Annotated in this window: 55 protein-coding genes and 1 riboswitch (2 of these 56 cut by a window edge); of the genes, 22 read left to right on the forward strand and 33 right to left on the reverse strand. The window is 38.3% G+C overall.

Annotated elements, in window-relative coordinates:
- From lnt to galT, 6 genes are all read right to left on the reverse strand, one after another.
- A protein-coding gene (lnt, locus tag DV424_RS03800) for an apolipoprotein N-acyltransferase (RefSeq protein ID WP_118859128.1) crosses the window boundary here: on the reverse strand, positions 1–13 show its 5' end (the start). Its footprint begins 1,526 nt before the window's first position; 13 of the gene's 1,539 nt are visible here — the first part of the coding sequence; it begins with the start codon at positions 11–13; its stop codon lies beyond the left edge, outside the window.
- A 122-nt stretch (positions 14–135) separates the two neighbouring features.
- Entirely contained in the window at positions 136–1,035 is a 900-nt protein-coding gene (gene corC, locus DV424_RS03805) for a CNNM family magnesium/cobalt transport protein CorC (protein WP_118859129.1), read from the reverse strand.
- Positions 1,036–1,180: 145 nt separating this feature from the next.
- Positions 1,181–3,454: a TonB-dependent receptor domain-containing protein gene (locus tag DV424_RS03810; RefSeq protein WP_118859130.1), complete on the reverse strand. Its 2,274-nt coding sequence runs from the start codon at positions 3,452–3,454 to the stop codon at positions 1,181–1,183.
- A 212-nt stretch (positions 3,455–3,666) separates the two neighbouring features.
- Entirely contained in the window at positions 3,667–4,701 is a 1,035-nt protein-coding gene (gene galM / locus DV424_RS03815; protein ID WP_118859131.1) for a galactose-1-epimerase, read from the reverse strand.
- A gap of 9 nt (positions 4,702–4,710) precedes the next feature.
- Positions 4,711–5,865, reverse strand: a complete 1,155-nt coding sequence (gene galK, locus DV424_RS03820; RefSeq protein ID WP_118859132.1) for a galactokinase — start codon at positions 5,863–5,865, stop codon at positions 4,711–4,713.
- Between the two features lie 143 nt (positions 5,866–6,008).
- Complete coding sequence (galT, locus tag DV424_RS03825) at positions 6,009–7,052, reverse strand: galactose-1-phosphate uridylyltransferase (protein WP_118859133.1); 1,044 nt, start codon at positions 7,050–7,052, stop codon at positions 6,009–6,011.
- 207 nt (positions 7,053–7,259) lie between these two features.
- Here galT and DV424_RS03830 point away from each other — a divergent pair, with 207 nt between their 5' ends.
- The 11 genes from DV424_RS03830 to mtgA all read left to right on the forward strand — a co-directional run bounded on the left by DV424_RS03830 (position 7,260) and on the right by mtgA (position 17,137).
- Positions 7,260–8,258 carry a substrate-binding domain-containing protein gene (locus DV424_RS03830; RefSeq protein ID WP_118859134.1) on the forward strand — a complete coding sequence of 333 codons (999 nt, stop codon included), beginning with the start codon at positions 7,260–7,262 and terminating at the stop codon, positions 8,256–8,258.
- 161 nt (positions 8,259–8,419) lie between these two features.
- Entirely contained in the window at positions 8,420–9,415 is a 996-nt protein-coding gene (mglB, locus tag DV424_RS03835) for a galactose/glucose ABC transporter substrate-binding protein MglB (protein ID WP_118859135.1), read from the forward strand.
- A 65-nt stretch (positions 9,416–9,480) separates the two neighbouring features.
- A complete protein-coding gene (gene mglA / locus DV424_RS03840; protein ID WP_110431728.1) occupies positions 9,481–11,001 on the forward strand; it encodes a galactose/methyl galactoside ABC transporter ATP-binding protein MglA in 1,521 nt (506 codons plus the stop codon).
- A gap of 16 nt (positions 11,002–11,017) precedes the next feature.
- Positions 11,018–12,028, forward strand: coding sequence for a galactose/methyl galactoside ABC transporter permease MglC (gene mglC / locus DV424_RS03845; RefSeq protein ID WP_118859136.1), 1,011 nt, complete (start codon positions 11,018–11,020; stop codon positions 12,026–12,028).
- A gap of 145 nt (positions 12,029–12,173) precedes the next feature.
- Complete coding sequence (locus DV424_RS03850; protein ID WP_118859137.1) at positions 12,174–12,908, forward strand: hypothetical protein; 735 nt, start codon at positions 12,174–12,176, stop codon at positions 12,906–12,908.
- 5 nt (positions 12,909–12,913) lie between these two features.
- Positions 12,914–13,471: a septation protein A gene (locus tag DV424_RS03855; RefSeq protein ID WP_005636812.1), complete on the forward strand. Its 558-nt coding sequence runs from the start codon at positions 12,914–12,916 to the stop codon at positions 13,469–13,471.
- Positions 13,471–13,947 (forward strand): acyl-CoA thioester hydrolase YciA, encoded by a 477-nt coding sequence (gene yciA, locus DV424_RS03860; protein WP_118859138.1) that lies wholly within the window; start codon positions 13,471–13,473, stop codon positions 13,945–13,947. The genes DV424_RS03855 and yciA overlap by 1 nt, the downstream gene beginning before the upstream one ends.
- Before the next feature lie 16 nt (positions 13,948–13,963).
- Positions 13,964–14,260: a YciI family protein gene (locus DV424_RS03865; protein WP_118859139.1), complete on the forward strand. Its 297-nt coding sequence runs from the start codon at positions 13,964–13,966 to the stop codon at positions 14,258–14,260.
- Between the two features lie 25 nt (positions 14,261–14,285).
- Positions 14,286–16,067, forward strand: coding sequence for a transglycosylase SLT domain-containing protein (locus tag DV424_RS03870; protein WP_118859140.1), 1,782 nt, complete (start codon positions 14,286–14,288; stop codon positions 16,065–16,067).
- A 37-nt stretch (positions 16,068–16,104) separates the two neighbouring features.
- Positions 16,105–16,410 carry a trp operon repressor gene (trpR, locus tag DV424_RS03875; RefSeq protein WP_005629736.1) on the forward strand — a complete coding sequence of 102 codons (306 nt, stop codon included), beginning with the start codon at positions 16,105–16,107 and terminating at the stop codon, positions 16,408–16,410.
- The gene (mtgA, locus tag DV424_RS03880; RefSeq protein ID WP_118859141.1) at positions 16,397–17,137 is read left to right on the forward strand and encodes a monofunctional biosynthetic peptidoglycan transglycosylase; all 741 of its coding nucleotides are present in this window, start codon (positions 16,397–16,399) and stop codon (positions 17,135–17,137) included. The genes trpR and mtgA overlap by 14 nt, the downstream gene beginning before the upstream one ends.
- Positions 17,138–17,244: 107 nt before the next feature.
- Here mtgA and frdD read toward each other — a convergent pair whose 3' ends face one another.
- Genes frdD through frdA form a run of 4 tightly spaced genes read right to left on the reverse strand, consistent with a single transcriptional unit; the run spans position 17,245 to position 20,585 of the window.
- Positions 17,245–17,589: a fumarate reductase subunit FrdD gene (gene frdD / locus DV424_RS03885; protein WP_005631316.1), complete on the reverse strand. Its 345-nt coding sequence runs from the start codon at positions 17,587–17,589 to the stop codon at positions 17,245–17,247.
- Between the two features lie 12 nt (positions 17,590–17,601).
- Positions 17,602–18,012: a fumarate reductase subunit FrdC gene (gene frdC, locus DV424_RS03890; protein ID WP_118859142.1), complete on the reverse strand. Its 411-nt coding sequence runs from the start codon at positions 18,010–18,012 to the stop codon at positions 17,602–17,604.
- A gap of 10 nt (positions 18,013–18,022) precedes the next feature.
- Positions 18,023–18,793, reverse strand: coding sequence for a succinate dehydrogenase/fumarate reductase iron-sulfur subunit (locus tag DV424_RS03895; RefSeq protein WP_005645965.1), 771 nt, complete (start codon positions 18,791–18,793; stop codon positions 18,023–18,025).
- Positions 18,786–20,585 (reverse strand): fumarate reductase (quinol) flavoprotein subunit, encoded by a 1,800-nt coding sequence (frdA, locus tag DV424_RS03900; RefSeq protein WP_118859143.1) that lies wholly within the window; start codon positions 20,583–20,585, stop codon positions 18,786–18,788. Before frdA ends, DV424_RS03895 begins: the two co-directional genes overlap by 8 nt.
- Positions 20,586–20,800: 215 nt before the next feature.
- Here frdA and epmA point away from each other — a divergent pair, with 215 nt between their 5' ends.
- Positions 20,801–21,772, forward strand: a complete 972-nt coding sequence (gene epmA / locus DV424_RS03905) for an elongation factor P--(R)-beta-lysine ligase (RefSeq protein WP_118859144.1) — start codon at positions 20,801–20,803, stop codon at positions 21,770–21,772.
- Positions 21,773–21,811: 39 nt separating this feature from the next.
- On the opposite strand, the gene cpxA is transcribed toward epmA, so the two are convergent.
- From cpxA to yejK, 4 genes are all read right to left on the reverse strand, one after another.
- Positions 21,812–23,215, reverse strand: a complete 1,404-nt coding sequence (gene cpxA / locus DV424_RS03910; RefSeq protein WP_118859145.1) for an envelope stress sensor histidine kinase CpxA — start codon at positions 23,213–23,215, stop codon at positions 21,812–21,814.
- Positions 23,216–23,219: 4 nt separating this feature from the next.
- Entirely contained in the window at positions 23,220–23,903 is a 684-nt protein-coding gene (locus DV424_RS03915) for a response regulator (RefSeq protein WP_118805191.1), read from the reverse strand.
- A 53-nt stretch (positions 23,904–23,956) separates the two neighbouring features.
- Positions 23,957–24,370 carry an outer membrane protein assembly factor BamE gene (gene bamE, locus DV424_RS03920; protein ID WP_005631300.1) on the reverse strand — a complete coding sequence of 138 codons (414 nt, stop codon included), beginning with the start codon at positions 24,368–24,370 and terminating at the stop codon, positions 23,957–23,959.
- Positions 24,371–24,435: 65 nt separating this feature from the next.
- Positions 24,436–25,452: a nucleoid-associated protein YejK gene (gene yejK, locus DV424_RS03925; protein ID WP_118859146.1), complete on the reverse strand. Its 1,017-nt coding sequence runs from the start codon at positions 25,450–25,452 to the stop codon at positions 24,436–24,438.
- Between the two features lie 128 nt (positions 25,453–25,580).
- Here yejK and DV424_RS03930 point away from each other — a divergent pair, with 128 nt between their 5' ends.
- From DV424_RS03930 to acrB, 6 genes are all read left to right on the forward strand, one after another.
- On the forward strand, positions 25,581–25,799 hold the full coding sequence (locus DV424_RS03930) for a YejL family protein (protein ID WP_005625990.1): 219 nt from the start codon (positions 25,581–25,583) through the stop codon (positions 25,797–25,799).
- Between the two features lies 1 nt (position 25,800).
- Positions 25,801–27,558 carry a DUF3413 domain-containing protein gene (locus tag DV424_RS03935; protein WP_118859147.1) on the forward strand — a complete coding sequence of 586 codons (1,758 nt, stop codon included), beginning with the start codon at positions 25,801–25,803 and terminating at the stop codon, positions 27,556–27,558.
- Positions 27,559–27,755: 197 nt separating this feature from the next.
- Positions 27,756–28,748, forward strand: a complete 993-nt coding sequence (locus tag DV424_RS03940; protein ID WP_005631292.1) for an amidohydrolase family protein — start codon at positions 27,756–27,758, stop codon at positions 28,746–28,748.
- 196 nt (positions 28,749–28,944) lie between these two features.
- Positions 28,945–29,508, forward strand: coding sequence for an efflux transporter AcrAB transcriptional repressor AcrR (gene acrR / locus DV424_RS03945; RefSeq protein ID WP_118859148.1), 564 nt, complete (start codon positions 28,945–28,947; stop codon positions 29,506–29,508).
- A gap of 31 nt (positions 29,509–29,539) precedes the next feature.
- Positions 29,540–30,736: a multidrug efflux RND transporter periplasmic adaptor subunit AcrA gene (gene acrA / locus DV424_RS03950; RefSeq protein WP_192880639.1), complete on the forward strand. Its 1,197-nt coding sequence runs from the start codon at positions 29,540–29,542 to the stop codon at positions 30,734–30,736.
- Between the two features lie 17 nt (positions 30,737–30,753).
- Positions 30,754–33,834, forward strand: a complete 3,081-nt coding sequence (gene acrB / locus DV424_RS03955; RefSeq protein ID WP_118859149.1) for a multidrug efflux RND transporter permease subunit AcrB — start codon at positions 30,754–30,756, stop codon at positions 33,832–33,834.
- 67 nt (positions 33,835–33,901) lie between these two features.
- Here acrB and adk read toward each other — a convergent pair whose 3' ends face one another.
- The 15 genes from adk to DV424_RS04025 all read right to left on the reverse strand — a co-directional run bounded on the left by adk (position 33,902) and on the right by DV424_RS04025 (position 48,458).
- Positions 33,902–34,546 carry an adenylate kinase gene (adk, locus tag DV424_RS03960; RefSeq protein WP_005631284.1) on the reverse strand — a complete coding sequence of 215 codons (645 nt, stop codon included), beginning with the start codon at positions 34,544–34,546 and terminating at the stop codon, positions 33,902–33,904.
- Between the two features lie 83 nt (positions 34,547–34,629).
- Positions 34,630–35,907: an MFS transporter gene (locus DV424_RS03965; protein ID WP_118859150.1), complete on the reverse strand. Its 1,278-nt coding sequence runs from the start codon at positions 35,905–35,907 to the stop codon at positions 34,630–34,632.
- A 143-nt stretch (positions 35,908–36,050) separates the two neighbouring features.
- Entirely contained in the window at positions 36,051–37,067 is a 1,017-nt protein-coding gene (galE, locus tag DV424_RS03970) for a UDP-glucose 4-epimerase GalE (protein ID WP_114892544.1), read from the reverse strand.
- A 43-nt stretch (positions 37,068–37,110) separates the two neighbouring features.
- Positions 37,111–38,358 (reverse strand): ATP-dependent RNA helicase RhlB, encoded by a 1,248-nt coding sequence (gene rhlB / locus DV424_RS03975; RefSeq protein WP_192880640.1) that lies wholly within the window; start codon positions 38,356–38,358, stop codon positions 37,111–37,113.
- Positions 38,359–38,474: 116 nt separating this feature from the next.
- The gene (gene yacG, locus DV424_RS03980) at positions 38,475–38,681 is read right to left on the reverse strand and encodes a DNA gyrase inhibitor YacG (RefSeq protein ID WP_118859152.1); all 207 of its coding nucleotides are present in this window, start codon (positions 38,679–38,681) and stop codon (positions 38,475–38,477) included.
- Complete coding sequence (gene coaE, locus DV424_RS03985) at positions 38,674–39,294, reverse strand: dephospho-CoA kinase (protein WP_118859153.1); 621 nt, start codon at positions 39,292–39,294, stop codon at positions 38,674–38,676. Before coaE ends, yacG begins: the two co-directional genes overlap by 8 nt.
- Before the next feature lie 109 nt (positions 39,295–39,403).
- Entirely contained in the window at positions 39,404–39,700 is a 297-nt protein-coding gene (locus DV424_RS03990; protein ID WP_118859154.1) for a DUF1294 domain-containing protein, read from the reverse strand.
- Positions 39,697–40,962, reverse strand: a complete 1,266-nt coding sequence (gene glyA, locus DV424_RS03995) for a serine hydroxymethyltransferase (RefSeq protein WP_118859155.1) — start codon at positions 40,960–40,962, stop codon at positions 39,697–39,699. Before glyA ends, DV424_RS03990 begins: the two co-directional genes overlap by 4 nt.
- Positions 40,963–41,077: 115 nt before the next feature.
- Entirely contained in the window at positions 41,078–41,374 is a 297-nt protein-coding gene (locus DV424_RS08975; protein ID WP_239990460.1) for a hypothetical protein, read from the reverse strand.
- Between the two features lie 7 nt (positions 41,375–41,381).
- Positions 41,382–41,540 carry a hypothetical protein gene (locus DV424_RS08980; protein WP_239990461.1) on the reverse strand — a complete coding sequence of 53 codons (159 nt, stop codon included), beginning with the start codon at positions 41,538–41,540 and terminating at the stop codon, positions 41,382–41,384.
- Positions 41,541–41,704: 164 nt separating this feature from the next.
- Positions 41,705–42,928 (reverse strand): DUF711 family protein, encoded by a 1,224-nt coding sequence (locus DV424_RS04005; protein WP_065250269.1) that lies wholly within the window; start codon positions 42,926–42,928, stop codon positions 41,705–41,707.
- A 24-nt stretch (positions 42,929–42,952) separates the two neighbouring features.
- The gene (gene purD, locus DV424_RS04010) at positions 42,953–44,242 is read right to left on the reverse strand and encodes a phosphoribosylamine--glycine ligase (protein WP_065250268.1); all 1,290 of its coding nucleotides are present in this window, start codon (positions 44,240–44,242) and stop codon (positions 42,953–42,955) included.
- 181 nt (positions 44,243–44,423) lie between these two features.
- Positions 44,424–46,022, reverse strand: a complete 1,599-nt coding sequence (gene purH, locus DV424_RS04015; RefSeq protein WP_118859156.1) for a bifunctional phosphoribosylaminoimidazolecarboxamide formyltransferase/IMP cyclohydrolase — start codon at positions 46,020–46,022, stop codon at positions 44,424–44,426.
- 181 nt (positions 46,023–46,203) lie between these two features.
- Positions 46,204–46,608 (reverse strand): DoxX family protein, encoded by a 405-nt coding sequence (locus tag DV424_RS04020; protein ID WP_118801028.1) that lies wholly within the window; start codon positions 46,606–46,608, stop codon positions 46,204–46,206.
- A gap of 110 nt (positions 46,609–46,718) precedes the next feature.
- The gene (locus DV424_RS04025; protein WP_118801029.1) at positions 46,719–48,458 is read right to left on the reverse strand and encodes a protein-disulfide reductase DsbD; all 1,740 of its coding nucleotides are present in this window, start codon (positions 48,456–48,458) and stop codon (positions 46,719–46,721) included.
- A 190-nt stretch (positions 48,459–48,648) separates the two neighbouring features.
- Between DV424_RS04025 and arcA the strand changes: the two genes are divergently transcribed.
- The 3 genes from arcA to raiA all read left to right on the forward strand — a co-directional run bounded on the left by arcA (position 48,649) and on the right by raiA (position 51,709).
- The gene (gene arcA, locus DV424_RS04030; protein WP_065245785.1) at positions 48,649–49,359 is read left to right on the forward strand and encodes a two-component system response regulator ArcA; all 711 of its coding nucleotides are present in this window, start codon (positions 48,649–48,651) and stop codon (positions 49,357–49,359) included.
- 198 nt (positions 49,360–49,557) lie between these two features.
- A riboswitch (glycine riboswitch) is annotated at positions 49,558–49,668 on the forward strand.
- A 111-nt stretch (positions 49,669–49,779) separates the two neighbouring features.
- Entirely contained in the window at positions 49,780–51,150 is a 1,371-nt protein-coding gene (locus DV424_RS04035; RefSeq protein WP_118859157.1) for an alanine/glycine:cation symporter family protein, read from the forward strand.
- Between the two features lie 235 nt (positions 51,151–51,385).
- Positions 51,386–51,709: a ribosome-associated translation inhibitor RaiA gene (gene raiA / locus DV424_RS04040; RefSeq protein WP_009499739.1), complete on the forward strand. Its 324-nt coding sequence runs from the start codon at positions 51,386–51,388 to the stop codon at positions 51,707–51,709.
- Positions 51,710–51,777: 68 nt separating this feature from the next.
- On the opposite strand, the gene DV424_RS04045 is transcribed toward raiA, so the two are convergent.
- Genes DV424_RS04045 through DV424_RS04060 form a run of 4 tightly spaced genes read right to left on the reverse strand, consistent with a single transcriptional unit; the run spans position 51,778 to position 56,946 of the window.
- Positions 51,778–53,094, reverse strand: coding sequence for an MFS transporter (locus DV424_RS04045; protein WP_118859158.1), 1,317 nt, complete (start codon positions 53,092–53,094; stop codon positions 51,778–51,780).
- 55 nt (positions 53,095–53,149) lie between these two features.
- A complete protein-coding gene (menH, locus tag DV424_RS04050) occupies positions 53,150–53,893 on the reverse strand; it encodes a 2-succinyl-6-hydroxy-2,4-cyclohexadiene-1-carboxylate synthase (protein ID WP_118859159.1) in 744 nt (247 codons plus the stop codon).
- A 60-nt stretch (positions 53,894–53,953) separates the two neighbouring features.
- On the reverse strand, positions 53,954–55,660 hold the full coding sequence (gene menD / locus DV424_RS04055; protein ID WP_118859160.1) for a 2-succinyl-5-enolpyruvyl-6-hydroxy-3-cyclohexene-1-carboxylic-acid synthase: 1,707 nt from the start codon (positions 55,658–55,660) through the stop codon (positions 53,954–53,956).
- Between the two features lie 14 nt (positions 55,661–55,674).
- Positions 55,675–56,946: an isochorismate synthase gene (locus DV424_RS04060; RefSeq protein WP_192880641.1), complete on the reverse strand. Its 1,272-nt coding sequence runs from the start codon at positions 56,944–56,946 to the stop codon at positions 55,675–55,677.
- 156 nt (positions 56,947–57,102) lie between these two features.
- Here DV424_RS04060 and DV424_RS04070 point away from each other — a divergent pair, with 156 nt between their 5' ends.
- Positions 57,103–57,671: the start of a pyridoxal phosphate-dependent aminotransferase gene (locus DV424_RS04070; protein ID WP_118859162.1), read on the forward strand. Its footprint extends 646 nt past the window's final position; 569 of the gene's 1,215 nt are visible here — the first part of the coding sequence; the start codon lies at positions 57,103–57,105; its stop codon lies off the right edge, out of view.

Here is a 57,671-nt window from a genome sequence, read left to right on the forward strand (position 1 = left end):
AATATTTATTCATAAATTCAATTATATTTTGCACGCCCTCACGAGCGTCTTTTGTGTTGAAATTTGAAATTCCATTTCAAGTAAATAAAAAGCACGCGTTGGAAAACGCGCGCCATCATTGGGGATGATAAAATGCTATTCGGCTTTTTCTTCCACATCATCCATTTCAGCCAAATGTTCATCTGGCACTGTCACGCGAAGTTGAATTAATCGACGACTATCTGCAGAAGTCACTTTAAATTGAAGATTTTTCAAAATAATTTCTTCCCCACGTTTTGGTAAATAACCAAAAGTCTGCATAATCAGACCGCCAATGGTATCCACTTCTTCATCATCAAAATCCGTATTAAATTGCCCATTGAAATCATCAATATCGGTGAGTGCACGCACAGCATAAGTATGACGAGAAAGCTGACGAATATCCGCAATCTCTTCTTCATCAAATTCATCTTCAATATCGCCAACAATTTGTTCCAAAATATCTTCAATGGTAACAAGCCCTGACACTGCACCAAATTCATCCACCACAATGGCCATATGGAAACGCTCAGAGCGAAAATCTTTTAACATACGATCCACTCTTTTGCTTTCTGGCACAATCACGACGGGGCGCAATAATGAAGATAAATCAAACGCTTCGGCATCTTCACGTAAAAATTTTAATAAATCTTTTGCGTGCAAAATGCCCACGATATTATCGCGGTCATCGGCATCGGCAATCACAGGAAAACGAGAATGTGCGGATTCAATAATTGTGTTTAAACAAGTATTTAAATCTTGTTGATCTTCAATAAAAATAATTTGTGAACGAGGAATCATAATATCACGAACACGAAGTTCCGCAATTTCCATCACGCCTTCAATCATTTCACGCGTATTTTGATCAATTAAATCGTTTTGTTCTGAATCGCGAATCACTTCCACAAGTTCTTCACGATTTTTTAGTTCGCCTTGAAAAAAGCGACCGAATAAAGATTGGAAAAAAGGCTTTTTCGTATTTTCAGGTTGGTTTGAATTTTGCTGTTCGTCGTTCATATTGGTTTGTAGTTGATGTCTTATTGACGGCGAAAAAGTATCATATTTTGGAAAAAATCGCAAAAAGCGAAAAGGCGAAAATCAATAAAAATAACCGTACATTAGGTTTGAACCTAAAGTGCGGTTAATTTCATTAAGATTTTAGTTAGAACTCATAACGTACGCCAATATTGAAATTACGTCCTGGTGCGCTATAACGATCCGCATTGGCTGATGTAATAGCCATTGGAATGGTTGATGAAGGTCTTCCTTGATCTTGCGTTGCTTTACTTAGCAGGGCAAGATAAGAAATATCATTCCAATTCCAATATTTTTTATCAAACAGATTATTCACATTAGCTGTAAACATTAAGTTTTTGGTTGGTTTCCAGTAAGCGCCTAAATCAAATAAAGAATATCCACCTGTTGGGTTGTATAGATAAGCAGATGATTGTTCAATATCTTTGTCTGATTTACCTCGACTGTATGTCCATTGGATATTAGCCCCAAAAGATTCTCCTTCATAACCAAAACCTAATTTTGTTTTCATTGGCTGAATGCTATTTATTGCTGTTTTTATACCATTATTTTCGGCTTTACCACGTGAATAGGAAAGACCAGCAATAGTATAAAAATCATCATAAAAATTCCATTTCATATCGGCTGTGACACCATATACCTTAGCTTTATCAAGATTATCATATTGAATAAAGCTGGTGTAACCATTCGTTGGTTTGGCAACCCAATCAATAAAATTATGATATCGGTTGTAATAACCAGTCACTAAATAATTAATCTCTGATGTTTTACCTTTTACACCAACCTCAAAATTATCTGCCGTTTCTGATTTCAAATTAGGGTTACCTACTACTGCGACATTTACCGTTTGTGTACCACGCCCTGGAATAGGATAGATAACACTTTCAAAGAAATACGAGCTTAGCTGCTGTGTTGATGGCGTTCTAACACCACGGGAATATTGTAAATAAGGAATAAAATTATCGGACAATCGATATTCCAAGCTAATTTTTGGCGTAAATTGGGTCTCGGATTGCTTACGAGCGTGCAATTCAGCAACTCGATTATCATTAGATATTGGTTTTACTCGATAATGTACAAAACCCAATTGTGGTGTAATGGCAAAGTTACCAAACGCCATTTCATCTTCTAAATAACCAGTAAACTTATCCTGTTGCATCTCTGCCATTGGATACATATTGGTAATTTGACGATAAGCTGGTCTGACAAGATGAATATCATCACTCGCCTTATTATGCACATAAGATAAACCATAGCGTAACACTTGAGGAATATTTCCATCAATTACCGAAATTAAATTACTTACAAGACCATAGCTTTTATCACTAAATTTAGTATTTTCTTGACGATAGCTTCGCGTACCTAAACGATAACGATAGTTTTCAGTTTTGGCGTCTTGATAAAAAACTTGTGTTTTTGCATATTGCAACCAGCCTTTTTCACTATTGTATTCATGACTTAACGAAAAACGATCTCTAGTTACTTTATCCTGCGTATAGCCCGTGATCTGCGTTCCGGTACGCATATCAATGTTAGAATTATTGAAAGAAAGTAAATCTTTATTAATATTCTTATGTTGATGTTCAAAAATAAAACCTAACTTATTCTTATCGTCTAGTTGATAATAGTGCTTAGTTAATAAATAAGTATTTTTAGTATCCGTTGGATTTGGTGCTGTACGTGTTTCCCCCACACTATTATTTTTACCTTGGTTTTTAGTTTCATTCCCTTTTCGTTGAGTTAGCATTACCATGCCTTCATAATCTCCAGCTTTGACTGCGCCTCCAGCACTGCCATAAACTGAACGATCAACACTGTTATAACCAGTTCCTACAACGCCACCGAAATGACGACCTTTTAATAAATCTGAAGGTTCTATCGTTGTAAAATTAACACTACCAGAAAGGCTATTAGCTGAACCAGCATAACGAACATCCGCACTACGTAAAGCACTTACATCAATGTAATCAGTACGACCAAATTCTGAACCATAAGAAATAAAATGTTTCGCTTCTTGCGCTTCTGGTAAAGGAATATCATCTATTGTTGTAGTGACTCGGTTAGCTTGTAAGCCTCGAATGTTTACACCTTCTCCGCCAGAACGTGCAGCTTGCAATTGGCTGACATTAACATCCATTTTTCCTGCAAAAACATCTTTTACATCACGTGACTGTTTTAAGAAAATTTGTTGATGGCTTACCGATGTATTCACCAATGCATCGCTAATATTTGAATCGCTCACAACAATTTCATTCAACTTTTCTTGCGGTGAGTTATGAGAAAGTGCAGCCTGTTCTTGAGCAAAAATTATCGGAGATGTGCAAAAAAACGCTACTAATGTGGCAAGCTTTGTGGTTTGTGGTTTGTGGTTTGTGGTTTGTGGTTTGTGGTTTCTTATCATAAAATACACCCTTAATGCTATTAACAATCCTTATCAATTATATGTGTTTTTCTAAAGATTACAATACCAAATACAAATAAGGTGATGACTAGATAATGACTAACAAAACTCTCTTAACTAGTTGTTTAAAAATGGAAATTTGAGATTTTATCTAACCCTTTCTTTATGTCAGAGTGACAGGAGTCGCTTTATCTCCTGCCGATGTTACAAAATTAACTTGGAATGAATAAGAACTTAAACTCCGTCCATTGATAATATCGCTCGCCTGCTTTTTGAATCCCGCCGTAATTTTGCCATTCAGGATGATTTGGGGTGTCGGGTAAACATTGAGTTTCTAGTGCTACGCCAGAAAAATCGGCATATAATTCGCCATTTCTCGTTGGTGTACCTGCAAGATAATTACCCGTATAAACCTGCAATGCGGCTTGTGAGGTTCTTACTTCCAAACTTAAATCACCAGTTGGAGAAGTCAGTAACACACAAGGCTTTTGCCACGCTTTATTGACAATAAAGGAATGATCGTAACCTTTTGTTGCTTGCTGATCCCCTTGTAAAAAATCTTGTTTGATGGGTTTAGCAATACGGAAGTCAAAACTTGTATTCACTACGTGCTTTAATGGAGAATTAGGAATCCCCTCATTATCGACAGGCAGATAAAAATCGGCATTTAAACGTAATGTATGCTCACGCACGTCACTGCCTTGCTCTGCATTTTCTAAATTGAAATAAGCATGATTCGTTAGGTTCAATGCGGTATCCTTATCGCACATCCCTGCATATTCAATTTTTACGCTATTATCATCTGTTAGCGTATAGGTTACTGACACATCCACATTACCAGGAAAACCTTGATCACCATCCATTGAATGTAATGAAAAACACACAAAATTCTCACCGCACTTTTGGATTGTCCAACGACGTTTATCAAAGCCCTCTCCACCATGCAGCTGGTGTTTGCCCTGATTACTACTCAATTTAATAAGTTCACCATTCAATTCAAATTGTGCATTTGCAATACGATTTGCATAACGCCCTACGCTTGCACCAAGATAACTTTGCTGAGTGGGATAATCTTCCACTTTACATCCCAATAAAATCTCGCGTAATGTGCCATTTACTGGCACTTTACAAGAAAGCCAAGTTGCCCCCCAATCCATAAATTGAACACGCATTCCATTTTCATTTTGCAGAGTTATAAGCTGATAAGGTGCACCATCAGGCGCATTAAAAGTGGTTTGTTCTAACATCATTTTCTCTTAAATCACTCGAACACCTTGTGACGCAGTGCATACATAAAAAGTTTCTTTTAAACCTGTGGTTTTTTCGTAATTATCCGCAATGATTTTACGAACTGCATCAACTTTATCGTGCGGCGCAAGTGCAACAATACAGCCACCAAAACCGCCGCCCGTCATACGCGCACCGCCATTTTTGCCAATAACAAGTTGAGCCAATTCAACTAAATAATCAATTTGTGGCACGGTGATTTCAAAATCATCACGCATTGAATCGTGAGATGCTTCCATTAGTTTACCTAAACGAGTCAAATCATTGTTCTTTAATGCTTCTACAGCATCGAGCACTCGTTGATTTTCTGTTACGACATGACGAGCACGTTTTGCCACTAACGGGGAAAGTGCGGTCAATTCCGCTTCTCTTTTTTGGAATTGCTCAACTGAAACATCTCGTAATGCTTTCACTCCAAAAAATTTTGCCGCCTCTTCACATTGCTGACGACGAGTATTGTATTCGCCCGTTACTAAATCGTGCGGTACATTTGAATTCACAATAATAACGGCGATATCTTGTGGCACGGGTGTTGGAGTGGTTTCAAGACTACGACAATCAATCATCAATAAGTGATTTTCCTGCCCAAGTGCAGAAATTAACTGATCCATATTGCCGCAATTTGCGCCAACAAATTGGTTTTCCGCTTTTTGCCCATTCAATGCAATATCCGTGTGAGAAAGCGGTAAATCGCCAAGTTGTTGGCAGAATTTACCCACCGCAACCTCTAACGCAGCAGAAGAACTTAATCCTGAAGAAAGCGGTACATTTCCAGAAATCACTAAATTTGCACCTTGTTGAAAGTGTGGGTAACGTTCTTGGATAAATTTTACCACCCCACGCACGTAATTAGCCCATTTGTGTTCACTCTTAGGAATTTCAACATTGAGAGAAAACTCGTCAGTTTCATCAAGATCCGCCGCATAAACATTCCAAATATGATCATCTCGTTTTGTACCAGAAACGGCCGTACCAAAATTAATCGCACAAGGCATAACAAAGCCGTCGTTGTAGTCGGTATGTTCGCCGATGATATTTACGCGACCAGGGGCATAGACGGTAAGAGCTGGTTGTTTTTGGTGTTTTTGCGTAAAGAGTTGTTGGGCGTTTTTAATTGGATTCATATTAACTTCCTTTTGCTTAGAGTAGCCTACCCTAAGCTAGCTGAAATGCTACCCCTCTGGGGTAAATTATTTGTTCAATAATAAGTTTCCCAAAGGGAAACCACTTTTAGTAACCGTGGGTATACTTACCCACGCTAACAGGCTTATCTTTCTTTATAATGAACTTCACTCAAGGCACGCAGTCTTTCTGCAGCCTGTTCTGCTGTTAAATCGCGTTGGCTTTCGCCTAACATTTCATATCCCACCATAAATTTACGCACGGTTGCTGAACGTAAAAGAGGAGGATAAAAATGAGCGTGTAGCTGCCAATGTTCGTTATCTTCGCCATTAAAGGGTGCCGCATGAAATCCCATTGAATAGGGGAAAGAGGTTTCAAAGAGATTGTCGTATTTGGTCGTCAATTTTTTCAAAATAACCGCAAGATCTTTTGATTGTTCGTCACTTAATTCAGTTAAACGTTTTACGTGAGTTTTTGGTAAAAGCAATGTTTCAAATGGCCAAACAGCCCAATAAGGCACTAAAGCTACCCAATATTCAGTTTCAACGACAATACGTTCTTTTAACTCTAGTTCTCGTTTTACATAATCAACTAACATTACTGAACTATGTTTTAATAAATAATCACGTTGTGTGCGATCTTCACGAGCAACTTCATTTGGTAAGAAACTATTCGCCCAAATTTGACCATGTGGATGTGGGTTAGAACAGCCCATTGCTGCCCCTTTGTTTTCAAAAATTTGCACCCATTGGTATTTTGCACCAAGCTCACGAAGTTGTTCTTGCCATACTTTAATCACATCTTCAATCTCAAGTGCGGTCAATAATGGCAATGTTTTACTATGATCTGGAGAGAAGCAAATAACTCGACTTTCGCCACGAGCTTGAGAACTTCGGAAAAGAGGATCTGAGGATTTTTCAGGGGCTGGCGTATCTTCTAAAAGCGCGGAAAAATCATTTTTAAACACATAAGGTTTACGATAATTTGGATTTAATTCTCCTGTAATACGCTTATTGTTTGGACAAAGATAACAAGTTGGATCATAACTTGGTTTTTGTTCTTCATTGACCTTTTCCTGTTGCCCTTGCCACGGACGTTTTGCACGATGTGGCGAAACTAAAACCCATTGATCGATTAACGGATTGTAGCGACGATGTGGATGTTCTGTAGGTTCAAAAAGTGCGGTCATTTTGACTCCTGTTTTTTATCAATGTAAGCGATTACATTAATTTATACTAAATTATTGTAAATAAACCGTGATCTTTGTCACAAAATAAGAAAATAAGCAAAATTTTTTATGATTTAGTTCATAATTATAAAAGTAACCGCTTTCAATTTGTCTCAAATTATTTATGATCAAAGTATAAGATTTATAGATTATAACAAGGGAAAAGTTATGAGTACTATTCGAGATGTTGCTAAATTAGCCAATGTATCTGTCGCTACCGTATCCCGAGTATTAAATCACTCTCTTTCTGTCAGTGAAAATACGCGTCTGGTGGTGGAACAAGCTATTGCACAGTTAGCTTATCAACCTAATGCAAATGCTCAAGCCCTTGCTGTGCAAAACACGGATACAATTGGAGTGGTAGTAACCGATGTGACGGATGCCTTTTTTGCGATTTTAGTGAAAGCGGTGGACAAAGTAGCAGAAGCACATCAAAAAACGATTTTAATTGGCATTGGTTATCATCACGCAGAAAAAGAGCGAGAGGCGATCAATACCTTATTACGTAAGCGTTGCAGTTCTCTTGTTGTACATTCTAAAGCCTTATCTGATGATGAATTAAGCCATTATTTAAATACTGTGCAAGGAATGGTAATCATTAACCGTGTTATTAAAGGTTATGAACATCGTTGTGTCAGTTTAGATAACCAAAAAGGCACTTATTTAGCCACGGAAATGCTTATTCGTTATGGGCATCAACATATTGCATATATCGGTTCAAATCACGCCATTTTTGATGAAGTTGAAAGAAGAAATGGTTATCTTGCCGCATTAAAAGATCATAATTATCCCATCATTGAACAGGCGATAACACTCAATAGCCCAGACTTTGAAGGCGGCGAAAAAGCAATGATTGATTTACTTAGTTATAACAAAAATCTTACGGCTGTCGTTGCTTATAACGATTCAATGGCGGCGGGAGCAATTTCAGTTCTCAATGAAAACAATATCAACGTACCAAGCCAATTTTCAATTATTGGTTTTGATGATATGCCGATTGCCCGTTATTTGATCCCAAAACTAACCACAATTCGCTATCCTATTGATTTAATGGCAACTTATGCGGCTAAATTAGCATTAAGTCTGACTGACGAGAAAATAATTACACCTCCAGTGGTTCAATTTAACCCTACTTTAGTACGCCGTTTTTCGGTGGAATCGCGCTAATTTTGTGAAATGGATCACAAATTTATAACTTGCTATGTAATCGTTTTCATTTTTGTGAATTTGATCACAGATTAATCACGATAACTTAGCTATGATGAGCACAGTTGCCAATTTGTGCAACCTTATCTATCCACATCAACTTTCCAAATAGGAGTGTTATTATGAAAAAAACAGCTGTATTAAGTACCGTCGCTTTTGCTATTGCATTAGGTTCGGCTTCTGCAAGTTTTGCTGCGGATAACCGTATTGGGGTAACGATTTATAAATACGACGATAACTTTATGTCTTTAATGCGTAAAGAAATTGATAAAGAAGCTAAAGCAGTTGGTGGCATTAAACTCTTAATGAACGATTCTCAAAATGCACAATCTATTCAAAATGACCAAGTTGATGTATTACTTTCTAAGGGTGTGAAAGCACTTGCTATTAACTTGGTGGACCCAGCAGCTGCTCCAACTATTATTGGCAAAGCCAAATCAGATAACATTCCTGTCGTATTCTTTAATAAAGACCCAGGTGCAAAAGCTATCGGCTCTTATGAACAGGCTTATTATGTAGGTACTGATCCAAAAGAATCTGGCTTAATTCAAGGGGATTTAATTGCAAAACAATGGAAAGCGAATCCTGCTCTTGACTTAAATAAAGATGGCAAAATCCAATTTGTATTATTAAAAGGCGAACCTGGTCACCCAGATGCGGAAGCGCGTACAAAATATGTTGTAGAAGAACTTAATGCGAAAGGTATCCAAACTGAACAATTATTTATTGATACTGGTATGTGGGATGCTGCAATGGCGAAAGATAAAGTAGATGCTTGGTTATCTAGCTCTAAAGCGAACGACATTGAAGTCATTATTTCTAACAACGATGGCATGGCATTAGGTGCGTTAGAAGCAACAAAAGCGCACGGCAAAAAATTACCTATCTTTGGTGTGGATGCGTTACCAGAAGCATTACAATTGATTAATAAAGGCGAACTTGCAGGTACGGTGTTAAACGATGGTGTAAACCAAGGCAAAGCAGTTGTTCAATTATCTAACAACTTAGCACAAGGTAAAGCAGCAACTGAAGGCACAAAATGGGAATTAAAAGATCGTGTTGTACGTATTCCTTATGTTGGTGTGGATAAAGACAACTTAGGTGACTTCTTAAAATAATTTCTCATCAATTTTTGTTGTAATCTAAGGGGAAGTGGCTCTTCCCCTTTTTAAAGAGGTTGGATATGACAGCTCAAACTCAATGTCAAGACAGCCAAGTGCTGCTCACTATGACCAATGTCTGCAAGTCCTTTCCAGGTGTCAAAGCCTTAGATAACGCAAACTTAACGGTTCGTTCTCACTCTGTTCACGCTTTAATGGGGGAAAACGGCGCAGGCAAATCTACATTACTAAAATGCCTGTTCGGTATTTATGCCAAAGATGAAGGCGAAATTCTTTTCTTAGGCAAACCTGTCAATTTTAAAACATCGAAAGAAGCCCTTGAAAATGGTATTTCAATGGTTCACCAAGAACTCAACCTCGTACGCCAAACTAGCGTAATGGATAATTTGTGGCTTGGACGCTATCCACTTAAAGGACCTTTTGTTGATCACGCAAAAATGTACCGTGATACTAAAGCGATTTTTGATGAATTGGATATTGATGTAGATCCGAAAGAAAAAGTCGCCAAACTTTCAGTTTCTCAAATGCAGATGATCGAAATTGCGAAGGCGTTCTCGTATAACGCTAAAATCGTAATCATGGATGAACCAACATCCTCGCTTTCTGAAAAAGAAGTTGAGCATCTGTTTAAAATTATCGACAAATTAAAACAACGCGGTTGCGGCATTATTTATATTTCTCACAAAATGGATGAAATCTTCAAGATCTGTGATGAAATTACTATTTTACGCGACGGTAAATGGATCAACACGGTAAACGTGAAAGAATCCACAATGGAACAAATTGTTGGAATGATGGTAGGGCGTGAATTAACACAGCGTTTCCCTGAAAAAACCAACGTGCCAAAAGAAGTTATTTTGCAGGTGGAAAATCTTACCGCTAAAAATCAACCATCCATTCAAGACGTATCTTTTGAATTACGCAAAGGTGAAATTCTCGGTATTGCAGGACTTGTGGGGGCTAAACGTACCGATATCGTTGAAGCTATTTTTGGCGTACGTGAATTAATCGAAGGAACGATTAAGTTACACGGAAAAACTGTGAAAAATCATACCGCACTTGAAGCGATTAATAATGGCTTTGCATTGGTTACTGAAGAGCGTCGTTCAACGGGGATTTATTCTAATTTAAGTATTGAGTTTAATTCATTGATTTCAAATATGAAATCTTATCTCACTCCGTGGAAATTACTTAGCACGAAGAAGATGAAAAGTGATACCCAGTGGGTAATTGATTCAATGAATGTTAAAACACCATCACACAGAACTACAATTGGTTCTCTTTCTGGTGGTAACCAACAAAAAGTCATTATTGGTCGTTGGCTTTTAACTCAACCTGAAATTTTGATGCTAGATGAGCCGACTCGTGGTATCGATATTGGGGCAAAATTTGAAATTTACCAACTTATTCAAGAACTCGCTAAAAAAGATAAAGGCATTATTATGATTTCATCAGAAATGCCAGAATTACTGGGTGTGACTGATCGCATTTTAGTAATGAGTAACGGTAAATTAGCAGGTATCGTTGAAAGCGCAAAAACATCGCAAGAAGAAATTTTGCAACTCGCGGCAAAATATTTATAAACATAAGGAATGAATTATGAGTGCCTTAGAAAAAAACAAATCCTTTGATCTCTTAAAACAAAATGCGATTTATTTTGTGTTATTGATTTTGCTCGGCATCATCATTGCACAAGATCCGACATTCTTAAATTTAGTCAATTTCAGTAACATCTTAACCCAATCTTCTGTACGTTTAATTATTGCTTTAGGGGTTGCGGGTTTATTGATTACACAAGGGACAGACTTATCTGCCGGTCGTCAAGTTGGCTTGGCTGCAGTTATCTCTGCAACAATGTTGCAATCAATGGATAATATCAATCGCGTGTTCCCTGAAATTGGACAAATCCCAATTCCAGTGGTTATTCTCGCAGTATGTGCTGTGGGTGCGCTAATTGGTTTGATTAATGGATTAGTTATTGCTTATTTAAATGTGACGCCATTTATTGCGACAATGGGTACAATGATTATCGTATATGGTTTCAACTCACTTTATTATGATGCAGTAGGTGGTTCTCCAATCGCAGGTTTTAGCGAAAATTTCTCAACATTTGCACAGGGATTTTTGCGTATTGGTGGTTTTAAACTTTCTTATATCACTATTTATGCAGCTATTGCATCGTTCTTAGTTTGGGTAATGTGGAATAAAACACGCTTCGGTAAAAATGTCTTTGCTATTGGGGGTAACCCAGAAGCAGCTAAAGTATCTGGTGTAAACGTTGCACGTAACTTAGTTGCAATCTATATGATTGCAGGTATGTTCTATGCCTTTGGTGGTATGCTTGAAGCAGGTCGTATCGGTTCTGCAACTAACAACTTAGGTTTTATGTATGAATTAGATGCTATCGCAGCTTGCGTGGTGGGCGGCGTATCTTTCGCTGGTGGTGTAGGTACAGTAATTGGTGTAATCACAGGTGTTATCATCTTTACAGTTATCAACTACGGTTTAACTTATATCGGTGTAAACCCTTACTGGCAATATATCATTAAAGGTAGCATTATCATTCTAGCGGTAGCCATTGACTCGTTAAAATATGCGAAGAAAAAATAAAGCTGACGCAATCTTAATAAAATGAATGAAAAGTGGGCAAATTTGTCCACTTTTGTTTTATCTATTCAATTCTGAATTAAGGATATTTATGCAATAATCGGCAAACCTTGTATAATTGCGCCACCATTTTCATAGAGGGAAAAAAATGCTAATTAACTTTACACAAGTATTGCAAGACAGTTGGAATTTCTTCCGTAATCAGAAAAAAATTATGCTGCAATTTGTCGCAATTTTATTTATCGTGCAAAGTGCCAGCGCACTTTTGAGTTTCCCTATTAATGATGAAAATAAAAGTGATGTATTAAATCTCGCAAATGCAAATATCTCGAGTTTTGTTTTTTCTGTTGCTATTACTCAGATTTTAACGAGTTTTATCGCCGCTTGGGGATTAACCTCAATCCACAAAATTAGCCTACAAAATTACCGCACTTTAGGGCAAACTTTCTCGCTTACCTTGCGTCGTTTTGCAGGTGTAATTCTGTTGGATCTACTAATGGTTGCACCAATGTTACTTGGTCTTGGAGAAGCCTTTACTGCATTACTCACAAAAAAATCGCCCTCTATCATGTCACTTATCTCGATGATTGTTGGCGTTTGGTTCTTCGTCCGTTTAAATTTGACGGCAGTACATTATCTTTCTACTCAAGATACACTTTCACAAACTATCCGAAAAATTTGGATGCGAGGAAATACTCGAAAAGGCGTATTGTTTATTTACACCCTACTGGTTTATTTTCTCGTGCCAGTGCTTGTTTTCCAATTAAGCGCATTTTCCAATAATGCTGTATTTGATATGGTAATAGGCATTTTCACCGCATTACTTAATATTTTTATGCTAGTAGTGACTTATCGTTTCTACAGCTTATTTATGAAGGATTAATCAATATGAAACAACTCCTTGACTTCATTCCTTTAATTTTATTTTTTGTCACTTACAAACTCGGTGGTGTACGTGAAGCAGCCATCGTATTAGTAGTGGCAACAATTTTGCAGATTGTGATTTTAAAATGGAAATATGGAACGGTTGAAAAACAACAAAAAATCATGGCAAGTGCGGTCGTTTTTTTTGGACTTTTAACCGCTTACTTTAATGAAATCCGCTATTTGCAATGGAAAGTGACAATTATCAATGCCTTGTTTGCCATTGTTTTACTTGTCGCACAATTTCAATTTAAAACTCCATTAATCAAAAAATTACTTGGCAAAGAGCTACAACTGCCCGAAAAGGCTTGGAATACACTTAACCTCGGCTGGGCAGTATTCTTTATTATTTGTATGTTGGTGAATATTTATATCAGCCATAATATGTCGGAAGAAGCTTGGGTTGATTTCAAATCTTTCGGAATTATTGGTATGACGGTGATTGCAACGATTATTTCAGGTGCTTATATCTATCGCTATTTACCTAAAGATGATTCAAATTCAAAAGATGGAGAAAAATAATGTCTTCCAATTTTACTGATAAAAATGGCCGCCATTCCAAAGGGATTCTATTACTACGAACCTTAGCAATGCCTTCTGATACCAATGCTAACGGAGATATTTTCGGCGGTTGGATCATGTCTCAAATGGATATAGGGGGGGCAATTTTAGCAAAAGAAATCGCACATGGGCGTGTAGTTACCGTTGCGGTTGAAAGCATGAATTTCATCAAACCAATCTCTGTGGGCGATGTGGTCTGTTGCTATGGCCAATGTCTAAAAGTAGGACGTTCTTCCATTAAAATCAAAGTAGAAGTATGGGTAAAAAAAGTGGCGAGTGAGCCAATTGGCGAACGTTATTGTGTCACCGATGCGGTATTTACTTTTGTTGCAGTTGATAATAATGGTCGCTCTCGCACGATTCCCCGTGAAAACAACCAAGAGTTAGAAAAAGCATTAGCCTCAATTTCAGAACTAGAAGCAGAACAAGCCTTGTAAATAAAAGGAAATCATTATGTACTATGTTATTTTTGCCCAAGATATTCCCAATACGTTAGAAAAACGTCTTGCCGTACGCGAGCAGCACTTAGCTCGTTTAAAACAACTTCAAGCAGAAAACCGTTTACTTACGGCAGGTCCCAATCCAGCTATCGACGATGAAAATCCTGGAGAGGCAGGTTTTACAGGTTCAACCGTTATTGCACAATTCGCAAATTTACAAGCTGCAAAAGACTGGGCGGCACAAGATCCTTATGTAGAAGCTGGCGTATATGGTGATGTTATTGTAAAACCATTTAAAAAAGTATTTTAGCCCTCCTCAATTCTAATAAGCTAACATGAAAAAAGTCACTTTAATTTCTCTCTGCATTTTGACCGCACTTTCTGCTTTCGCCGATACACCTAACACGGCAACAGCATCAATCAATCTTGAGCAAGAAAAACAAAACTGGGCGTCAGCACAGCATCAAGACTACTTAAAACGTTTAAAACAACGTGAAACCTTTTTACAGGTTGAAGGTTTGTTAAAAAGTGCGGTAAAAAATCAGCAATTTTCTGAAACGACTCAAAACATCACAAAAACCTTAATAGATTCATTGCAAGATTACCCTTTGCAATACGATTTGCTAGCACGCTTTTGGGAAACGAAAGTCGCCTTTTTGAAAAGTGATGACATTCAGGGCAAACAACAAGCAATAAATGAACTCAATATGTTGGTGCAACAAAATTACCCTTTTGTAACGCCAGCATTTCAAGCCTTATTACAAAAACTATCCACTTCAAACGAACAACAAACCTCAGCAACATCAGATAATGCTAAAGAAAATAACACGAATCAAAAAGAACAAAATCAAGTAGAAAATCCTAAACAGCTTGCTGAGATTATAAAGAACAGTAATTCTAGCACGTTAGATAAAAGTGTATTAATCGATGCTTTTCCTCGTTATCTAAAAACACTATCGGAACAAATAGAGAATCCAAATTTTGAGCTCTATCAGCAATGGGCTGAAACTTGGCAACTCTCAGAAGATGAAATCAAACAGTGGAAAATAGCCTTTTTAAATCGTTTTTTTGATAATGAAAACGCTGATTTTCAAAAATGGCGTGATGAACAAATCCAACAATTAAAAACTGATAACCTAACTGAACGCCGTTTACGAATGGCAATTTGGCAGAAAACAGACCTTTCTCCGTGGCTTAATTCACTTACTACTGAAGGAAAAGCAAAACAAGAATGGCGTTATTGGGAAGCTAAACAAGATATATCAAAAAATATAGAAAAACTAACCGCACTTTCAAAAGAGCGGGGATTCTATCCAATGTTAGCTGCTGCACAATTAAAGCAAGCATATAAAATTGATTTTCCAGTAACACCAAGTTTTACCGTGGCAGAACAACTTCCTTTCGCGCAAGTTTTCGCCATGATTCGAGAGCTGAGAGAACTTGGACGAAATGGTTTAGCAAAACAACGCTGGCAAATTTTACTTGATAATGTTGATTTCACAACTCAGCTAAAACTTTCTGAATATGCCAAAAATCAGCAATGGTTTGAATTAGCTGTTGATGCTTCTATTGTTGCAAAAGCGTGGGATTACCTGTCCCTTCGTCTGCCAAATGCTTATCCTGAATACTTCAATGCAGCATTACAGAATTTAAATATCAGCAAAACTTTTGCTATGGCAATAGCCCGTCAAGAAAGTGCTTGGAATCCAATGGCACAATCTTCTGCAAATGCGAGGGGCTTAATGCAACTTTTACCAAGCACGGCAAAATTGACCGCAGAGAATAATCAACTACCTTATCAAAGCGAACAAGATTTATTCAAACCATTGAATAATATTTTGCTAGGTACCGCACATCTTAATGAACTCAATGGAAAATATCCTAACAATCGAATATTAATTGCAGCCGCTTACAATGCAGGGGCAAATAGAGTAGAAAAATGGTTAAGCCGCGCTAATGGAAAATTAGCATTAGACGAATTTGTTGCCTCCATTCCTTTTTACGAAACTCGTGGTTATGTGCAAAATGTAGTCACTTATGACTTTTACTATCAAATTTTACAAAATAAAGAAAACCCACAAATCTTTAGCCAAGAAGAATTGAATCGGCTATACTAAACGCACTAGTTTAATAGTGTGGAATGGGAGCGTAATTATGTATATCAGCCGCAATTTAGAACAATGGAATGCCTTTCTTCAAATGCTAAAAATTGCTTTTGAAGAAAACAAAGCACAGGAGTTTCTAACCTTATTATTAACGGCAGACGAACGAGATGCTGTAGGATTGCGCTTGCAGATCGTCTCTCAGCTGATTGATAAAAATATGCCTCAGCGTGAAATTCAACAAAATCTTAATACAAGTGCCGCCACAATCACTCGAGGTTCCAATATGATTAAAACGATGGATCCTGATTTTATGCAATGGATGAAACAACATCTTGATCTCATTGAAAAAAACTAAGCGAATTTTTACCGCACTTTCTCACTTATTTAGTCCTAAATGGTGGAAAAAAAACTGGCAGCGAGTTGTCTTTTGTTTTTTTTTCGCCGTTTTTGCTTTGTTGCTGATTTTTCGCTTTGTACCTATTCCATTTTCCGCTTATATGGTACAACAAAAAATCGCTAATCTTTTACAAGGTGATTTTCGATATCAAATCCAATATAACTGGGTCAGCCTAGAAAATATCTCTCCAAACATTCAATTAGCTGTGATTTCATCAGAAGATCAGCGTTTTCCTGAACATTTAGGCTTTGATTTTGAGGCTATCCAACGAGCAATTCGGTATAACGAAAAATCTAACAAAGGAATCCGAGGGGCATCAACTATTTCCCAGCAAACTGCTAAAAACTTAATGCTTTGGCACGGACAAAATTGGCTACGAAAAGGTTTAGAAGTTCCAGCGACTATGTTGCTTGAGCTGACTTGGTCGAAAAAACGTATTTTAGAAGTGTATTTAAATATTGCGGAATTTGGAAACGGCATTTTTGGTGTGGAAGCGGCAAGTCGCTATTACTTTAAAAAATCAGCTAAAAATTTATCTCAAAATGAAGCCGCACTTTTAGCTGCTGTGTTGCCCAATCCAATTATTTATAAAGTAAATAAGCCAAGCTTATTAGTTCGTAAAAAACAAGCTTGGATTTTGAGACAAATGGGAAATTTAGGTGCTGAATACTTGAGCCATTTATAAAAAATCTAATCGAATTTCTAAAGTAAAACAAACATAAAAAATGTTTACTTGATACATAAAATAAAAAAACGAGTCTAAGACTCGTTTTTTTATTTATAGCATTTTTATTACAGATTTATTACCGCAAATAACACCCAAACAGTATAAATTGTGGCTAAACCATAAAAGATAAATCCACCAGCTGGCACATGCACTTTAAGATCGTGCATACCGTGGTGAATACGGTGTAAACCACACCACATTGGGAAAATAGTAAGCACTAAAATAACTAATTTACCAATCCAAGAATAAGCAAAAGTAATTAAATTATGCGCATCGACTAAACCAAATGGTAATAACAAACCGATAATTAAAATAACAACAGGGAAGAAAATTGCACTCACTGTGCCGCCTGCACCGAACATTAACCATACTGGCGGTTCGCCGGAGCGTTTTGGATTTTGATCAACCATTTTTTCTCTCCCTTAAATATAAACTAAAACTAAAGCAATCAGGCTAACTAATGCGGTTACCACCCAAAGTGCATTTCTTACAACGCGGTGTGGTAAGCGTTCATTTTTCACAATGATATTCATCACTTTCGGTGTCATTAAGAAATATGTCACCGTATGATAAAGCGTTGCGATAAGCGTAATAATATTTAAGAACACCACAATTGGGTTTCTTAAAAACTCAATAAAGCTCAAGATGCCTAAGCCTGGCATTGGATTGCTTGCAAGGCAAAGAACGCCATAAAGCAATACAATACAAAACCATACAGCAAAGATTGAAGTCGCTTCACGTAGCATATAAGCTTTGTAGAAGTCCAATTTTTGCCACCAAGTCGCTGTCATTGGACGAACATATTTTTTACGTTTACTCACTGTTACTGACATTCCTTCCCCCTTAGCTTTTTGGTTTTAGCATAGAGATAACATAATCTTTGGCACTTTCCACTTTGCCTTGGTTAATTGCAGAAGCAGGATCCACATGTTTTGGACAAACTTCTGAGCAATAGCCAACGAAAGTACAACTCCAAACCCCGTTTTTACCATTTAATAATGACATACGTTTTGCTTTACCATGGTCACGGTTATCAAGATTATAACGATGAGCCATAGTGATAGCTGCAGGGCCTAAGAATTCAGGATTTAAACCAAATTGAGGGCAAGCGGCATAGCACAAACCACAGTTAATACACATAGAGAATTGACGATATTTCTCAAGCTGTGCAGGCGTTTGTTTAGTACGGCTTACTTGCAATTCTTTCGATGGATGTGGTTTACCATCTAATGCTGGTGCTTCGTTACCAATAATATAAGGTTTAATTGCCTCTAAACTTTCAATAAAGTGGCTTAAATCAACCACTAAGTCACGTTCAATTGGGAAGTTTGCTAACGGCTCAATACGCATATGGCCGCTGTAATCACGTAAGAACGTTTTACAAGCCAATTTTGGTTTATTATTTACCATCATCCCACAAGAGCCACAAATCGCCATACGGCAAGACCAACGATAAGAAAGAGATGGTTCAAGTTTATCCTTAATATAACCTAACGCATCAAGCAATGAAGTTTGATTATCATAAGGTACTTGATAAGTACTTAAATGCGGCTCTTGATCGATTTCAGGATTGTAGCGTAATACTTCAACATTCATTACTGGTGAATTAGCCATTTGCTTGCTCCTTAGCTTTCGCAGCTGCTTCTTGAGCTTCTGCTTCCGCACCGTAAACACGTTTTGCAGGTTGAGATTTAGTAATTTTCACCGGACTGTATTCAATGCGCGGTGCACCATTCTCATTGTAGAAAGCAAGTGTGTGTTTTAAATAATTTACATCATCACGTTCAGTGTAGTCTAAGCGTTGGTGAGCACCACGAGATTCTTTACGTTCAATCGCTGAATTTGCAATAGATTGTGCAACATCTAGGATATACCCCAACTCAACTGTGTAAAGTACATCTGTATTGAACACACTTGAGTTATCTGCAACACGAATACGTTTATAACGTTCTTTTAATTCTGCAATTTTATCTACTGCTTTTTGCATACTTGCTTGGTCACGGTAAATACCACAACCTTCTTCCATTACAGAACCCATTTCATCGCGGATCTCAGACCAAGATTCATTACCTTCTTGTTTATGAAGGGCTTCTAAGCGAGCAACAACATCTTTTGCTTGAGCATCAACCGCACTTTGGTTTGCAGATTGAGCCTCAACTGCACGTTGCGCCGCATATTCCCCTGCGACACGACCTAATACAACAAGTTCAGCTAAAGAGTTAGAGCCTAAGCGGTTTGCGCCATGTAAACCTGAAGATGCACATTCACCTACAGCAAATAAACCTTTGATACGAGTTTCGCTATTGAAATCGACTTCAATACCGCCCATGGTGTAGTGAACAACTGGACGAACAGGGATTGGCTCATTCACTGGATTTACACCTTCATAAGCACTTGCTAATTCACAAATGAATGGCAGACGCTCATGTAAATATTTTTCACCAAGATGACGTAAATCTAAATGCACCACATCTACGCCTTTCGCAGTTTTTAAGGTATTACCTTTTTTCCATTCTTGCCAGAATGCTTGAGAAACTTTATCGCGAGGACCAAGTTCCATATATTTATTTTGCGGTTTGCCAATTGGTGTTTCTGGTCCTAGACCGTAATCTTGAAGATAGCGATAGCCATCTTTATTCACTAAGATACCACCTTCACCACGACAACCTTCAGTCATTAAGATGCCGGTATTCGGTAAACCTGTTGGGTGATATTGAACAAACTCCATATCACGAAGTGGTACACCATGACGATACGCCATAGATAAGCCGTCACCTGTTACAATACCGCCGTTGGTATTAAATTTAAATGCACGACAACCACCACCAGTTGCAATCACAACCGCATTTGCATTAATTTGAACAAGCGAACCTTCCATCATGTTCATTGCAACCATACCACGAGCATGGCCATCATCAACAAGAATATCTAATACGAAGTGTTCATCAAAACGTTGGATTTGTGGATATTGAATAGAAGTTTGAAAAAGCGTGTGTAATAAGTGGAAACCTGTTTTATCGGCAGCGAACCAAGTGCGCTCAATTTTCATTCCACCGAAACGACGTACGTTTACATCGCCATCTGCTTTACGGCTCCAAGGGCATCCCCAACGTTCTAATTGAGTCATTTCCACTGGTGAATGTTGTACGAAATATTCCACAACATCCTGTTCGCAAAGCCAGTCACCACCCGCAACGGTATCTTGGAAGTGTTTATCGTAAGAATCTTCCTCTTTGATAACTGCCGCTGCGCCACCTTCTGCTGCCACAGTATGGCTACGCATTGGGTACACTTTTGAAACTAATGCAATTTTTAAGTTAGGATTTGCTTCTGCTGCTGCAATCGCTGCACGTAAACCGCCGCCACCAGCACCAACAATTGCAATATCGACATTAACTGTTTGCACGATATCCTCCAATAAATGTAGAAAGTAAAAAAAAGAAATTACCCTAAAAGGGTAGTGTTTCGCAGGCATTGTGCCATTTTTTGTTACAAATTAATAACGTTTTTTATGTCTAAAGATGGAAAAGATCGGATTTTGTGATCTATCTCAAAAAAGCTTAGATTGAGTTGAGAAGGGCTCTCGTTTACAATGATGCAAATTTAAAAATGGGAATAAAAATGACCGCACTTACTCATTGGCAACCTTCTGCCGATATAAAAAATCTTCTTAAACGGGCAAAAATTATTGCTGAAATTCGTCAATTTTTTACAGAGCGAGGCTTACTTGAAGTTGAGACGCCTGTTCTAAGTGAATTTGGTGTTACTGATTTACACCTTTCCACATTCAGCACAGAATTTCTCGCGCCTTTCGGTGAACAATCCAAAACACTTTGGCTTTCTACAAGCCCTGAATATCACATGAAACGCTTGCTCGCTGCAGGCAGTGGACCGATATTCCAAATCAGCAAAGTGTTCCGTAATGAAGAAGCGGGTAATCGCCACAATCCAGAATTTACCATGTTAGAATGGTATCGACCGCACTTTAGTATGCATCGTTTAATTAATGAAGTGGATGATTTACTCCAACAAATTTTAGATTGCCCACCTGTAGAAAGTTTAAGCTATCAGTTTGTTTTCCAAGAATATGTAGGCTTAGATCCCTTATCAGCAGAACGTTCAGAATTAATCGAAGCGGCGCGTAAACATAACTTTATGGCTGAAGATGATGAAGAGCGCGATACTTTATTGCAGTTCTTATTTAGTGAAGTCGTTGAACCTCAAATAGGAAAAGATCGACCTGTTGCCGTGTATCATTTCCCTTCAACGCAAGCTGCCCTAGCACAAGTTAGTCCAGAAGATCAGCGGGTTGCAGAACGCTTTGAGTTCTATTACAAAGGGTTAGAACTGGCAAATGGTTTCCATGAATTGACAGATGCACGAGAACAAAGACATCGTTTTGAATTAGATAATCAGCAAAGAAAGAAACATGGATTGCCAATTCGAGATATTGACGAACGTTTTCTGGCTGCATTAGAAGCTGGCTTACCAAACTCTTCTGGCGTGGCACTGGGAGTCGATCGCCTAATTATGGTTGCCCTAGGTTGTGAGAAAATTAATGAAGTAATTTCTTTTGCCGTAGATAATGCCTAGACGAAAAGTGCGGTAAAAAATCTACCGCACTTTTGATTTTTAGTGACTGATCCATAATGGCAATCGTATAGTAACAGCAAGTCCGCCTAGTGGGCTTTTTTCCGCCCAGACCTTTCCTTGATGCTCCTGAATAACATTAGACACAATCGCCAATCCTAGTCCTGTGCCGCCAGTCGTTCTAGTTCGCGTCTCATCTACTCTATAAAATGGTTTGAAGATTTTTTCAAATTCATCTGGATGGACTCCAGATCCGTTGTCATCTATACGGATCCTGAGAAATTCTTCTTCTTCTTCTTCTTGGATAAAAATATGAAGTTCGATCTTATCCTTGGTGTATTTAAGTGCATTTGTCACGATATTTTCAACCGCACTTTCTAGTAATCTAAAATTGCCGTTAAGTTGTAATTCATTTTTGGGTAAACGAATATTTGTGAGAAACGTTATACCACGTTGCTCAGCCTCAAATTTTGCATCATTGATAATATCAGTCCAAAGCGTATTAGCATAAAATATATCACGTTCCATTTGACTATTCATTTTCTGGCGTGAAAGTAGAAGTAGCTCACTAATCATTTTATCCATTCGCCCTATTTCTCTTTCAATGCATTTTACGCTCTCTGTTTCACCACATTCATGACGAACAAGCGCTGTAGCCAACCGTAAACGAGTGAGTGGCGTTTTTAATTCATGTGAAATCGATGAAAGTAGTGTTTGTTGATTAGAGATTAAATGATCAATAGAAGATGCCATTCGATTAAAACTTTGACCGACTTGGCGTAGCTCTAATGGACCATTAGCCACTAAGCTCTTATCAATTTTGAAATTGCCTAATGCCACTGAATTCGCCGCTTCTTGCAAGCGAGAAATAGGCTTAGTCAGCATTCTTGTGAACCACCAAAGCAATGGGCTGGTGATTAAAAGAATAAGCAAAATCAATGTAATCGGTCTATCAAAAATGTAATTAAACATCTCTCGTTGCGGATTAACGTAAGATATAAAGTACAAGGCATAAGAATTTGTCTCATCTCCCAAATACACTTGAAATGGACCTGAAATCTGAACTTCATTGAAATTTTTACGTTTGGGTTCTGAAAAATCACCTGATACATCCGCAAATCTTCGGATATAAGGCACTTCCTCTGGTAGTTCCCCTAGAATATCTTTAGTTTGTAAATCAATAAGAATGGGTCTGGAGGGTTGAAATTTATCTGTATGTAAAACGGGAATTTCCGCAATAAGCCCTTTTAATTGACCGTTGCGGATAATATCGATAATTTTTTTTTGATAGGTAACAACATCTGCTTCTTTTAAAGGCGAATAGACTCTGAGATCGAGAGTAGGCACAGCGATCACAAGACTCATCATGGCAAAAAAAGCAAACCAGAATATAGCAAATGTTCTGATCGCAAGTTGATTTAAACTGAAAAGACTGCGCAATTTCATAAAACTAGGTCACTAAAAGATATCCTTTTCCACGTAAGGTTTTAAACCAAGGCAGTTTACTTTTTCGTTCTGGTAATTTGCGTCTCAAATTAGAGATGTGCATATCAAGAGAACGATCAAATGGAGTGAGCGGTTTTTCCATTACTTCTAAACTTAATTCTTCTCGACTTACCATATTTCCCTTAGATTTAAGCAATAAACAAAGAATCTTAAACTCATAATCCGTTAAATTTAGATTTTCTTCATTATAGGTTGCAATTCCGTGAGAAAAGTTGAGAGTAATTCCGTCAAAAGAAAGGATTTCTACATTTGCGGTATTATTTGAAGGAGATGCACTACGACGCAAAATCGCCTTAATTCTTGCAATAAGCTCACGATCGTTAAAAGGCTTGGGTAAATAATCATCCGCTCCCAATTCTAAGCCTAATACACGATCAATATCTTCGCCTCTCGCAGTCAGCATCATTATTGGCACGTTAGAGACTTTACGAATTTCTTTTAGTGTTTCGATACCATTTAACTTTGGCATCATTACATCAAGCAAAACCAACTCGTGGCTTTCATCAAGTTTTTGTAATGCCTCTAATCCATTATTTGCTGTTTGAACGTCAAACCCTTCTAACGCTAAAAGGGACGAAAGTAATTCCGTCAGTTCAACATCGTCATCAACGAGCAAGAGTTTTGACATTGGAGATTCCTTTTACCAATTATTCTTATTGTAGTGCGGTGAAAATAAAAAGATTATTTCCAGAATTTCCACCAACTTGATTTTGGTTTCTCACCTGTTTCAATAATAGTGTTATTTTCGCCTTGTTGTGAAACTTCTGGCAAAGGTTTATCAAGATTGGTTTCTGTCACAATCCCACGTTGATCAAATTTTACTGTGAAAGTGTGTTGAACAGGTGTTTCATAAGCACGTTGTTGTAAGAATACGTAGTACCAAGTGTAGTTATTATAAGGATCGATTAATACTGGCGTGCCCAACAAATATTGTACTTGTTGAGCAGTCATGCCTTCTTTAACTTGAGCAACTGTAGTCGCCTCTAAATAGTTGCCTTGCGGTACATCAATTCGATATACAACTTTTTCAACAGTGGAACAAGAAGCGAGGCTTAATGCTAAAAATGTTGCGCCTAAAAGTGTTTTAACTTGCATTTTCTTTACCTTAATTTGTGCAAAAGTTCTGTCAAATAATATCCAAAATTGGGTGTATTTCCAAATTAATTCTCTGATTTTAAAGCCTTTTGTAATTGATCTTTTAAATTTGGCGGTAAACCTTTGATGGTTAGGGTATCTGTCATAGGATCCCATTGAATACGTGTATTCAATAATTCCGCATCAAAACTTAGGGTAACGCCCTTTCCTGACCCAGAGAATTTTGTTAGCGATTTCAATGTTGAACGTACTGGTGGAATACTCTCTTCCAAACCATAATTCTGTTCTTCCGTAAAGACGACAAAAGGCTGTTCGTTTAGAGTGGGTAATGAATCAGAAAGTTCCCTTAATTCAATATTGTTACCGTTTGAAAGCTGACCTTTACAATATTCAAACACTTGTTTTTTTACTGCTTGAGTTTGCTCTTTGTTGAGTTCGCCTTGATCGCAGTAATCACTCACCGCTTGCAATAAACATTGATTTTGAACCTGTGGATTTAATCCTTCTTCAGCACCTAAAAAATCCATGAAAAAATCACTAATTTTTCGACCAACACGACCTTTTATGAAAGTTAAATAACGATTAGAGTTTGCATTCACCTGCAAATCCGTCAAATTCACTCTTGCCGCAATATCAAACTGAGTAATATCAAGATATTCTGTACGGCGAATATCTAAATGCTCATCGACTAACATACTATGACGACTATCAAGCAATGCAATAAACAAGTAATCTGTCGCCAAGAAATTATATTGGCATAAAATCAAGGTGCCGCTTTCTGCAAAGTTATATTTACCTAATTCATCTGCAAGCAATTTTGTTGAATATTGACTAAAACCCAAAAACTCAATTTCTTGCTCTAATAAACGATTTAAATGTTGTGCAAAGATAGACTTTTCCTGAAACACGCCAAAAGCCTTAGCTTTATTTTGATAGCCTTGATGCAATTGCAACATCATTTGTTCTACTTCTGGTGTAATGGACAGCAACTCGTCGCGTAATACGCTTTCCATTTTTATACTGTCGCCATCCATATTTTTGACTAACTGATGCAAAACAATTTGATTAACGGTAATACTCATTTTTGTCACCTTTGGAAAATTTGCCGCAAATTATAACCGCACTTTTTAAGCAAGAAAAAAGAAATTATTTAGGTTCTACCAAATAATCGGGTATCATAAGCCAAATTTTTTGTTTTATTTTTAACATTATGGCTCAACATTCTAAATATTCTGATGCACAGCTAAGTGCGATTGTAAACGATATGATCGCAGTGCTAGAAAAGCATAAAGCCCCTGTAGATCTTTCGTTAATCGCCCTTGGTAATATGGCGAGTAATTTATTAACCACTAGCGTGCCGCAAACTCAACGTGAGGCATTAGCTCAAGCATTTTCGAATTCCTTAATTAATGCGGTAAAAACACGTTAATATGAAATGGATTAAAAAAGGCACTTTCAGCGGCAAGCAATACCGTGATGACGTTTCACGAAAAATTTCGTGGGGTCATTGGTTTGCCTTTTTTAATATTATTGTTGCAATTCTTATTGGCACTCGTTATGCCTTTATCATTGACTGGCCAGATACTCTCGCAGGAAAACTTTATTTCTTTGTGAGTTTGCTCGGGCATTTCAGTTTCAACGTTTTTGCGTTGTACTTACTCGTTGTCTTTCCAATGAGTTTTATTGTTAAAAATCACCGCACTTTTCGCGGATTAACCGTGATTTTTTCCACAATTTGTACAACCTTATTATTATTTGATACCGCCGTTTTCAATCGTTTTAATCTGCATTTATCTTCTATTGTATGGAATTTGCTGGTCAATCCAGAAAATGGCGAAATGTCACGCGATTGGCAAATTTTCTTTGCACCAATGCCAATAATTTTACTGGTACAAATGTTATTTTCTCGCTGGAGTTGGGAAAAATTACGCAGTCTTGAACGCCAAAAATGGCTAAAAGGCACCGGTATATTCTTAACCACAACGTTCATTGCGACGCATTTAATTTATGCTTGGGCAGATGCTTATTTATATCGCCCAATTACGATGCAACGCTCTAATTTTCCTCTTTCTTATCCAATGACAGCCCGTTCTTTTTTAGAAAAACACGGTTTCATTGATGGCGAGCAGTACGCACAAACATTAAAACAAGAGGGGCGTTTAGAGGCCTTAAAGATTGATTATCCTAAAAAAACGCTCACTTTTACACCAATTGACAGTAAACCAAACATTTTGATGATCACTGTTTCTGGATTACGTTACGATGCCATTTCTCAAGGCAAAATGTCCAAGTTAGCTGAATTTGCAACGAGCGCAACAGAATTTACGAATCATTACAGTACTGGTAATAGTAATAATGCAGGATTAGTAGGATTATTTTATGGCTTAAATGCAAATTACACCGATAGCATTTTAAGCAATCATACCCAATCTGTTTTAATCGAAAAATTACGTGCTGAAAATTATCAACTAGGTTTATTTTCTGCTACGAATTTCAAAGATAGCGTCTTCCGCCAGGCATTATTTCGTGAAATAAAACTTTCATCGAATAAAACCAACAAACCAAATAATGAAAGTGCGGTAAAAAATCTCAATGATTTTATTAAAGCACAAAAAATAGACTCACCTTGGTTTGCTTATTTGGATTTAGCCTTGGAGGCTAAAAAACCATCAGATTATGACCGCACTTTGCAGGATATTGATTCTCTTTTAGAAAAAACGTTAGAAAATACACCGCTTGAAAACACATTAGTGATTATCACTGCTGAACACGGTTTAACTTTCAATGAAATGAATGAAAAAGAGCGAGAAAACTACTTTGGGCGCGATGAGGTTCAAGTGCCATTGCTTGTATATTGGAAAGATTTACCGGTAGGCAAACAAAATGGATTAAGTAACCATGCTGATATTTTCTCTGCGTTAATGCAGACAGTATTCCGTGTAGAAAATCCGTTGATGGATTATAGTCAAGGACGCAATCTCTTTGATCTTAAGGGTGATGACTGGGTACTTGCCTCTAATTTCCACTGGAATGTGGTGATTCAACCTGATGGAATACAATATCACATTGATCGCAAAGGGAATTACAAAAAATTCGATAAAGATTATATCGAGCAATCTTCAGACAGACCGCCACTTGGAATCTTTTTAGAAGCCTTCCAATTACAAAATTTCTTCTTTGCAAAATAATTTATAAGGGCATAAAAGAATAGATTTTTTGCCCTTAAGCCTTTATACTCACGACTCAGTTTAAGACTGAAAAATGTTATTAATGAAAATCCGTGAGTTTTTCATAACATTATCATAATGCTTCTCGCCGTACTTACAGCACCTTTCAATTAATATACATTCTCGTCTTTTTATCCTTTCTTTTTTACGGAGTTTGTATGAAAAGCCACGTTCGTAGTTTTAAAACCTATATTCGCGATGAAATTATCAAAAAAGGCGGATGGGTAAATGCCCATGCACATGCTGACCGCGCTTTTACGATGACGCCAGAGAAAATTGGGATTTATCATAGTAGTAATTTGCAACAAAAATGGGATTTGGTTGATGAAGTAAAACGCACTTCCAGTGTTGATGATTATTACGCACGTTTTTGCCAATCTATTGAATTAATGATATCCCAGGGGGTTACCGCATTTGGTACCTTTGTCGATATAGACCCAATTTGTGAAGATCGTGCAATTATTGCCGCACACAAAGCCCGCGAAGTGTATAAACATGACATTATTTTGAAATTTGCCAATCAAACTTTAAAAGGGGTAATCGAACCCACTGCGCGTAAATGGTTTGATATTGGTGCAGAAATGGTAGATATGATTGGCGGGTTACCATATCGTGATGAATTGGATTATGGTCGCGGCCTAGAAGCGATGGATATCTTGTTAGATAAGGCCAAATCTCTTGGAATTATGTGCCATGTACATGTAGACCAATTCAATAACCCAAGTGAAAAAGAAACTGAGCAACTTTGCGACAAAACCATTGAACACGGAATGGAGGGGCGAGTTGTGGGTATCCACGGTATTTCCATTGGCTCACATTCAAAAGAATATCGCTACAAACTTTACGAAAAAATGCGTAAAGCCAAAATGATGATGATCGCCTGTCCGATGGCATGGATTGACAGTAATCGCAAAGAAGATCTTATGCCATTCCATAATGCGCTCACGCCAGCAGATGAAATGATCCCCGAAGGTATCACTGTTGCCCTAGGCACAGATAATATTTGCGATTATATGGTGCCATTATGTGAGGGGGATTTATGGCAAGAATTAAGCCTATTGGCTGCAGGTTGCCGTTTCCCACACTTAGATGAAATGGTCAATATCGCAAGTATTAACGGTCGTAAAGTGTTAGGACTAGAGCCAATTTAGCTTTTTATTCCTAACAATCAAAAGTGCGGTCAAAATGGGCAACATTTAAAAGTTGATTCAAAAATCTAGCTTTTAAATGTTGCCCATTTTCGTTGTGCTTTTGTGTTTTTTAACTTGCCAAAAAACGAAAAATCACTAAAATGAACGCTCATTCATTTTTGAGCAATTATTGCTCCTTATTTTACTCAAGGATCTTATGCGACAAGCTAAAACAGACTTAGCTGAACAGATTTTTTCAGCGACAGATCGTTTAATGGCAAAAGAAGGGTTGAATCAACTTTCTATGCACAAACTTGCGAAAGAAGCAAATGTAGCTGCAGGAACGATTTACCTTTATTTCAAAAACAAAGATGAGTTGCTTGAACAATTTGCACACAGAGTGTTTTCAATATTTATGGCAACACTTGAAAAAGATTTTGATGAAACTAAGCCTTTTTTCGAACAGTATCGACAAATGTGGAAAAACATTTGGTATTTCTTACAAGAAAATCCCACTATCTTATCCAATTTAAAACAATATGAATCTTTGCCTAATTTCACGGAGATTTGTAAAAACGTTAAAAATAGTCGTTGGGATTTATTTTGTCATCAAGCACAAAAAGCTGGCTTATTAGCGGAATTATCTGAAGATATTCTCTTTTTATTAAGTTTGAAAACGGCGATAAATTTAGCCTCTGATGCAAAATTTATCGATTTCGATCTTAAGCCTGAAATTTTAGAATCTGTGATTGAACGCTCTTGGCGTGCGATTCAGAAATAATTGTTATTATTTTTATAACGGAGCTTTAAACATGAGTCAAACTCAACATCAAAGACCAAAACGCTCACATATTTTCTTTATGAAAATAATTTTAGTGGTATTTGTCTTAATTTTTGCCGGTGTCATCGGTTTTAATATGATAAAAGGCGTAATGATAAGCCGAGCCATTGCAGGAATGCTAGAACCTTCAAGCCCAGTGACTGCACTTGAAGTTCAACCGCGTGAATGGACGCCAGTTATTAACACAACAGGTCTTGTGCGTCCAAATCAAGGCGCGATGCTCAGCACACAAAATGCAGGTACGATTTCTCAAGTGCTCGTGCAAAATGGCCAACAAGTGAAAAAAGGCGATTTACTCATTGAACTCGACAGTTCAGTAGAACATGCTAGCCTTCAAGCCGCACAGGCACAACTCCCAGCCCTTCGTCAAACTTATCAACGTTATGCTAATTTATTGAAAAGCAATGCTGTTTCACGACAAGAAATGGATAACGCAAAAGCGGCTTATGACGCTCAACTAGCCAATATCGAATCTTTAAAAGCAACAATTGAGCGCCGTAAAATCGTTGCGCCATTTGATGGCAAAGCAGGTATTGTAAAAGTAAACGTTGGGCAATATGTAAATGTTGGAACAGAAATTGTGCGTGTAGAAGATACTAGCTCAATGAAAGTGGATTTTGCTCTTTCACAAAATGATTTAGATAAATTACATATCGGTCAACGCGTCACAGCGACAACAGATGCTCGCTTGGGCGAAACATTTTCAGCTCGAATCACAGCTATTGAACCAGCCATTAATTCATCAACTGGTTTAGTTGATGTTCAAGCTACATTTGATCCTGAAGATGGGCGTAAATTGCTTTCAGGTATGTTCTCACGTTTACACATAGCGCTTCCAACTGAAACAAATCAAGTTGTCGTTCCACAAGTAGCTATTAGCTACAACATGTATGGTGAAATTGCTTACTTACTCACACCATTATCTGATGAAGACAAAGAGAAAATGGCAGAGAATAAAAAATTAGATCGTTTATATCGAGCAAAACAAATCACTGTATTCACTAAAGATCGCCAAGGCATTTATTCTCAATTACAAGGTAATGAAGTAAAACCTGGAGATAAAATTATCACTGGTGGTCAACAAGGTATCGGCAATGGCAGTCTTGTAGAATGGATTGAAAAAGACATTGTAGGTGCAACAGAGCCAGTAAATAAAACTAACCTTTAATTAACTAGGAAATACGAATGAAATTTACCGATATATTTATTCGTCGTCCTGTTTTAGCGATTTCAATTAGCTTGCTTATTATTATTTTAGGTTTGCAAGCTATTTCGAAATTGACAGTGCGTGAATACCCTAAAATGACCACCACGGTAATTACGGTAACAACCGCCTACCCTGGTGCTGATGCAAATCTAATTCAGGCATTTGTTACTTCTACATTAGAAGAATCTATCGCCCAAGCGGATAACATTGACTATATGTCATCTAGTAGTGCACCAAATGCATCGACTATTACAGTCAAAATGAAACTGAATACCGATCCTGCTGGAGCACTAGCTGATGTATTGGCAAAAGTAAATGCAGTGCGTTCTGAATTACCAAGTGGAATTGAAGCACCAAGCGTCGCCTCTTCCACTGGTGGGACGGGGATTATGTATATAAGTTTCCGCTCCAACAAACTCGACTCAAGTCAAGTAACTGACTACATTAATCGTGTGGTCAAACCTCAATTCTTTACGATTGAAGGCGTGGCTGGAGTACAAGTATTTGGTGCAGCTGAATATGCATTACGTATTTGGCTAGATCCTCAAAAAATGGCGTCACAAAATCTTTCTGCACCAACGGTGATGTCTGCCCTTTCTGCAAATAATGTACAAACTGCGGCGGGTAATGATAACGGCTACTATGTCACTTACCGCAACAAAGTTGAAACAACGACAAAATCCGTTGAGCAATTAGGTAACTTAATTATTGCTTCTCGTGGCGATGATTTAGTACGTCTACGCGATATTGCGACCATTGAATTGAACAAAGAAAGCGATAATTCTCGTGCAACTGCAAATGGTGCGGATTCTGTCGTATTAGGCATCAATCCAACTTCATCGGCTAACCCATTAACAGTGGCAGAAAAAATCCGACCGCTCTTTGAAAGTATTAAGAAGCAACTACCGGATAGCATGGAAACTGACATTCTTTATGACAGTACTATTGCGATTAATAGTTCAATCCATGAAGTAATTAAAACTATTGTGGAAGCAACTGTTATTGTATTAGTGGTTATTTTGATGTTTATCGGATCGCTTCGCGCAATTTTAATTCCAGTTCTCACCATTCCGATTTCGTTGATCGGTGTTTTAATGATGCTACAAAGTTTAGATTTTTCTATTAACTTAATGACATTATTAGCACTTATTCTCGCTATCGGCTTAGTCGTTGATGATGCGATTGTCGTGTTAGAAAACGTGGATCGCCATATTAAAGAAGGGGAAACACCATTCCGTGCAGCAATTATTGGTACTCGTGAAATTGCCGTGCCTGTAATTTCTATGACTATCGCATTGATCGCGGTTTACTCACCAATGGCTTTAATGGGTGGCATTACTGGCACATTATTTAAAGAGTTTGCTTTAACCCTTGCTGGTGCAGTATTTATTTCTGGTATTGTGGCATTAACGTTATCGCCAATGATGAGTAGTAAGTTACTCAAATCCAATGCTAAACCAACATGGATGGAAGAACGCGTAGAACATACCTTAGGTAAAGTAAATCGTATTTACGAATACATGCTTGATCTCGTTATGCTCAATCGTAAATCAATACTGGCTTTTGCGGTCGTGATTTTCTCAACGCTCCCATTTTTGTTTAATTCACTTTCTAATGAATTAACACCAAATGAAGATAAAGGTGCATTTATTGCCATTGGTAATGCGCCATCTAGTGTGAATGTGGATTACATTCAAAATGCAATGCAACCGTACATGAAAAATGTAATGGAAACACCTGAAGTCTCTTTTGGTATGAGCATTGCAGGCGCGCCAAATTCTAATGGCTCGTTAAATATCATCACATTGAAAGACTGGAAAGAACGTTCACGCAAGCAATCTGCCGTAATGAACGAAATCAATGCAAAAGCGAAATCAATTCCAGAAGTATCCGTATCTGCATTTAACTTTCCTGAAATTGATACAGGGGAACAAGGCCCTCCAATCGCTATTGTGTTAAAAACTGCTCAAGATTATAAATCGTTGGCAAATACTGCAGAGAAATTCCTAAGTGCGATGAAAGACTCGGGTAAATTTATTTATACGGATTTAGATTTGACCTATGACACGGCGCAAATGACAATTTCAGTAGATAAAGAGAAAGCAGGTACTTACGGTATCACGATGCAACAAATTAGTAATACTTTAGGGAGTTTCTTATCTGGAGCAACAATTACACGAGTCGATGTGGATGGACGTGCTTATAAAGTCATTTCGCAAGTCAAACGTGATGACCGTTTATCGCCCGAAGCATTCAAAAACTATTACTTAACAGCAAGTAATGGGCAATCCGTGCCATTAAGCAGTTTAATCACAATGAAGCTAGAAACACAGCCAACTTCATTATCACGCTTTAGCCAATTAAACTCAGCACAGATCAGCGCAGTACCAATGCCAGGTTCATCAACGGGTGATGCAGTTTCATGGCTACAACAACATGCAACAGACAATTTACCGCAAGGCTATACGTTTGACTTTAAATCTGAAGCACGTCAATTAGTACAAGAAGGTAACGCATTAGCCGTCACTTTTGCATTGGCTGTTATCATCATATTCTTGGTACTTGCCATTCAGTTTGAATCTATACGTGACCCAATGGTAATTATGATTTCCGTACCATTAGCCGTAAGTGGTGCATTAGTGAGCTTAAATATTTTATCCTTCTTTGGCATCGCGGGAACAACATTAAATATCTACTCTCAAGTTGGGTTAATTACTCTCGTGGGATTAATTACCAAACACGGTATCTTAATGTGTGAAGTGGCAAAAGAAGAGCAGCTAAACCATGGTAAAACTCGAATTGAGGCAATCACTCATGCAGCCAAAGTACGTTTACGCCCAATCCTAATGACAACGGCGGCAATGGTAGCAGGCTTAATTCCATTACTCTATGCAACAGGTGCGGGAGCGGTATCTCGCTTTAGTATGGGGATAGTGATTGTAGCGGGATTATCCATTGGTACTATTTTCACCTTGTTCGTATTGCCTGTGGTATATAGCTATGTCGCAACCGAACACAAACCATTACCAGTTTTTGATGAAAATAAAACAACCCACTAATTAAAACATAGAAAAAACAAACCGCACTTAGGTCACCCAAAGTGCGGTTTATTTTTTTAGATTATTTTTAGCCTAAGATTTTATCTAACTCTTGGCTAACTTCTTCTACTTTTTGTGTACCATCTAAACGGAAATATTGAGTATTGCCCGCTTTTGCTTCTGCTTGGTAATAATCAATTAATGGGCTGGTTTGTTTATGATATACGGCTAAACGATCTAACACAGTTTCTGGTTTATCATCTGCACGAATAATTAAATCTTCACCTGTTACATCATCTTTACCTTCCACTTTTGGTGGATTATAAACGATGTGGTAAGAACGGCCAGATGCTTGGTGTACACGACGACCACTCATACGTTCAACAATCACTTCATCTGGCACATCGAATTCTAAAACAAAGTCAATTTTAACGCCTGAATCTTTTAGAGCATCCGCTTGTGGAATAGTACGAGGGAAACCATCTAACAAGAAACCATTTGCACAGTCTGGTTGTGCAATACGATCTTTTACAAGTGCAACGGTTAATTCATCTGGTACTAATTTACCTTCATCCATTAATGCTTTAGCTTGTTTGCCAAGTTCAGTCCCCGCTTTGATTGCAGCACGGAACATATCGCCAGTTGAAATTTGCGGGATACCAAATTTGTTCATAATAAATTGTGCTTGAGTGCCTTTACCTGCACCCGGCGCACCTAAAAGAATAATTTTCATAAAAATCTCCATTAATAAAAAACGTGATTAAGATACTGATAAAGCATAGTGCGGTCAAATTTTTTATAATTTTTACCGTACTTTTATACATATCTGGTCTTATGATTTTCTTGCTTCCAAGGTGCTACCCAAAATAAACAAAGCATGCCGGGAATCGCTAAAAATAAACAAAACCAAAAATACTGATAATACCCCACTGCTCCCACTACATAACCAGAAAGCATACCTAAAACTTTACTAGGCAAAGCTGAAAGGCTTGTAAAAAGTGCAAGTTGCGTTGCAGTATAAAGAGGATTACTCTCACGCGCCATAAAAGCCACAAAAGCCGCGGTACCAAGTCCAACGCCAATATATTCTGCGGCAATCACAACACCTAGTTTCCATAACTCAGCTGATGTAATAACATCAAAATGTCCGAAAGCAGACAACCAAATAAACCCACTAATTGTTACCATTTGTACAAGCCCAAATAGCCACAATGCACGGTTAATACCCAGTTTTATCATTATCACACCACCAGCAAGCCCAGATAAAATGCTTGACCAAAGTGCGGTACTTTTTACAACAATAGCAATATCCTCTTTGCTAAATCCCATGTCATAAATAAATTTGGTTTGTAGCGTTGTGGCAAAAGAATCCCCGAACTTATACAAAAACAAAAACAGTAAAAAACCGATAGCCTGAATAACGCCCTTACGCTGGAAAAATTCTTGTAATGGAATCCAAAATGCTTGATAGAACGGCTGATTAGTTTGCTGCATGTCTATTTTTGGTTCTTTTGCTAAAAATAGTGTCATGAAGATGCCCGCTAACATACAAAGTGCGGTCCATAAAAAGACTGTTTCCCAAGGATAAATCGCCGCCAAATAGAGCGATAATCCACCAGGAATTAATCCTGCAATTCGATAAGCATTAATATGAATAGTGTTTCCCAAACCTAATTCATGATCAGTCAAAATTTCACGGCGATACGCATCTAACACGATATCTTGTGTGGCTGAAAAAAAGGCGATAAGCAACGCAATATTTGCCACCACGCTCAGTTGTGTGAGCGGATCAAACAGGCTAATGATGTAAAGTAAAATCAATAATGCCACTTGTGAAAGTAACATCCAGCTACGACGACGCCCTAAAAAACTCAGGAAATAACGATCCAATAATGGTGCCCACAAAAATTTCAATCCATAAGGCAACATCACACCCGTTACTGCACCAATAAGCTCAATTGAGAGATGTTTATCTGTCAGCCAAACAGGCAACATTTGCAATAACACAAATAATGGCAAACCAGAATTAAAACCTGTGAATACGCAAATCAACATCTTGCGTGTAAAAATTTGGGAAGAAAGGGAATTTGACATAAAGTGCGGTTAATTTTGGTTGTATTTTAGAAACTTCGCCTTTCAATTAAAGGATAAGTGTAAAAATTAGGGGGATTTTTAATCATATCCCCCAATGTTGAGCATTCTTCTTCCTAAAAAAGAAAAACAAATATTAGAGAATATTAATCTCTATACCCTTTTGGATTATTTTTCTGCCAGTTCCACGTATCTTGCATCATTTTTTCAAGACCGCGTTCTGCCACCCAACCAAGCTCTTTTGCAGCTAAACTAGGATCAGAATAGCATGTCGCAATATCACCAGGGCGGCGTTCTACAAGTTTATATGCAATGGTAATGTCGTTGGCTTTTTCAAAGGCTTTTACCATGTCTAATACAGAATAACCATGGCCTGTACCTAGGTTATAAATATGTAAACCAGCGTCATTTTCATGACGTTGAAGCGCTTTTAAATGCCCCACAGCTAAATCCACTACATGAATATAATCACGCACACCTGTTCCATCATGAGTGTCGTAATCACTACCAAATACAGAAAGTTGTGCTAATTTACCGATAGCAACTTGGCTAATATAAGGTAATAAATTATTTGGAATACCATTTGGATCTTCACCAATTAAGCCACTTTCATGCGCCCCAACTGGATTAAAATAACGCAAGATGGTCATGCTAAATTTTGGTTCCGCTTTTGCTGTATCGCGTAAAATCTGCTCAACCATATATTTAGATGTACCATAAGGATTAGTTGTACCACCGACTTCACAATCTTCTGTAATTGGAATAATTTTTGGATCACCATAAACCGTTGCAGATGAGCTAAATACAAAGTTCCAAACACCTGCTTTTTTCATTTCTTGAATTAATACAAGGGTGCCAGCCACATTGTTCATATAATATTCTGTTGGTTTTTGAACACTTTCCCCTACAGCTTTCAATCCAGCAAAGTGAATAACAGAGCTAATCTCATTTTCTGCAAAAATTTTTTGTAACAAAGCACGATCTAAAATATCACCTTCATAAAACTTTGCTTCTTTGCCCGTAATTTGTTTTACGCGCTCAAGGGATTTTGGCGATGAATTGCAAAGATTATCTAATACCACCACCTCTTTGCCAGCATTTAATAATTCTACAACTGTGTGAGAACCGATATAACCGGCGCCACCTGTCACTAAAATGGCCATAATGATTTCCTTATTAATTATTGAGACTAAAAAAATTATATCACTATTTTGTGTGATAAGAACGATGTCTTGTATGCCCTTGCGGTGGTACTGCACGTTTTAAACGATACGGTTTCGGCAGTTCAAGCAAGGCTTCTGTTTCATATTGGCTCACTGGGATAGAATGACCAATATATTCTTCAATAGCGGGTAAATTCATCGCATATTCTTCGCAAGCAAAACTAATCGAAACGCCACTTTCCCCTGCTCGTCCAGTACGGCCGATTCGGTGCACATAATCTTCCCGATCATCGGGTAAATCATAATTGAAAACATGCGTCACATCAGAAATATGCAAGCCACGAGCAGCCACATCTGTTGCCACTAAAATATCCAAATCACCGTCGGTAAATTGTTTTAATAACGATAAACGTTTTTTCTGTGCTACATCGCCAGTCAGTAAACCAACACGATGCCCATCAGCAGCCAAATAACCCCAAATTTCTTCACAACGATGTTTCGTATTCGCAAATACAATACAGCGCTCAGGCCATTCATCTTCCATTAAGGTTAAGAGAAGTGCCATTTTATCCTGATTAGATGGATAAAAAAGTTCTTCTTTGATTCGATGCCCTGTTTTTTGTTCCGGTTCAATTTCAATATATTCAGGGTCATTCATATCTTCAAATGCTAATTCACGCACTTTATAAGAAAGTGTCGCTGAAAATAACATCGTTAAACGAGACTGCGGAGCGGGACATTTACGCAATAAATAACGAATATCACGGATAAACCCAAGATCGAACATTCGATCCGCTTCATCTAGCACGACAACTTGGATTTCATCTAAACAAATTACGCCTTGTTTCACATAATCAATGACTCGCCCCGTCGTACCAATCAAAATATCGACGCCACGCTCAATCGCTTGTAGTTGTTTATCATAACCATCGCCTCCATAGGCAAGTGCGGTCTTTAATCCACTCGCTTTTGCAAGAAATTCTGCGTCATTACTAATCTGCACCGCTAATTCTCGAGTAGGCGCTAAAATCAAAGCTCTTGGGTGAGGATATTTCAGATTAGGATCTTGGAGAGTTAAAAGATGGTGAAAAGTAGCCGTTAAAAAAGCCATTGTCTTGCCTGTACCAGTTTGAGCTTGTCCTGCGACATCTCGTCCATTTAAACTGATAGGCAAGGATAAAGCCTGAATTGGGGTACAAAAATCAAAGCCTTTTTTTGCCAAAGCATCTCGTACAATCGGGTGTAGAGGAAGATCAGAGAATCTTTGTTGGCTTAAATAATCTTGTTGCATAAAAATCACATCTTAGAATAATAAAATTACGTTTAGCATAGCATGCTTAGGGAAAATCCTCAAAAAAGGACCGCACTTATAAAAATTAACCGATAGGGTTTCCTATCGGTTAATCTCTATTTAATGCTCCATTCGTCACTCACATTTGGATCCATTGCAAAATCAGCAGTATCACTTGGAATCGCTTTTTCTTCAGCCGCCCATTCACCAAGATCGATTAACTGGCAACGTTTGCTACAAAAAGGGCGAAAAGTACTTTCATTTGTCCAAGACACCGATTTTTGGCAAATCGGACAAGGTACTTCAATCATTTCGTCAGACATTTTTATGTTCCGCTTGTTGTAAATAAAACTGGTGCAATTCTAGCACCTTTTGTTGCAAGTGCGGTAAGTTTTGGGCCAGTTCAGCATCATTGTTAATCACATCATCCGCCCATTTTAAACGCTCTTGTTGAGAAACTTGAGAATTCATAATTCGTTGAATTTGTTCAAAATTATTGTTATCTCGTTGCGATGAACGATCAAGTTGAGTTTGCGGACTCACATCCACCACCAAAATACGATCACAAAGTGCGGTTAATTTATTTTCGATTAATAAAGGGACGACAAATAATGTGTAAGGCGCAGTTTGTTCAGCTAATTGTTTTTTCATTCGTTCACGAATAGCGGGATGTAAAAGATTATTTAACCACAATTTATCTTCATCATGACTAAACACTCGCTCTCGTAAAGCCGCGCGATTAAGCTCGCCTTGTTTCGTTAAAATTTGAGCACCAAAATGTTCAACAATTTTAGACAATAAAGGGGAATCTTTCGCGACGACTTCTCTAGCAACCACATCTGCATCCACTAGAGGTACGCCAAGATTGGCAAATAAATTAGCAATCGTTGTTTTACCACTACCAATGCCACCAGTTAAGCCAACAATATAAGTCATATGATTTCCCATAAAAAAATTTCCAATATTATACAAAATAACGCTAGTAAAAATCAGTTCTCCAAGCACAATGTTTCGAGAGGCATAACAAATTAGTTTGTCTACATTATCATGCTTTTACATATTGAAAAATAAAAGAAAAATATAACCATGGAAAAATAACAACCCAAAGAAATGCGCTAATGACAACAATAAATTTAAAACTAAAATGCAGCGTTTTATGACGAAAATGTTTCATAGCTAAATGTATTCCCATAAAGCCACCTAAAAGGCTTAGAAGAAAAAACGTTTTTTCAGGAATTCTCCACTCGTTATGCACGGCCCGAATTTTATCTCTCCACATAAAAAAATAAGCGGCGATATTGATCGCCGCTAACCATATAATCAACGAAAGAAAATAAATCATTTCGGATAAACTGGAAGACGTTTACAAATTGCTAATACTTTTTCTTTAGTTTCAGCAATCACTTGTTCTTCATTTTCTTTGCCTAAAGCATCTAAAACATCACACATCCAGCCAGCTAATTCACGCACATCATTTTCATTGAAACCACGGCGAGTCACAGATGGTGTACCTACACGGATACCTGAAGTAACAAATGGTTTTTGCGGATCGTTTGGTACAGCATTTTTATTCACTGTAATATTTGCTTTACCTAATGCTGCATCAGCTGCTTTACCAGTTAATCCTTGTTTGATGAAACTTACTAAGAACAAGTGGTTTTCAGTACCATTTGACACAACGTCATAACCACGTTGTTTAAATACTTCAACCATTGCTTTTGCATTTCTCAACACATTTGCTTGGTATTCTTTATATTGAGGCTCTAATGCTTCTTTAAAGCAAACTGCTTTTGCCGCAATAATATGAACTAATGGACCACCTTGGTTTGCAGGGAATACAGATGATTGTAATTTTTTGTAGATTTCTTCATCACCACAAGATGAAAGAATTAAACCACCACGCGGACCGCCCAATGTTTTATGGGTTGTTGTTGTCACAACATGTGCATGAGGCAGTGGATTTGGATATAAACCCGCTGCAATTAATCCCGCTACATGCGCCATATCCACAAATAAATACGCACCGACTTCATCTGCGATTTCACGCATTTTCGCCCAATCCACAATTTGTGAATAAGCCGAGAAACCCGCAACGATAAGTTTTGGTTTACATTCTAATGCTTTTTGACGAACATCTTCATACTCAATTAAGCCATCCGCAGTGATTCCATAAAGCACAGAGTTATAAATCTTGCCGGAGAAACTGACTTTTGCGCCGTGAGTTAAGTGCCCACCGTGAGCCAAATCCATACCTAAAATAGTATCGCCCGCATTAATCAATGCACCATACACCGCAGCATTCGCTTGTGAACCAGAGTGCGGTTGAACATTCACGTAATCTGCACCAAATAATTCTTTCGCGCGGTCAATTGCTAACTGTTCCACAATGTCTGCATACTCACAACCACCATAATAGCGTTTGCCGGGATAGCCTTCCGCATATTTATTGGTGAATTGAGAACCTTGCGCTTGCATTACGCGCGGGCTGGCATAGTTTTCAGAAGCGATTAATTCAATATGTTCTTCTTGACGACGATTCTCATCTTGAATGGCTTGCCATAAAACCGGATCGTAATCAGCGATGTTCATGCTCTTTTTAAACATTGTGTTTTCCTCTTTGTTTGAATTATTTGTGTATAGTTTATCTGTTTCCAAGTAAAAACTTAATCAAAAATTTCGATCATATTTTTCATTATTACAATGAAAAACATTCATTTATCTAAATCAGGCTTTTTTCTTTCACTAATGTCTCAATTAGTTTAACTTCTTTTGTTTTCTCGCCAGCACCAAGTTTACGGCATTGGCTGGTTTCTTTCGTATAAGTATTAAAATTGGTCATCCTTGTTGGGCTTTTCATTTTAATCTTCATATCCAAATGATTACCACAGCTATTACAAGGTGAAACAAATTCCTTATCTAATTCTTTAAATTCTGGAGATTGTTCAATAATTTTTGCGACTAGTGGTGAATGGGCGGTTTTAAATAGACGAACGGTAAAATCATAACTTACCATCACTTGCCTGCTATTTGGCTTTGGCTTGCAATAAATAGCGCATCCAACCTTCTTTTGTATCAATCTGAGAGATACCACGCATCAGCACGGTTTGATCCGCTCGATAAGTGACATAATCAAAATGCTCAACTGGCAAAGGCTCCTTGGCGGCTGGTTTCATATGACGCATCCAATCGCCTACCAACGCTTTTTTCTGTTCGGTTTGCTAATGTGCCGTTGCATATCCCGATAGCAATACGGCGACAAGACTACCCAATATTAATTTTCTCATGAGATATTTCTTTTACTAACAGTAGAGATAACATTCATCAATACAAAGTAGGGAAAATTTTTTTAATCCGGAATATGTAAAAGGCGGCAGTTACATAAATCATCACTCTCAAATTCGGATATTTCACCTGCAATCTTATTCGGAATGGGGAATAAACGCACAGTTAGAGGTTTATTTAAGCGAAATGCCATCGTTCCCGTATCACGCATAATAGCTGCGATGCTTTCAGCCTTAGCATTTCCCGCCACAGGAACCGTATCTAAACCGATACCACATACGGCGCTATAAGTTAGTAAAGCGCGAATATCAAAATAGTGTTTTTGTGTCCCTTCGGCTAAACCTAAATCTTCTGTCACCGCCAACATTAATCCAGAAAATCCAACCAATGGTACACGCTGGATTGATTTAAAGATTTTTGTCAGTAAAGCAGAAACCTCTACTGAACCAGCCGCACCAAAATAGGGCAATCCCATTAATTCATACACTTTTGTCATGGATGAACAATTTTTAGATGGTGCCGCCGAACTATCAATGCCTGCAAATTCAAATTCACCTGATAATTTGACCGCACTTAACATCTCTAATACTTGATCTACATGATATTGCAACGCTTGCGACATCGCTTGATAACAATCCGCATAAAATTGATTATGAGGTGATTTGGGTACAGATTTTAATACTTCGACTAATAAATCAGGCGTTTCTAAACCAATGACAAAACTATTTGGTAAATGACTTAGATGATAACCGGCGGGGAAATAAGGAATAAATGGCTTGCAGTTAAAATTCACAGTAAAATTAAAGTTACCTTCGCCACGTGGTGTGATATTTGCAATCCGTTGTACCGCATAAACAGATTGCTCAATAAGTTCATTATCTAACACGCCATTTTCATCTAATGGCACATTAACACAGGCATTACACAAGTCACCATAAGCTGCGATTAACTCTGGCAATAACGCTATTTCCTCTTTATTTCTCGCCGCGCCTATTGCAAATCGAAGACGAATTCCACTTTCATTAAATTTATTCAGTAACTCCGTTAAATACTGCAAATCTGCTTTTGCCGTCTGCAAATTGGTTAAATCCAAATATTCACCAAAGGGATTGGTAATCACTCGAATCGATTGCAAGGTATAACCTGCTTTCTGCACAGCTGGCAATAACAAATCCACATCACGTTTGACTGAATAAAGGGCGTCTTCCCATTGCGTTTTATTTTTATGTAACGTTAGAAAAAAACTTATGGTACGAAAACGACATAATTCTTTATTTTTATAATCCATTCGATCCCTTAACATTAAATGTAGTTATTTTTTCTGCTCACGAGCCACAGCGCGATAGCCGATATCACGGCGATAAAAACGACCGTTCCATTGAATTTGTTCAGCCAGTTTCAGCGCTTTCTGTTGTGCCTCAAATACGCTTTCTCCTAATGCCGTAGCACAAAGCACGCGGCCGCCGTTGGTGACTAACTTGCCCGCTTTCGCTTCTACGCCCGCCAAAAAAACTTTCTCATTTTCGACCGCACTTTGAGGCAAACCGCTGATTTCATCGCCTTTGCGATAATCGCCCGGATAGCCTTCTGCTGCCAATATGATACCTAAAGAAGCTTTCGGATTCCATTGGGATTTCACTTCGTCTAATTTGCCATCACAGGCTTTAAGACAAAGCTCCACCAAATCCGATTCCAAACGTAACATAATCGGTTGGGTTTCCGGATCACCAAAACGGCAGTTAAATTCGATCACTTTCGGCTGGCCATTCGGCATGATCATCAAACCAGCATACAAGAAACCGGTGTAAATATTGCCCTCTGCCGCCATGCCGTTGACCGTTGGATAGATCACTTCACGCATTACCCGCGCATGAATTTCAGGTGTCACCACAGGCGCAGGAGAATAAGCCCCCATACCGCCGGTGTTTAAGCCCGTGTCTTTCTCACCCACACGCTTGTGGTCTTGACTGGTCGCCATAGGTTCGACATTTTTGCCGTCCACCATGACGATAAAGCTCGCCTCTTCGCCATCTAAAAATTCTTCAATGACCACTCGACTACCGGCTTCACCAAAGGCATTGCCGGAAAGCATATCGCGCACTGCGTCTTCCGCTTCTTGCAATGTCATCGCCACAATCACGCCTTTGCCAGCCGCCAAGCCATCCGCTTTAACGACAATTGGCGCGCCTTTTTCACGCAAGTAAGCCAATGCCGGTTCGACTTCGATGAAATTTTGATATTCTGCGGTTGGGATTTTATGACGGGATAAGAAATCTTTAGTAAAGGCTTTGGAACCTTCCAATTGCGCAGCCGCTTGCGTTGGTCCGAAAATGTTTAAACCCGCAGCACGAAAAGCGTCCACCACCCCAATCACAAGTGGCGCTTCAGGCCCCACGATCGTTAAATCAATGTGGTTATCTTGGGCAAATTTAACCAATGAAGGAATATCCGTTGCACTGATATTAACGTTTTCGACCTTTTGTTCTAATGCCGTTCCGGCATTGCCCGGTGCAACAAAAATTTTATCCGCTAATGGAGATTGCGCCGCTTTCCAAGCGAGGGCGTGTTCACGACCGCCGTTTCCGATGATGAGGATGTTCATAATGCTCCTTGTATCTTTTTGAATTTAATCCCCTCTTTAGCAAAGAGGGGTAGGGGAGATTTGGCAGAAGTTATTTCAACCTCATAGTACATTTAGCATCGTTTAAATCTCCCCCTCACCCCCTCTTTACGAAAGAGGGGGGAATAAGTAAGTCGCTCATTAAGCGAAGTTGCTGCATAAATTAATGTCTAAAATGCCGCATTCCGGTCAATACCATCACCATATTATGCTCATCTGCCGCATCAATCACTTCCTGATCGCGCATTGAACCGCCCGGATGAATCACACATTGAATCCCCACTTTCGCTGCCGCATCAATGCCATCACGGAATGGGAAGAACGCATCAGATGCCATTACACAACCGTCCACTTCCAAGCCTTCATCTTGCGCTTTAATACCGGCGATTTTAGCCGAATACACGCGGCTCATTTGGCCTGCGCCAATACCAATAGTTTGGTTATCTTTGGCATAAACAATGGCATTCGATTTCACAAATTTCGCCACTTTCCAGCAGAATAATAAATCTTTCAGTTCTTGTTCAGTCGGTTGACGTTTGCTGACCACTTTTAAGTCATCCAAGCCCACCATGCCTAAATCCGCATCTTGCACCAACAAGCCACCGTTCACACGTTTGAAATCTAAACGTTGGGTACGTGCTTGCCATTCTCCACATTCAAGCAAACGGACATTTTTCTTACGTTTCACCACTTCAACGGCTTCCGCAGACACTTTCGGTGCGATAATCACTTCCACAAATTGACGTTCTACAATTTCATTTGCCGTTTTTTCGTCTAATTCACGGTTAAACGCAATGATGCCGCCAAAAGCTGAGGTTGGGTCTGTTTGATAGGCGCGGTTGTAGGCCTCTAAAATGTCTTTGCCTAAAGCCACACCACACGGATTGGCGTGTTTAACAATCACGCATGCCGGCTCATCAAATTCTTTTACACATTCAAGGGCTGCGTCGGTGTCGGCAATATTGTTATAAGACAAAGCTTTACCTTGCAGTTGGTTTGCTGTTGCTACACTCGCTTCTTTTACATTGAGATCCACATAAAACGCGGCATTTTGATGGGCATTTTCGCCATAACGCATGGTTTGTTTACGCACGAAATTCAAATTTAAAGTCCGTGGAAATTGGCCGCACTTCGCCTCCGCATCTTCTTCAGCAGCAAGATGATAAGGTTTCACCAACTGACCGAAATAGTTGGCAATCATGGAATCATATTGCGCAGTATGTTCAAATGCTTTAATTGCAAGGTCAAAACGAGTTTCAAGCGTTAGGCTGTTTTGATGTTTATCCATCTCTGCAAGAATTGCGTTGAAATCATGATTATTCACTACGATCGCCACATCTTTATGGTTTTTCGCAGCAGAGCGCACCATGGTTGGTCCACCGATATCGATATTTTCTACCGCATCAGCCAAGGTACAATCTGGTTTAGCCACAGTGGTTGCAAATGGATATAAATTCACCACCACCATATCAATGCCTTCAATGCCGTGTTGTTGCATAATGGCATCATCTGTACCACGACGGCCAAGAATACCGCCATGCACTTTGGGGTGTAAGGTTTTTACTCGACCGTCCATCATTTCTGGGAATCCCGTATAATCAGACACTTCAGTCACCGGCAAACCATACTGTTCTAACAATTTTGCCGTACCGCCTGTGGAAAGTAGTTTTACACCACGCTGTACTAAGCCTTGAGCAAATTCTACGATACCGGTTTTATCAGAAACACTCAGTAAAGCCTGACGAATTGGACGATCTGTCATTACATTTTCCTTCATTAAATGTTTAAAAATAAGCGGAGTGAATTATAGCGCAATCGTTTGCGCAAATATAGAAAAGATTAAATAAAATGTAATCAGAATAAAGTGCGGTAAATTTCAAGCATAAAAAAGCCCACATAAATGTGGGCAAATAAAAGGATTAAATTATGAAACTACAACTAAACTACTTTTTAAAAAACTTGTTATCTAAAGCACAAGCACCAGCGCCAGAAAATACAAAATATAAGAAGAGTACAGAGTAAAGTAACGCAAGCTCACCGCCATTTGCAATTGGGAATAGTAAATTCCCTTTGCCAGCCACATGCATAAAGAAATACGCAAAAGCCATTTGGCCAGATAAAATAAACGCAGCTGGACGCGTAAATAATCCTAAAATTAATAAGATTGAGCCGACAATTTCAATCACTCCACCTACAATCATCATTGAATCACCTACCGGGCCATTTCCACCCGTCATGGAAATTGGAAACTCCCAAAATTTTGCTGTGCCATGTAAGATAAACATGTAAGCAGCAGTGATGCGTAATAGAGCTAATACATGAGGGCGATATTTTTCAAGATTGTTCATTTGCTTTCCTTTTGTTTAAAGATGAATTAAAACGGCGCCATATTAATCTTTAACGAGTAGTTAAACAATAATTAAAATTGAAAAATACTTTTTACCAAAAGTAAAAATAACTAAAGTAGCTTTTCAATCCAATTAGAAAAAGAATCAGCATCCATAAAGCCCGTTACTCTACTTCCTTGAATCTCATTATTTTGCTTATCAAAAAATAAAATTGTGGGTAATCCCATCACATTAAAGCGCTCCATTAATGCTTTATTTTCTGGGCTATTCTTTGTCATATTCACTTGTAACAATAAGATATTTTGAAATTGCTGTTGCACTTTTGGATCTGAAAAAGTCAACTTTTCAAATTCTTTACAAGCAACACACCAATCCGCGTATAAATCCAACATCACGATCGAATGCGGATTTTCCGCTAGAGTGCGGTCAAGTTCTTCAATATTTTTAATTTGCTTAAATTTAACCTGAGAAACAGACTTATTTTCTACCGCACTTTGTGCTGTCGGCTGAGTTTGCCAAATCCAATTTTGCAAAGGTTGTACGGAAACCATAGCCAACGCAAAACTAATAATTTTAATGGCATAGCCAAAACCGTTCTTAGGCATCTGCAACGCAAACCAAATAAAAAATACTGTCGCTAATCCAGCCCATAAGCGTGGCTCCCACGCTTCAGGCAAAATACGAGAAAGTAAAAACACAGGTAACGCTAACATAACAAAGCCGAATGTTTGTTTCACTGTGTTCATCCACTCACCTGATTTTGGCAAAATTTTATTACCAAACAATGTGATTAACATTAGCGGTACGCCCATACCAAGTGCAAGCAAATAAAGAGTTGCTGCTCCAGTGAATAAATCACCACTTTGCGCCACATAAAGTAAAGCGCCAGAAAGTGGTGCAGATGTACAAGGTGATGCCACAAGCCCAGCAATCATTCCCATCGCAAAGGAACCGCCAAAAGCGCCCGAGGTTTGTTTTTGGCTCCATGTATTGAGTTTATTTTGTAAGCTATTTGGCAATTGAATAGTAAATAAGCCAAACATTGAAAGAGCTAAAACAACAAATAAAATAGAAAGCCCGATCATCACATAAGGATGTTGCAAGGCGATTTGAAACGGCAAACCGATAGCCGCTACTGCGAGCCCTAACAAGGTGTAAGTCAGTGCCATGCCTTGAACATAAAGAAAAGCTAAACTAAACGCTCGCATCATATTTGGACGTTGTTGCTGGCCGATAACAATAGCAGAAAGCAACGGTAACATTGGCAATACACAAGGCGTAAAAGCCAGCCCCAATCCCAATAAAAAGAAACCGAAGATCGCCCATTTACTATGGAATAAACCATCAGCCAAACGATCTTGTTCAGATAAAAGTGCGGTATTTTTTTCAACTGTTTTTTCGACAGTTTTCTCTTGAGAAACGGCTAAATCCGCAATTCGTAATACTTTAGTTTCAGGCGGATAGCAAAAACCTTCGGTACATCCTTGATAAGTGATTTCAACCTGATCATCAGCATTGCTAAATGCGCCGCTAAATACGCCATCAATTGAGCGAGTAAACACCTTCACTTCACCAAAATAAGGGTCTTGGTGTAATTCAGCTGCTTGTTGAGCATGTAAAGTGAGAGCATCCGATTTACCCACTAATTCAGCACTAATCTTATCTTGATATAAATAATAGCCATCAGCAATGTCCCAATGAACCTGTAATTGACTTTTATCCGTAGATAAAGTGGCAGAAAATGCAAAAGCATCATCTACTTTCAAGAAAGATTGTGTTTTATCAAATAGACCAGCGTTAGCTGCAAATGCGGTAAAAATCAGTGTAAAAAAAAGAAAAAGTTTTTTCATAGAATTGAAAGGAAAAGTAAAAATGCGCGAAATTCTATCACAAAGAAATTTGAATATCTAAAACTATGATTTAGATCATAAAAAGGAAAATCTTATAAAAAATAACCGCACTTTTTTATTGTTACAACAATGTTACACCGCTAGAATGGAATCATGATAGCATACACCAAAATAAGTATAAGGATGGAAAATGGCTACTCCACAAATTCTCGTTGTTGAAGATGAAATCGTTACCCGAAATACGCTTAAAGGGATTTTTGAAGCGGAAGGGTATGATGTGCTTGAAGCAGAAAATGGCGCAGAGATGCATCACATGTTAGAAAACCACAATATAAATTTGGTTGTAATGGATATTAATTTACCGGGTAAAAACGGTTTATTATTAGCAAGAGAGCTCCGCGAAGAACTCAACTTGCCACTTATTTTCTTAACTGGTCGTGATAATGAAGTCGATAAAATTCTAGGGCTAGAAATCGGTGCCGACGATTATTTAACCAAGCCTTTTAACCCTCGGGAATTGACTATCCGTGCACGTAATCTATTGCATCGCACAATGCCACATCAAGAAAAAGAAAATACATTTGGTCGAGAATTCTATCGTTTTAATGGTTGGAAATTAGATTTAAATAGTCACAGTTTAATTACACCAGAAGGTGAAGAATTTAAACTTCCACGCAGTGAATTTCGTGCAATGCTGCATTTCTGTGAAAATCCAGGAAAATTACAAACTCGCGAAGAATTACTAAAAAAAATGACGGGACGTGAATTGAAACCTCAGGATCGTACCGTAGATGTCACAATTCGACGCATCAGAAAACATTTTGAAGATCATCCTAATACCCCAAATATCATTATGACAGTGCATGGTGAAGGATATCGTTTTTGTGGGGATATAGAATAAAGTTATTATTTCTATCAACTGAGAGACGATTTTAAAATTCCTTTTTGAAATTAATTTCCCATTTTGATAGAATCCATACGCTTTCATTGTGATTGTCACAATGAAAAGTGAGTTCGGATGAAGGTAGCTGGAGAGCGGGGAATTGACCCCACACCGACGATGTAAAATCTTTCAGGTGCGATGGCAGGGACTGTTACTGGACGAACCCTTGGAGAGATCCATTTTAGAAATGGACGCCGAAGGCGCAAAAGAGCGGTTAATTTTTCAATCGTTTTTCAAACGCTCAGGCAAAAGGACAGGGGCAAAAGACAATCTATCGTAAGTGTGGAAATTATCTATCTTTTCACCGCACTTTCTTTTCCATTGTATCTTTTCGTCTTCTTGTCGTGTTTATTTTTGATTTAAACGACGAGGAATCACATGACAATTGAGTCAATTCTTTCAGCTATTGATAGCTTTATTTGGGGCGCTCCGCTACTCATGCTCTTATCGGGCACAGGGCTCTACTTAACCTTACGTTTAGGCTTTATTCAAATTCGCTATTTACCACGTGCGCTTGGTTATTTATTTAAAAAAGATAAAGGTGGAAAAGGTGATGTGTCATCTTTTGCCGCACTTTGTACCGCATTAGCAGCAACAATCGGAACTGGTAATATTGTGGGCGTGGCAACTGCGGTACAAGCAGGTGGGCCAGGGGCTATTTTTTGGATGTGGCTGGTTGCTTTGTTAGGAATGGCAACAAAATATGCCGAATGTTTACTCGCAGTTAAATATCGTGTTCGTGATAAAAATGGCTTTATGGCTGGCGGCCCGATGTATTACATTGAACGCGGACTAGGTATTAAATGGCTGGCAAAATTATTTGCATTATTTGGTGTAATGGTGGCCTTTTTCGGAATAGGTACATTCCCACAAGTGAATGCAATTACTCACGCAATGCAAGACACTTTTAACATTCCCATTTTAGTTACAGCAATTATTGTTACACTTTTAGTCGGCTTAATCATTCTTGGCGGAGTTAAACGTATCGCAACCGCATCATCAGTAATTGTGCCGTTTATGGCGATTTTATACGTCACGACTTCACTAGTTATTATCCTTTTGAATATAGAAAAAGTACCAGATGCGATTTTATTGATTATTGATAGTGCTTTTGATCCGCAAGCTGCATTAGGCGGTGCCGTAGGGCTTACTGTAATGAAAGCGATTCAATCAGGCGTCGCTAGAGGCATTTTCTCCAATGAATCAGGTTTAGGAAGCGCACCAATTGCAGCCGCAGCGGCACAAACTCGTGAGCCTGTCCGTCAAGGTTTAATTTCTATGACAGGAACATTCTTGGATACCATTATTGTTTGTACGATGACGGGGATTGTATTGGTATTGACTGGGGCTTGGAATAACCCTGAATTAGCAGGTGCTACAGTAACAAACTACGCCTTTGCACAAGGTTTAGGGACATCAATTGGCGCAACGATTGTAACCGTCGGTTTATTATTTTTTGCATTCACAACTATTTTAGGCTGGTGTTACTATGGTGAACGTTGCTTTGTTTACCTCGTTGGTATTCGTGGCATAAAACTATATCGTTTAGCTTATATTGTGTTGGTGGGATTAGGCTCATTCTTACATTTAAATTTAATATGGATTATCGCCGATATCGTAAATGGTTTAATGGCCTTTCCAAATCTCATCGCGCTCATCGGATTGCGAAAAGTTGTGATTGAAGAAACAAAAGATTATTTCCAACGCTTGAAAATAAATCATCACGATCAAGACGAAATCGTAGAATAATCAAATGAAAAAAGGTGTGGATACAATCAATATTCACACCTTTTTTTCTTATCACAATTTTCCATCTTAACAACTTATCTTAGAAAGAAAAGCAGCTTTTTTCAGAAATTAGACATAGATCATATTTTTAAAAATTACTTTGATATTTCCTCTTAAAGCCCTTGAAAACCCGAATTAAGAAAGCTATTTTGTAATTAAAGAAAACTGTAAATCACGCAACAAAGAGGTAAATGCTATGACACTTAATATCACCAGCAAACAAATGGAAATCACCCCTGCAATTCGTGAACACGTGGAGGAAAGACTCGCGAAATTAGGTAAATGGCAAACACAGTTAATTAACCCACATTTTGTTTTAAACAAAGTACCGAATGGATTTACTGTAGAAGCATCTATTGGCACGCCACTGGGCAATTTATTGGCAAGTGCAACCTCAGATGATATGTATAAAGCAATTAATGAAGTTGAGGAAAAATTGGAGCGCCAGCTTAATAAACTTCAACATAAAAGTGAATCTCGTCGAGCAGATGAACGATTAAAAGATTCGTTTGAAAGTTAATATTGAAAATAAACTAAAGAAAGGCAAAAGAGCGGTGAAATTTCACCGCTCTTTTTTCTTAACTAGGATTAGATTTGTGTTAAATCTACATTTTTGGTTTCTTTTGACGCTAATAATGCCAATAGAGTCATGAGGGCATTAATTGCTAAATAAATACCTACGCCCATTACACCGAATGACGCATTAATTTTTAAAGAAATCATTGCTGCAATTGTTGCACCAATAATTGATGCTAAATTATAAGCAAGAGAGGCACCTGAATAACGCACTTCCGTTGGAAATAATTCTGGTAATAGCGCAGCCATTGGACCAAATGTCATCCCCATGATCGCCATACCAATTACTAAAAATGCAAATACACTCATTGGAGTACCATTTTCTAAGAAGAATGGCATGGTTAAACCGAGCACACCAACAGCCACCGTCACCCAAATCAACCATTTACGACGACCGATTTTATCGGCATAAACACCAGAAATACTGATAAAAATACCAAATACAATTGCACTAATTAATAACAAGCCAGTAAACGTATTTGCTGGGATACCTAAGCCAAGCGCATAACCTGCGTCAGAAAGCTTTGGCGCGGTTCGAGAATATGCCTGCGCAAAAGCCGTCATAATGTAAAACAAAGAATAAGTTGCTACCATAATAAATGTGCCAATGATCATTGGTTTTAAGTGTTTAGTAAAAACAACACTCACTGGTGCATTCAATTTTTTGCCTTTTTGCTCTGCTTCCACAAATACGTGGCTTTCGTGCAAAGTTAAGCGAACATATAAACCAACTGCAACTAATAAAATGGAAGATACAAATGGAATACGCCACGCCCATTCAACAAGTGCATTATGACCAAGTAAATAGCTAACTAAGAAGAATGTTGCATTCGCTACAAATAAGCCGATTGGCGCACCTAATTGAGGGAAAGTACCGTACCAAGCTCGTTTGCCTTCCGGCGCATTTTCTGTTGCAACTAAAGCTGCACCGCCCCATTCACCACCAAGTCCAATTCCTTGACCAACACGGCATACGCAAAGCAAAATTGGTGCCCAGATACCGATTTGAGCATAGTTAGGAAGTAAACCAATTACTACCGTTGAACCGCCCATTAAAACAAGAGAGGCAACCAAGGTTTTTTTACGACCAATTTTATCTCCAAAGTGACCGAATAATGCCGAACCAATAGGACGTGCAAAAAATGCTAAAGCAAGCGTAGAAAGAGAAAGTAAATCATTAGAAAGCGGATCATCGCTATGGAAGAATTGCGTATTGAAAACTAATACAGCGGCAGCCGCATAGATATAATAATCAAAAAATTCGATTGCCGTACCGACCATCGAGGCTAACGCCACTTTCATCGGATTATTACGAAGTTGTGTAGACATTGTTTTTCCTTAGTAGTTTATTATAAAGAGAAAGTATTGAATCCTAGCATTTTAACTAAGGTCTAGCAATTTTTAATATGCAATTTTCTATTTTTTTAGAGAAATATTTTGAGTTTTCTAAATGTGAGTTATGTCCAGCGCAGGGAATTGTCACTAAATCAATTTGATTTTCTTTGGCTAATACTTGGAACTTATGATCTCTTTCGCCACAAAAATAAAAAAATGGCAAAGAACTTAACCGCACTTTTTCACTAAAATCAGGTTGTTTGGATAGACTTGTCGCCAGCAGCATTTTGCCAATATTTTCCCCACAACTTGATTTTCGTTTTTCAACTAACTGCAGCCTTTCTTCTGCAGTCAAATGAGAAAACACAGGTTGTTGATACCAATCATTCAACACTTTTTCTGGCGATTCTTGCATAAAACGTTGCGCCCAAGCAAAATCCTGCAGAAAACGAGCCTGCTTTTCTTCGTCAGTTTTTAAACCTAGATTCGCTCCTTCTAAAATAACGCCTTGCAAATTAGATCGCTCCAGCTGAGCTTGCAGCGCATAATACAAAGCGATCCTTCCACCTAGAGAATACCCAACAAGAAAATAGGGTTCATTTTTCACCGCACTTTTAATTTGCTGAGATAAATACTCTGCCGTATCTTCAAAATTTGTGACTTCAAGGTATTTAGCTTGCCCGTGAAAAGGCAAATCTAGCGCAATACAATTAAAGTGCGGTAGATTTTCAATGACTTTTTGCCAGTCATTTTTTGTACCAAGAAGTCCGTGAAGAAAAATGATGTTTATCATTGAAAGGATTATTGATAGAAATAATAAAATATGGCGGACTAAAGCCCGCCTACAGAATACTTAAGCACCAATCACGGCGTGACTAATTTGCTCGATTAAGCGTTTATACAAACTACTACCATCACTCGGATTCGTTTTAATTTCAATTAACGTTGCCTTGCGACGACTATAAGCCTGTTTAACAACAGAATTGAGATCTGCCCAAGTATAAGGATGAGCATATTTGAGATCGAACATTGCCGCGATTTGAGAAAAATCGCCATTATGCGGTAATCGATAGAACTGATCTTTGACTTGTTCATCTACAGGTAACATATCAAAAATCGCGCCACCATTATTATTGATCACAAAGATTACCGTTGGTTGCGTAACATTTTTGAATAATGCGAACGAGTTTAGATCATATAAAGTGGACGTATCGCCAATCACCGCAACAACAGGTTTATTTGAACCAATACCTATTCCAGCAGCCGTAGCCAATAAACCATCAATTCCACTTGCGCCACGATTGGTATAAACAGGATAACTTTCTGGTAATTGCGTTAGCGCATCAACCAAACGAACAAGTAAACTATTACCTAAAAATAAAACGCCGTTATAAGGTAAAAGTGTTGGTAAACGTAATGCGAGCGAGGCTTCTGTTAAATTTCCGCCTACTTGTTGTTCAATAAAGGTCGCACAGAACTTAGATAAAGCTAACGGCTCAAGCAACCAAGGCTTTTGGCGTAAAGGAGGATGTGCACGCAACCAATGATGTGCTTTAGCATTAAATCTAGTAAGCGAATGATGATAAGGATCTAATGCTTTACCGCTTTGTTCAACCAACCAAAATTCACCTTTAAACGCCTGTAAGAATTGATTAATTCGTTTACTGATAAAACGTGCACCAAATTGAATCACAATATCAGCTTGCAGAAGTTTTTCACGAACAGTTTGGTTTGCGAGCCAAATATCTTCATAAGGCGTCGTTGGAACAACACCAGATTGAATGTCCGTCAGTAATACCCAGCCCATAACACTTGCCCAAGAGTTAATGCCCATCGCTTGTTCTGCAGGTAATTGACCAACCACAACGACACCACGCTTAGTGCGCCAATGATCCCAGTTTTCATGCATTAATACTTCGTTTTGTTGGGCTTCTACATTTATCCAAGACTTGTTTTGAATTAACCAGCGTTGCAACGGCTGCAACCAAGGGTGAGAATCTACCTCCTCATCAATTGCATCATAAAGTGGCTCGGCAAATGGCACATTAATATGAACAACGCCACCCTGTTGTTTTTGTTGGAAGGAAGCCTGTTCAAGTAAAGAAATCAACCACTGCGCAGAATAATCTGCGCTCGGTTTAGGTAAATTAACATTTGCAACCGGATACTGACCAAACATATTTTGCTGCAAAATAGCCTGATTTGCACCGCACTCCCAAAGTTCTGGTGGACGGTCAGCAGTTAAAACAAATAAATTCACACCCGTTTGACGTGCTTCAATAATTGCTGGATAAAGGTTTGCAGTCGCCGTGCCTGATGTAACAATAATGGCAACAGGTGATTGAGTTGCCTTAGCAATACCCAAAGCAAAAAAACCTAAACCGCGTTCATCAAAATGCGTATGACAAGTGACTGAACCCGCATTTTGCAAACGTACGGCTTCAAGAGTTAAAGGTGTCGAACGCGAACCTGGCGCGATACAAACGTGAGAAACGCCTTGGCGTACCAAGGTTTCTAAAATCACTTTCGACCAACAACGATTAAACACGCTTACCGACATTTTTTTCTCCGTTATCATTTTTCTTCTGCAAACAAGGAAATTAACCCTGCTGCTTTACGTTCAATTTCTTTCCATTCTTCCAATGGCTGCGAGCCTGCCACAATGCCCGCTCCAGCAAATACACGAATACGATGACCTTCAATAAAGGCAGAACGAATCGCTACACAAAACTCTGAACATGCATCGCTCATCACGCCCAATGTTCCCGCATACCAGCCTCGATCAAAGGTTTCAATTTCTGACAAAATCATTTTGGCTTGTTGCTGTGGCAAACCAGATACCGCAGCTGTAGGATGAATGGCTTTTAATATATTTACATCTGCATAATGTGCGGCCAAATTTGCACGAATTTTACGAATCAAATGTTGTACTTTACGTAACGGTTTCAATTCCACATTGCTTACATCAAAACTTTCTACTTGCTTACGTAAATTCTGCGAAATATCTTCTACGACCAACCAATTTTCTTTTAAATTTTTCTCGTCATTTAACAACCAATTGGCTTGAGATTGCGTTTCTTTCTCACTTTCAGAAACCGATGCAGTCCCCGCCAAAGCTTCGGTTAGCAACAAGTTATACTCACGAGCAAATAGGCGTTCTGGTGTAGAACCAACAAAAACCGAATGAGAATTTTCAGCCCATAAAAAATGATAACAACCTTGATTTTGTTTTTCACTTTCTGCTAAAAAATCGTACGCATTAATCGCTTGTTTTAAATGAAAAGTGGTTTCATTGGCTAATACAATTTTTGTCAGCTCCCCACTTTTAATTTCCACCAAAGCCTGATTTACCCAATCACACCAAGTTCTTTCATTCGCTCGAGGCTCTGTATGCAAAGGAATCTGTTTTGGCAAAGCAGAAAGTGCGGTGATATTTTCAAAAGTTTTTAGGTGGGCTAAAGTATCATTCGCACTTTGCTCATCTTTCACAAAAAAGGATACCAACGTGCCTTTATTATCCTGTTCAACAAGAATTTTTGGCAATACAAATTGTGCGGTGCCTTGAAATTGCAAACCACCAACCAGTGGAAAACCACTTTCTTCAATAAATTCTTGCGCTAAATTTAACTGCGAAAATGACCTCTCTTCACCAAGAGCAGCCAATACTTTTGCTTCATCACGAAAATGTAAATAAAATTGTGGATACGCAGATTGACTTTTCAGCCAAGCCAACAAATCAACCTTGTCCAGTTTCACCTGAAAACGGACAAGTTCATTCGTTGATTGCTGTAAATATGCGTGAATTTGCGATTTTAACTCGCCTATTGCCTGCGCTAAATAACTCATTAGATTTTGTTTTAAATACACAAAAAATTAGCCGCATTCTACCGCAGATTGTTAATGACAAAAAATTTTTTTACAAAATCTTTTCAATATTGAAAATTCAGCGTAAATTAACCGCACTTTTCTCGAAAAATTTATTAGAAACAAAAGGATTTCACTATGCGATTATTCCCAAAATCCGACAAATTAGAACACGTATGTTATGACATTCGCGGGCCAGTACACAAAGAAGCACTACGCTTAGAAGAAGAAGGCAATAAAATTTTAAAACTAAATATCGGTAATCCCGCACCTTTCGGCTTTGAAGCACCAGATGAAATTTTGGTTGACGTATTGCGTAATTTACCGTCAGCTCAAGGCTACTGTGATTCAAAAGGGTTATATTCTGCTCGTAAAGCCATTGTTCAATATTATCAATCAAAAGGGATTCACGGCGCGACAGTCAATGATGTGTATATTGGTAACGGCGTATCTGAGCTTATCACAATGGCCATGCAAGCATTACTTAATGATGGCGATGAAGTACTCGTGCCGATGCCTGATTATCCGCTTTGGACTGCTGCGGTAACACTTTCTGGCGGCAAAGCTGTTCATTACCTTTGTGATGAAGAAGCGAATTGGTTCCCCGCTATTGATGATATTAAAGCCAAGGTGAATGCGAAAACTAAAGCCATTGTTATCATCAACCCAAACAACCCAACTGGCGCGGTGTATAGCAAAGAATTATT

Origin of the sequence: Haemophilus haemolyticus (genome assembly GCF_003493605.1) — a bacterium.
In the GTDB taxonomy this organism is placed as follows: domain Bacteria; phylum Pseudomonadota; class Gammaproteobacteria; order Enterobacterales; family Pasteurellaceae; genus Haemophilus; species Haemophilus haemolyticus_J.

Excerpts from the sequence above, each read along its gene's own strand:
- corC (WP_118859129.1), bottom strand. The coding sequence starts at position 1,035 with ATGAACGACGAACAGCAAAATTCAAACCAACCTGAAAATACGAAAAAG.
- DV424_RS03810 (WP_118859130.1), bottom strand. The coding sequence starts at position 3,454 with ATGATAAGAAACCACAAACCACAAACCACAAACCACAAACCACAAACC.
- galM (WP_118859131.1), bottom strand. The coding sequence starts at position 4,701 with ATGTTAGAACAAACCACTTTTAATGCGCCTGATGGTGCACCTTATCAG.
- galK (WP_118859132.1), bottom strand. The coding sequence starts at position 5,865 with ATGAATCCAATTAAAAACGCCCAACAACTCTTTACGCAAAAACACCAA.
- galT (WP_118859133.1), bottom strand. The coding sequence starts at position 7,052 with ATGACCGCACTTTTTGAACCTACAGAACATCCACATCGTCGCTACAAT.
- DV424_RS03830 (WP_118859134.1), top strand. The coding sequence starts at position 7,260 with ATGAGTACTATTCGAGATGTTGCTAAATTAGCCAATGTATCTGTCGCT.
- mglB (WP_118859135.1), top strand. The coding sequence starts at position 8,420 with ATGAAAAAAACAGCTGTATTAAGTACCGTCGCTTTTGCTATTGCATTA.
- mglA (WP_110431728.1), top strand. The coding sequence starts at position 9,481 with ATGACAGCTCAAACTCAATGTCAAGACAGCCAAGTGCTGCTCACTATG.
- mglC (WP_118859136.1), top strand. The coding sequence starts at position 11,018 with ATGAGTGCCTTAGAAAAAAACAAATCCTTTGATCTCTTAAAACAAAAT.
- DV424_RS03850 (WP_118859137.1), top strand. The coding sequence starts at position 12,174 with ATGCTAATTAACTTTACACAAGTATTGCAAGACAGTTGGAATTTCTTC.
- DV424_RS03855 (WP_005636812.1), top strand. The coding sequence starts at position 12,914 with ATGAAACAACTCCTTGACTTCATTCCTTTAATTTTATTTTTTGTCACT.
- yciA (WP_118859138.1), top strand. The coding sequence starts at position 13,471 with ATGTCTTCCAATTTTACTGATAAAAATGGCCGCCATTCCAAAGGGATT.
- DV424_RS03865 (WP_118859139.1), top strand. The coding sequence starts at position 13,964 with ATGTACTATGTTATTTTTGCCCAAGATATTCCCAATACGTTAGAAAAA.
- DV424_RS03870 (WP_118859140.1), top strand. The coding sequence starts at position 14,286 with ATGAAAAAAGTCACTTTAATTTCTCTCTGCATTTTGACCGCACTTTCT.
- trpR (WP_005629736.1), top strand. The coding sequence starts at position 16,105 with ATGTATATCAGCCGCAATTTAGAACAATGGAATGCCTTTCTTCAAATG.
- frdD (WP_005631316.1), bottom strand. The coding sequence starts at position 17,589 with ATGGTTGATCAAAATCCAAAACGCTCCGGCGAACCGCCAGTATGGTTA.
- frdC (WP_118859142.1), bottom strand. The coding sequence starts at position 18,012 with ATGTCAGTAACAGTGAGTAAACGTAAAAAATATGTTCGTCCAATGACA.
- DV424_RS03895 (WP_005645965.1), bottom strand. The coding sequence starts at position 18,793 with ATGGCTAATTCACCAGTAATGAATGTTGAAGTATTACGCTACAATCCT.
- epmA (WP_118859144.1), top strand. The coding sequence starts at position 20,801 with ATGACCGCACTTACTCATTGGCAACCTTCTGCCGATATAAAAAATCTT.
- cpxA (WP_118859145.1), bottom strand. The coding sequence starts at position 23,215 with ATGAAATTGCGCAGTCTTTTCAGTTTAAATCAACTTGCGATCAGAACA.
- DV424_RS03915 (WP_118805191.1), bottom strand. The coding sequence starts at position 23,903 with ATGTCAAAACTCTTGCTCGTTGATGACGATGTTGAACTGACGGAATTA.
- bamE (WP_005631300.1), bottom strand. The coding sequence starts at position 24,370 with ATGCAAGTTAAAACACTTTTAGGCGCAACATTTTTAGCATTAAGCCTC.
- yejK (WP_118859146.1), bottom strand. The coding sequence starts at position 25,452 with ATGAGTATTACCGTTAATCAAATTGTTTTGCATCAGTTAGTCAAAAAT.
- DV424_RS03930 (WP_005625990.1), top strand. The coding sequence starts at position 25,581 with ATGGCTCAACATTCTAAATATTCTGATGCACAGCTAAGTGCGATTGTA.
- DV424_RS03935 (WP_118859147.1), top strand. The coding sequence starts at position 25,801 with ATGAAATGGATTAAAAAAGGCACTTTCAGCGGCAAGCAATACCGTGAT.
- DV424_RS03940 (WP_005631292.1), top strand. The coding sequence starts at position 27,756 with ATGAAAAGCCACGTTCGTAGTTTTAAAACCTATATTCGCGATGAAATT.
- acrR (WP_118859148.1), top strand. The coding sequence starts at position 28,945 with ATGCGACAAGCTAAAACAGACTTAGCTGAACAGATTTTTTCAGCGACA.
- acrA (WP_192880639.1), top strand. The coding sequence starts at position 29,540 with ATGAGTCAAACTCAACATCAAAGACCAAAACGCTCACATATTTTCTTT.
- acrB (WP_118859149.1), top strand. The coding sequence starts at position 30,754 with ATGAAATTTACCGATATATTTATTCGTCGTCCTGTTTTAGCGATTTCA.
- adk (WP_005631284.1), bottom strand. The coding sequence starts at position 34,546 with ATGAAAATTATTCTTTTAGGTGCGCCGGGTGCAGGTAAAGGCACTCAA.
- DV424_RS03965 (WP_118859150.1), bottom strand. The coding sequence starts at position 35,907 with ATGTCAAATTCCCTTTCTTCCCAAATTTTTACACGCAAGATGTTGATT.
- galE (WP_114892544.1), bottom strand. The coding sequence starts at position 37,067 with ATGGCCATTTTAGTGACAGGTGGCGCCGGTTATATCGGTTCTCACACA.
- rhlB (WP_192880640.1), bottom strand. The coding sequence starts at position 38,358 with ATGCAACAAGATTATTTAAGCCAACAAAGATTCTCTGATCTTCCTCTA.
- yacG (WP_118859152.1), bottom strand. The coding sequence starts at position 38,681 with ATGTCTGACGAAATGATTGAAGTACCTTGTCCGATTTGCCAAAAATCG.
- coaE (WP_118859153.1), bottom strand. The coding sequence starts at position 39,294 with ATGACTTATATTGTTGGCTTAACTGGTGGCATTGGTAGTGGTAAAACA.
- DV424_RS03990 (WP_118859154.1), bottom strand. The coding sequence starts at position 39,700 with ATGATTTATTTTCTTTCGTTGATTATATGGTTAGCGGCGATCAATATC.
- glyA (WP_118859155.1), bottom strand. The coding sequence starts at position 40,962 with ATGTTTAAAAAGAGCATGAACATCGCTGATTACGATCCGGTTTTATGG.
- DV424_RS08980 (WP_239990461.1), bottom strand. The coding sequence starts at position 41,540 with ATGCGTCATATGAAACCAGCCGCCAAGGAGCCTTTGCCAGTTGAGCAT.
- DV424_RS04005 (WP_065250269.1), bottom strand. The coding sequence starts at position 42,928 with ATGGATTATAAAAATAAAGAATTATGTCGTTTTCGTACCATAAGTTTT.
- purD (WP_065250268.1), bottom strand. The coding sequence starts at position 44,242 with ATGAACATCCTCATCATCGGAAACGGCGGTCGTGAACACGCCCTCGCT.
- purH (WP_118859156.1), bottom strand. The coding sequence starts at position 46,022 with ATGACAGATCGTCCAATTCGTCAGGCTTTACTGAGTGTTTCTGATAAA.
- DV424_RS04020 (WP_118801028.1), bottom strand. The coding sequence starts at position 46,608 with ATGAACAATCTTGAAAAATATCGCCCTCATGTATTAGCTCTATTACGC.
- DV424_RS04025 (WP_118801029.1), bottom strand. The coding sequence starts at position 48,458 with ATGAAAAAACTTTTTCTTTTTTTTACACTGATTTTTACCGCATTTGCA.
- arcA (WP_065245785.1), top strand. The coding sequence starts at position 48,649 with ATGGCTACTCCACAAATTCTCGTTGTTGAAGATGAAATCGTTACCCGA.
- DV424_RS04035 (WP_118859157.1), top strand. The coding sequence starts at position 49,780 with ATGACAATTGAGTCAATTCTTTCAGCTATTGATAGCTTTATTTGGGGC.
- raiA (WP_009499739.1), top strand. The coding sequence starts at position 51,386 with ATGACACTTAATATCACCAGCAAACAAATGGAAATCACCCCTGCAATT.
- DV424_RS04045 (WP_118859158.1), bottom strand. The coding sequence starts at position 53,094 with ATGTCTACACAACTTCGTAATAATCCGATGAAAGTGGCGTTAGCCTCG.
- menH (WP_118859159.1), bottom strand. The coding sequence starts at position 53,893 with ATGATAAACATCATTTTTCTTCACGGACTTCTTGGTACAAAAAATGAC.
- menD (WP_118859160.1), bottom strand. The coding sequence starts at position 55,660 with ATGTCGGTAAGCGTGTTTAATCGTTGTTGGTCGAAAGTGATTTTAGAA.
- DV424_RS04060 (WP_192880641.1), bottom strand. The coding sequence starts at position 56,946 with ATGAGTTATTTAGCGCAGGCAATAGGCGAGTTAAAATCGCAAATTCAC.